This window comes from Paludibacterium sp. (assembly GCF_019232825.1).
In the GTDB taxonomy this organism is placed as follows: domain Bacteria; phylum Pseudomonadota; class Gammaproteobacteria; order Burkholderiales; family Chromobacteriaceae; genus Paludibacterium.
In genome coordinates this window covers 1-57,671 of sequence record NZ_JAFAND010000045.1, presented here as the reverse complement: position 1 = coordinate 57,671, position 57,671 = coordinate 1, and the positions used below count along the sequence as shown (strand labels likewise).

The 57,671-nt window shown below is 61.1% G+C and carries 47 protein-coding genes, 1 tRNA gene and 1 pseudogene (1 of these 49 running past the window's edge); 22 read left to right on the top strand and 27 right to left on the bottom strand.

The window, feature by feature from the left end; genetic code table 11:
- On the bottom strand, nt 1-858 hold the 5' portion of the coding sequence (locus JOZ06_RS05605) for a hypothetical protein (protein ID WP_293229770.1). 24 nt of this gene lie to the left of the window's left edge; only the first 858 of its 882 coding nucleotides appear in the window; its start codon is at nt 856-858; the stop codon falls past the left edge of the window.
- 197 nt (nt 859-1,055) lie between these two features.
- Between JOZ06_RS05605 and JOZ06_RS05600 the strand changes: the two genes are divergently transcribed.
- Nucleotides 1,056-2,435: an L-serine ammonia-lyase gene (locus JOZ06_RS05600; RefSeq protein ID WP_293229767.1), complete on the top strand. Its 1,380-nt coding sequence runs from the start codon at nt 1,056-1,058 to the stop codon at nt 2,433-2,435.
- Here JOZ06_RS05600 and JOZ06_RS05595 read toward each other — a convergent pair whose 3' ends face one another.
- A complete protein-coding gene (locus JOZ06_RS05595) occupies nt 2,436-3,323 on the bottom strand; it encodes a DMT family transporter (RefSeq protein WP_293229764.1) in 888 nt (295 codons plus the stop codon).
- Nucleotides 3,324-3,501: 178 nt separating this feature from the next.
- Here JOZ06_RS05595 and JOZ06_RS05590 point away from each other — a divergent pair, with 178 nt between their 5' ends.
- Nucleotides 3,502-5,535, top strand: a complete 2,034-nt coding sequence (locus JOZ06_RS05590; protein ID WP_293229761.1) for a phosphocholine-specific phospholipase C — start codon at nt 3,502-3,504, stop codon at nt 5,533-5,535.
- 162 nt (nt 5,536-5,697) lie between these two features.
- Here the strand turns inward: JOZ06_RS05590 and JOZ06_RS05585 are convergent, their stop codons facing one another.
- Nucleotides 5,698-7,479 (bottom strand): ABC transporter ATP-binding protein/permease, encoded by a 1,782-nt coding sequence (locus tag JOZ06_RS05585; RefSeq protein ID WP_293229758.1) that lies wholly within the window; start codon nt 7,477-7,479, stop codon nt 5,698-5,700.
- A gap of 389 nt (nt 7,480-7,868) precedes the next feature.
- On the opposite strand from JOZ06_RS05585, the gene JOZ06_RS05580 reads away from it, so the two are divergent.
- Nucleotides 7,869-9,092 carry an HD-GYP domain-containing protein gene (locus tag JOZ06_RS05580; protein ID WP_293229756.1) on the top strand — a complete coding sequence of 408 codons (1,224 nt, stop codon included), beginning with the start codon at nt 7,869-7,871 and terminating at the stop codon, nt 9,090-9,092.
- Nucleotides 9,093-9,098: 6 nt separating this feature from the next.
- On the opposite strand, the gene JOZ06_RS05575 is transcribed toward JOZ06_RS05580, so the two are convergent.
- The gene (locus JOZ06_RS05575; RefSeq protein WP_293229753.1) at nt 9,099-10,706 is read right to left on the bottom strand and encodes a glycosyltransferase family 39 protein; all 1,608 of its coding nucleotides are present in this window, start codon (nt 10,704-10,706) and stop codon (nt 9,099-9,101) included.
- Between the two features lie 226 nt (nt 10,707-10,932).
- Between JOZ06_RS05575 and JOZ06_RS05570 the strand changes: the two genes are divergently transcribed.
- The 7 genes from JOZ06_RS05570 (at nt 10,933) to pgaD (ending at nt 19,881) form a co-directional block, all read left to right on the top strand.
- A tRNA-Leu gene (locus JOZ06_RS05570) sits at nt 10,933-11,020 on the top strand.
- Between the two features lie 225 nt (nt 11,021-11,245).
- Nucleotides 11,246-11,923: a hypothetical protein gene (locus JOZ06_RS05565; protein ID WP_293229750.1), complete on the top strand. Its 678-nt coding sequence runs from the start codon at nt 11,246-11,248 to the stop codon at nt 11,921-11,923.
- Entirely contained in the window at nt 11,907-12,674 is a 768-nt protein-coding gene (locus JOZ06_RS05560; protein ID WP_293229747.1) for a Fic family protein, read from the top strand. Before JOZ06_RS05565 ends, JOZ06_RS05560 begins: the two co-directional genes overlap by 17 nt.
- Before the next feature lie 575 nt (nt 12,675-13,249).
- Nucleotides 13,250-16,153, top strand: coding sequence for a poly-beta-1,6 N-acetyl-D-glucosamine export porin PgaA (gene pgaA, locus JOZ06_RS05555; protein WP_293229744.1), 2,904 nt, complete (start codon nt 13,250-13,252; stop codon nt 16,151-16,153).
- Nucleotides 16,153-18,117: a poly-beta-1,6-N-acetyl-D-glucosamine N-deacetylase PgaB gene (gene pgaB, locus JOZ06_RS05550; protein ID WP_293229741.1), complete on the top strand. Its 1,965-nt coding sequence runs from the start codon at nt 16,153-16,155 to the stop codon at nt 18,115-18,117. The genes pgaA and pgaB overlap by 1 nt, the downstream gene beginning before the upstream one ends.
- Before the next feature lie 17 nt (nt 18,118-18,134).
- Complete coding sequence (gene pgaC / locus JOZ06_RS05545; RefSeq protein WP_293229738.1) at nt 18,135-19,394, top strand: poly-beta-1,6-N-acetyl-D-glucosamine synthase; 1,260 nt, start codon at nt 18,135-18,137, stop codon at nt 19,392-19,394.
- Complete coding sequence (gene pgaD, locus JOZ06_RS05540; protein WP_293229735.1) at nt 19,378-19,881, top strand: poly-beta-1,6-N-acetyl-D-glucosamine biosynthesis protein PgaD; 504 nt, start codon at nt 19,378-19,380, stop codon at nt 19,879-19,881. The genes pgaC and pgaD overlap by 17 nt, the downstream gene beginning before the upstream one ends.
- 152 nt (nt 19,882-20,033) lie before the next feature.
- Here the strand turns inward: pgaD and JOZ06_RS05535 are convergent, their stop codons facing one another.
- Nucleotides 20,034-21,065 (bottom strand): histone deacetylase family protein, encoded by a 1,032-nt coding sequence (locus JOZ06_RS05535; protein WP_293229732.1) that lies wholly within the window; start codon nt 21,063-21,065, stop codon nt 20,034-20,036.
- Nucleotides 21,066-21,184: 119 nt separating this feature from the next.
- Here JOZ06_RS05535 and JOZ06_RS05530 point away from each other — a divergent pair, with 119 nt between their 5' ends.
- The 3 genes from JOZ06_RS05530 to JOZ06_RS05520 all read left to right on the top strand — a co-directional run bounded on the left by JOZ06_RS05530 (nt 21,185) and on the right by JOZ06_RS05520 (nt 23,399).
- Nucleotides 21,185-21,670, top strand: a complete 486-nt coding sequence (locus JOZ06_RS05530; RefSeq protein ID WP_293229729.1) for an Lrp/AsnC family transcriptional regulator — start codon at nt 21,185-21,187, stop codon at nt 21,668-21,670.
- A gap of 40 nt (nt 21,671-21,710) precedes the next feature.
- Complete coding sequence (locus JOZ06_RS05525) at nt 21,711-22,583, top strand: MBL fold metallo-hydrolase (RefSeq protein WP_293229726.1); 873 nt, start codon at nt 21,711-21,713, stop codon at nt 22,581-22,583.
- A gap of 129 nt (nt 22,584-22,712) precedes the next feature.
- The gene (locus JOZ06_RS05520; RefSeq protein ID WP_293229723.1) at nt 22,713-23,399 is read left to right on the top strand and encodes a TetR/AcrR family transcriptional regulator; all 687 of its coding nucleotides are present in this window, start codon (nt 22,713-22,715) and stop codon (nt 23,397-23,399) included.
- 386 nt (nt 23,400-23,785) lie between these two features.
- Here the strand turns inward: JOZ06_RS05520 and JOZ06_RS05515 are convergent, their stop codons facing one another.
- The 3 genes from JOZ06_RS05515 to mgrA all read right to left on the bottom strand — a co-directional run bounded on the left by JOZ06_RS05515 (nt 23,786) and on the right by mgrA (nt 27,174).
- Nucleotides 23,786-24,979: a porin gene (locus JOZ06_RS05515; protein WP_293229720.1), complete on the bottom strand. Its 1,194-nt coding sequence runs from the start codon at nt 24,977-24,979 to the stop codon at nt 23,786-23,788.
- A 483-nt stretch (nt 24,980-25,462) separates the two neighbouring features.
- On the bottom strand, nt 25,463-25,921 hold the full coding sequence (locus JOZ06_RS05510) for a hypothetical protein (protein WP_293229717.1): 459 nt from the start codon (nt 25,919-25,921) through the stop codon (nt 25,463-25,465).
- Between the two features lie 206 nt (nt 25,922-26,127).
- A complete protein-coding gene (gene mgrA, locus JOZ06_RS05505; protein ID WP_293229714.1) occupies nt 26,128-27,174 on the bottom strand; it encodes an L-glyceraldehyde 3-phosphate reductase in 1,047 nt (348 codons plus the stop codon).
- 234 nt (nt 27,175-27,408) lie between these two features.
- On the opposite strand from mgrA, the gene JOZ06_RS05500 reads away from it, so the two are divergent.
- From JOZ06_RS05500 to JOZ06_RS05485, 4 genes are all read left to right on the top strand, one after another.
- A complete protein-coding gene (locus JOZ06_RS05500) occupies nt 27,409-28,581 on the top strand; it encodes an MFS transporter (protein WP_293229820.1) in 1,173 nt (390 codons plus the stop codon).
- A 145-nt stretch (nt 28,582-28,726) separates the two neighbouring features.
- Nucleotides 28,727-30,343: a methyl-accepting chemotaxis protein gene (locus tag JOZ06_RS05495; RefSeq protein ID WP_293229712.1), complete on the top strand. Its 1,617-nt coding sequence runs from the start codon at nt 28,727-28,729 to the stop codon at nt 30,341-30,343.
- A 198-nt stretch (nt 30,344-30,541) separates the two neighbouring features.
- On the top strand, nt 30,542-32,197 hold the full coding sequence (locus tag JOZ06_RS05490) for a methyl-accepting chemotaxis protein (RefSeq protein ID WP_293229709.1): 1,656 nt from the start codon (nt 30,542-30,544) through the stop codon (nt 32,195-32,197).
- Between the two features lie 213 nt (nt 32,198-32,410).
- A complete protein-coding gene (locus JOZ06_RS05485; RefSeq protein ID WP_293229706.1) occupies nt 32,411-32,734 on the top strand; it encodes a DUF190 domain-containing protein in 324 nt (107 codons plus the stop codon).
- Nucleotides 32,735-32,822: 88 nt separating this feature from the next.
- Here the strand turns inward: JOZ06_RS05485 and JOZ06_RS05480 are convergent, their stop codons facing one another.
- The 7 genes from JOZ06_RS05480 to JOZ06_RS05450 form a co-directional block, all read right to left on the bottom strand.
- Entirely contained in the window at nt 32,823-34,208 is a 1,386-nt protein-coding gene (locus tag JOZ06_RS05480) for an outer membrane protein transport protein (RefSeq protein ID WP_293229704.1), read from the bottom strand.
- A gap of 178 nt (nt 34,209-34,386) precedes the next feature.
- Complete coding sequence (locus JOZ06_RS05475; protein ID WP_293229701.1) at nt 34,387-35,061, bottom strand: TetR/AcrR family transcriptional regulator; 675 nt, start codon at nt 35,059-35,061, stop codon at nt 34,387-34,389.
- Between the two features lie 101 nt (nt 35,062-35,162).
- Nucleotides 35,163-35,618: a hypothetical protein gene (locus JOZ06_RS05470; RefSeq protein ID WP_293229698.1), complete on the bottom strand. Its 456-nt coding sequence runs from the start codon at nt 35,616-35,618 to the stop codon at nt 35,163-35,165.
- A gap of 343 nt (nt 35,619-35,961) precedes the next feature.
- The gene (locus JOZ06_RS05465; protein ID WP_293229696.1) at nt 35,962-37,950 is read right to left on the bottom strand and encodes an acyl-CoA synthetase; all 1,989 of its coding nucleotides are present in this window, start codon (nt 37,948-37,950) and stop codon (nt 35,962-35,964) included.
- Nucleotides 37,947-38,900, bottom strand: coding sequence for a fumarylacetoacetate hydrolase family protein (locus JOZ06_RS05460; protein WP_293229695.1), 954 nt, complete (start codon nt 38,898-38,900; stop codon nt 37,947-37,949). The genes JOZ06_RS05465 and JOZ06_RS05460 overlap by 4 nt, the downstream gene beginning before the upstream one ends.
- Before the next feature lie 33 nt (nt 38,901-38,933).
- Nucleotides 38,934-40,004 (bottom strand): VOC family protein, encoded by a 1,071-nt coding sequence (locus tag JOZ06_RS05455; protein ID WP_293229692.1) that lies wholly within the window; start codon nt 40,002-40,004, stop codon nt 38,934-38,936.
- Nucleotides 40,005-40,014: 10 nt separating this feature from the next.
- Nucleotides 40,015-41,700 (bottom strand): bifunctional 3-(3-hydroxy-phenyl)propionate/3-hydroxycinnamic acid hydroxylase, encoded by a 1,686-nt coding sequence (locus JOZ06_RS05450; RefSeq protein WP_293229690.1) that lies wholly within the window; start codon nt 41,698-41,700, stop codon nt 40,015-40,017.
- A gap of 118 nt (nt 41,701-41,818) precedes the next feature.
- On the opposite strand from JOZ06_RS05450, the gene JOZ06_RS05445 reads away from it, so the two are divergent.
- Complete coding sequence (locus JOZ06_RS05445; RefSeq protein WP_293229687.1) at nt 41,819-42,562, top strand: TetR/AcrR family transcriptional regulator; 744 nt, start codon at nt 41,819-41,821, stop codon at nt 42,560-42,562.
- Nucleotides 42,563-42,573: 11 nt separating this feature from the next.
- Here the strand turns inward: JOZ06_RS05445 and JOZ06_RS05440 are convergent, their stop codons facing one another.
- From JOZ06_RS05440 to JOZ06_RS05425, 4 genes are read right to left on the bottom strand one after another with little or no spacing between them, the layout of a single operon-like run.
- Entirely contained in the window at nt 42,574-43,158 is a 585-nt protein-coding gene (locus tag JOZ06_RS05440) for a membrane integrity-associated transporter subunit PqiC (RefSeq protein WP_293229684.1), read from the bottom strand.
- On the bottom strand, nt 43,155-44,762 hold the full coding sequence (locus JOZ06_RS05435; RefSeq protein WP_293229682.1) for an MlaD family protein: 1,608 nt from the start codon (nt 44,760-44,762) through the stop codon (nt 43,155-43,157). The genes JOZ06_RS05440 and JOZ06_RS05435 overlap by 4 nt, the downstream gene beginning before the upstream one ends.
- The gene (locus JOZ06_RS05430) at nt 44,755-45,372 is read right to left on the bottom strand and encodes a paraquat-inducible protein A (protein WP_293229680.1); all 618 of its coding nucleotides are present in this window, start codon (nt 45,370-45,372) and stop codon (nt 44,755-44,757) included. The genes JOZ06_RS05435 and JOZ06_RS05430 overlap by 8 nt, the downstream gene beginning before the upstream one ends.
- Nucleotides 45,369-45,965, bottom strand: coding sequence for a paraquat-inducible protein A (locus JOZ06_RS05425; protein WP_293229677.1), 597 nt, complete (start codon nt 45,963-45,965; stop codon nt 45,369-45,371). The genes JOZ06_RS05430 and JOZ06_RS05425 overlap by 4 nt, the downstream gene beginning before the upstream one ends.
- Nucleotides 45,966-46,070: 105 nt before the next feature.
- Between JOZ06_RS05425 and JOZ06_RS05420 the strand changes: the two genes are divergently transcribed.
- Together JOZ06_RS05420 and JOZ06_RS05415 are read left to right on the top strand one after the other, a co-directional pair.
- A complete protein-coding gene (locus JOZ06_RS05420) occupies nt 46,071-46,712 on the top strand; it encodes a TetR/AcrR family transcriptional regulator (protein ID WP_293229674.1) in 642 nt (213 codons plus the stop codon).
- Nucleotides 46,713-47,105: 393 nt separating this feature from the next.
- The gene (locus JOZ06_RS05415; RefSeq protein WP_293229671.1) at nt 47,106-48,764 is read left to right on the top strand and encodes a methyl-accepting chemotaxis protein; all 1,659 of its coding nucleotides are present in this window, start codon (nt 47,106-47,108) and stop codon (nt 48,762-48,764) included.
- A 71-nt stretch (nt 48,765-48,835) separates the two neighbouring features.
- Here the strand turns inward: JOZ06_RS05415 and JOZ06_RS05410 are convergent, their stop codons facing one another.
- The 4 genes from JOZ06_RS05410 to JOZ06_RS05395 all read right to left on the bottom strand — a co-directional run bounded on the left by JOZ06_RS05410 (nt 48,836) and on the right by JOZ06_RS05395 (nt 53,597).
- Entirely contained in the window at nt 48,836-49,438 is a 603-nt protein-coding gene (locus JOZ06_RS05410) for a TetR/AcrR family transcriptional regulator (RefSeq protein ID WP_293229668.1), read from the bottom strand.
- 130 nt (nt 49,439-49,568) lie between these two features.
- Complete coding sequence (locus JOZ06_RS05405) at nt 49,569-51,125, bottom strand: DHA2 family efflux MFS transporter permease subunit (RefSeq protein ID WP_293229665.1); 1,557 nt, start codon at nt 51,123-51,125, stop codon at nt 49,569-49,571.
- Nucleotides 51,126-51,139: 14 nt separating this feature from the next.
- Nucleotides 51,140-52,096, bottom strand: a complete 957-nt coding sequence (locus JOZ06_RS05400; RefSeq protein WP_293229663.1) for an efflux RND transporter periplasmic adaptor subunit — start codon at nt 52,094-52,096, stop codon at nt 51,140-51,142.
- Nucleotides 52,097-52,127: 31 nt separating this feature from the next.
- Complete coding sequence (locus JOZ06_RS05395; protein ID WP_293229660.1) at nt 52,128-53,597, bottom strand: efflux transporter outer membrane subunit; 1,470 nt, start codon at nt 53,595-53,597, stop codon at nt 52,128-52,130.
- On the opposite strand from JOZ06_RS05395, the gene JOZ06_RS05390 reads away from it, so the two are divergent.
- Together JOZ06_RS05390 and JOZ06_RS05385 are read left to right on the top strand one after the other, a co-directional pair.
- A complete protein-coding gene (locus tag JOZ06_RS05390) occupies nt 53,579-54,346 on the top strand; it encodes a TetR/AcrR family transcriptional regulator (protein WP_293229657.1) in 768 nt (255 codons plus the stop codon). The two genes, JOZ06_RS05395 and JOZ06_RS05390, sit on opposite strands and share 19 nt — an antisense overlap.
- A gap of 6 nt (nt 54,347-54,352) precedes the next feature.
- Complete coding sequence (locus tag JOZ06_RS05385; protein WP_293229655.1) at nt 54,353-54,994, top strand: TetR/AcrR family transcriptional regulator; 642 nt, start codon at nt 54,353-54,355, stop codon at nt 54,992-54,994.
- A gap of 165 nt (nt 54,995-55,159) precedes the next feature.
- Here JOZ06_RS05385 and JOZ06_RS05380 read toward each other — a convergent pair whose 3' ends face one another.
- The 4 genes and pseudogenes from JOZ06_RS05380 to JOZ06_RS05365 all read right to left on the bottom strand — a co-directional run.
- Nucleotides 55,160-56,113 (bottom strand): sensor domain-containing diguanylate cyclase, encoded by a 954-nt coding sequence (locus JOZ06_RS05380; RefSeq protein WP_293229653.1) that lies wholly within the window; start codon nt 56,111-56,113, stop codon nt 55,160-55,162.
- Nucleotides 56,114-56,171: 58 nt separating this feature from the next.
- Complete coding sequence (locus JOZ06_RS05375) at nt 56,172-56,918, bottom strand: MgtC/SapB family protein (RefSeq protein ID WP_293229650.1); 747 nt, start codon at nt 56,916-56,918, stop codon at nt 56,172-56,174.
- A 21-nt stretch (nt 56,919-56,939) separates the two neighbouring features.
- Complete coding sequence (locus tag JOZ06_RS05370; protein ID WP_293229647.1) at nt 56,940-57,230, bottom strand: hypothetical protein; 291 nt, start codon at nt 57,228-57,230, stop codon at nt 56,940-56,942.
- Between the two features lie 71 nt (nt 57,231-57,301).
- Nucleotides 57,302-57,671 (bottom strand): annotated as a pseudogene (locus tag JOZ06_RS05365) (hypothetical protein); the annotation flags it as partial.

Genomic DNA, 57,671 nt, shown 5'->3' with positions numbered 1-57,671 from the left:
TAGCCAGTGCCGCGCCAGGCTTTGCCACCCGGTCCGCCGCGGCGCCAGCGCCTGGTCGGCCTGCTGGATCAGCGGTTCGATTCGCCGGCCTTGTTGGCTTGCCCACCGCGCTTGAGCGCGCGCCAGCGCCTGGGCCGGCGCGCTTGCCTGGAAACGGACGAAAGCCGGCAGATCCGCTTGGTATTGCTGACCGAGGCGGTCGAGCGCCGGGCCGTTTTGCAAAGCCAGCCAGTCGAGGATGACGCCTTCGATCGCGGCATGGGGCGCGCGCGTATTCAGTCCGGTCGACATGGCCAATAGACCGCGGCGTTGTTGCTGTACCGCGGGTGGGGGCATCTGATCGCGGCTGAACGAAATCGGCGTCGATATGAGGCGGCTCAAGCCGTTGGCTGCCAAGTCGTCCAGTGCGTGGCTGAAGCGCAGGTAGCGTTGGCCGGCCGGCGTGCGCCAATAGGTCAACAGGCTGTCCGCGTCTTGTTGGCTCAGCGTGCCGCTCAGCGTGGTTTCGAACTCGGCGGTCATGTCGGCGGGACGCAGCGCGGCGAATACCTGGCGCACCGCCGGGCGAATGTCGGCGCCAAGCCGGGTGGACAGCGCTTTGATGCCCTCGGGGCCGAGACGTCCATCCGGATCGAGCGCGCGCAGATTTTGCCGCACCAGCACCGCCACGGCGCTTTGCTCCGCCGTGTTCAGCTCTGCTTGGCTCAGCCGGCCGGCGCCATAGGTTTGCGCCAGCGCATGCACGGCCGACGCGGCGGGTGGCGGCGCGGAGGCGTCGGCGGCCTGCGCATAAAGCGGCAACAGGTTCAGCGTGGCAATGAGCAGCGCGGCGCACAGCCGGACGGGACGGGTGGGCATGGCGAAATATTCCATCTAATGATGCTATGCGGGCAACTTACCAGAAAGCGGCTCATTGCGTCGCTTGGCGATTGGCGATTGTTTGACAGCGCGATGCGAAGTGAATAGATTCCGAGGACCTTACCCGTGGCGGGCGCACCCCGTTTCCGCCGCAGACGGAACTATCATTCAAATAAGAGCAAACAAGAGTAGAAACCATGGCTATCAGTGTGTTCGATTTGTTCAAGGTGGGGATTGGCCCGTCCAGTTCCCATACCGTCGGCCCGATGCGTGCCGCCTGCCGTTTTGCCAACTGCCTGAGAAATCGCGATCTGCTCAAGGACGTCGTCGCGGTCAAGAGCGAGCTGTTCGGCTCGCTCGGCGCCACTGGCCGCGGCCACGGCTCGGACGTTGCCGTGCTGCTGGGGTTGGAAGGCGAGGAGCCCGATACCGTCGATACCGACAGCGTGCAGCCGCGCGTGGCGGCCATCCGCGAGCATAAGCAATTGACGCTGCTGGGCGAGCATCCGGTCGCCTTCGACGAGAAGGCGCATTTGATTCTCTACCGGCGCGAAACCTTGCCCTACCATCCGAACGGCATGCGTTTCACCGCCTATGACGCCGCCGGCAACGAGCTGTTCGTGCGGATTTACTATTCGGTCGGCGGCGGTTTCGTGGTCAACGAGGAGGCCGCCGGGGCCAACCGCATTGCGCCCGACACCACCGCGCTGCCGTACCGTTTTCACAGCGCCAAGGAGCTGTTGACGCTATGCCGCGAGCAGGGTTGGAGCATTAGCCGGCTGATGCTGGAAAACGAAAAGGTCTGGCGCAGCGAGGACGAGGTGCGGGCCGGGCTTCTGCGCATTTGGGAAGTGATGCAGGCCTGTGTCCGCCGGGGTTCGGAGCGCGAGGGCACGATGCCGGGCGGGCTGCACGTCAAGCGCCGCGCCGCCGAGCTGTACCGCAAGCTGATCAGCCGCCCCGAGGCCGGGCTCAAAGACCCGCTGACGGTCTTGGACTGGGTGTCGTTCTACGCGCTGGCGGTGAACGAGGAAAACGCCAGCGGCGGCCGGGTGGTTACCGCGCCGACCAACGGCGCGGCCGGCATCATTCCGGCGGTGCTGCACTATTACACCCGCTTTTACCCCGGCGCCAATGAGGAGGGTGTAGTGCGCTTTCTGCTGACCGCCGGCGCCATCGGCATCCTTTATAAAGAGAACGCGTCGATCTCCGGCGCCGAGGTCGGCTGCCAGGGCGAGGTGGGCGTGGCGTGCTCGATGGCCGCCGGCGCCCTGGCCGAGGTCATGGGCGGCAATATCGAACAGGTGGAAAACGCCGCGGAAATCGGCATGGAGCACAACCTGGGCCTGACTTGCGATCCGATCGGCGGTTTGGTGCAGGTGCCGTGCATCGAGCGCAACGCCATGGCGTCGGTCAAGGCGGTCAACGCCGCGCGCATGGCGCTGTTCGGCGATGGCCACCACTTCGTCTCGCTCGACAAGGTGATCCGCACCATGCGCGAGACCGGCGCCGACATGAAGGACAAATACAAGGAAACCTCGCGCGGTGGCCTGGCGGTCAACGTGATCGAGTGCTGATCAGGCGGTGCGGGCGGTTGGCGCGCGGGCGCGCGCCAACGCCAGGCCCGCCGCCGCCGACAACACCAGCGCGCTGCCGGCCAGCGCGCTCGGGCTTAACGATTCGCCCAGAAACGCGAGCCCGAGGCTGACAGTGATCACCGGCTCCAAGGTCGACAGCACCGAGGCCAGCGTCGGGCCGACGTGGCGCAAGCCGATCAAAAAGGCCGAGTTGGCCAAGGCCGAGCTGAAACAGGCCAGCGCCACCAGCGCGCCCCAGCCGGTCGGGCTCGACGGCAGCGTCAAGTGCAGGCCGGCGGCGATCAGACTATCGATCACCGCGGCGCTGACGATCACCACCCAGGCAGCGCCGAGCGGGTGCACGCCTTGGCCGAAACGGCTGTTGCACAGAATATAAATGGCGTAGAGCAAGCCGGAGAGCAGCGCAAGCACGATGCCCATGGGGCTACCGGCATGCAGCGACTGGCCCAACAACAGATACAGTCCCACGGCACAGGCGGCGAGCGCCACGGTTTCGGCGCGGCCGAAGCGGTCGAGCCCCAGCAGTGCGCCCAGCACCGCCACCATCACCGGGTAAACGTAAACCAGCAATGCCACCAAGCCGCTGCTGGCGTAATGCAGCGCCGAGAAATACGTCCACGCCATCGAGGCGAACAGTGCGCCGAGCCCGGCGAACCCCCACAGATCCTTGCCACGCGGCAGCGCGATGCGCTGGCGCCGTACCCAAACGCCCAGCACCACGGCGGCCAGCGTGAAGCGCAGCGCTAGCAGCGACGTGGTATCGACGCCATCGGCATAGGCCAGACGCGCAAACAGCGCCATGCTGCCGTAACCGCAGGCGGCGAGAACGATCCAGAGCAGACCGAGGCGTTTGGATTGCTTGGGCATGTGTTAACCATTCATCATTTTGTATAGGAAGTGTATCGGTCTCGCCCGGCGCTGACAATCGTTGCGCCGCTGCACGCGATCGCGCCGCGTAAACTGGCCGGTCGGTCCTAGCCGCCATCTCCGCCGTGATCTTTCATTGATCGGTAGTTCATCGATTGTGATAAGGATGGGGAAGAGGATGGCAACAGACCGACGCGGGTTTCTCACCGGCATGGCGGCGATGATGGGCGCGAGCGCGCTGCAGCGGACGCTAAGCGCGCCGATCTTGCGCGCGCTGTCGTTGCCGGGCGCCAGCCGCTATGGCGACTTGCGCGATATCGAGCACATCGTGATCTTCATGCAGGAAAACCGGTCGTTCGACCATTATTTCGGCACGCTGCGCGGCGTGCGCGGCTTTGGCGACCCGCGCCCCATCCCGCTGCCCAGCGGCAAGTCGGTGTTCCATCAGCCGTGGCTCGGCGGCAGCGAGGTGCTGCCGTTTCATTTCGATAGCCGCCAAAGCGGCGCCTTGTGCCAGCAAAGCCTGGATCACAGCTGGAAAGGCTCGCAAATCGTTTGGCGCAACCACGATGCCTGGGCTTGGCTGAAAACGCCGCTGTGCATGGGCTACTTCATGCGCCAGGACATCCCGTTCTACTACGCGCTGGCCGACGCCTTCACCTTGTGCGACGGCTATCACGCCTCGATGCAGGGGCCGACCGATCCTAACCGGCTGTATTTGTTTTCCGGTACCAGCGGCCAGACGGTGACCAACGTCGACGACGGCAACTGGACCGCCGATATGGCCAACGATTCGCCGCTGTTCTCGGGCTATCGCTGGACCGCCACGGCCGAACGCCTGACGCGGGCCGGCATCCGCTGGCAGGTCTATCAGGAGTACGACAACTACGGCGACAACGCGCTGGCCTATTTCAAGGCGTTTCGCAAGCTGGACCGGCAGAGCGACGCCTGGCGCCGCGCGCGTTCCATCGTGCCCGGTTCGACCCGCGACAACGCCGTCGCGTCCGATGGCCGCTATCTGGTGCAGGCGTTCGCCCGCGACGTGCAGAGCGGACAGCTGCCGCAGGTGTCGTGGATCGTCGCGCCGCAACGGCTGTGCGAGCATCCGGCCAATTCGCCGGCGCTGGGCGAATGGCTGACGGCGCGGCTGTTGGCTGCATTGGTCGCCAACCCCGCGGTGTGGGCGCGCACGGCGTTTTTCATCACTTACGACGAAAACGACGGCTTCTTCGACCACATGCCCTGCCCGGTGCCGGCGCTCCACGCCGGGCAAGGGCAAAGCACGGTCAGCGTCGGCGGCGAGCGCTACCTGGGTACCCCGATCGGTCTGGGCGTGCGCGTGCCGATGCTGGTGGTGTCGCCATGGAGCAAGGGCGGCTGGGTGTGCTCGGAGCAATTCGACCATACCTCGGTGTTGCGCTTGATCGAGCGGCGCTTCGGCATCGAGGAAAGCAATATTTCCCCCTGGCGGCGTACGGTGACGGGCGACTTGACCTCGGCCTTCGATTTTTCGCACACCGACCTGTCCTGGCCGAGTCTGCCCGATCCCGCCGACTATCAGTCCAGCGCCGCGGCGTCGTGCCGTTTGCCGGCGCCGTCGACGCCAAGTCAGCCGTCGATGCCGCGGCAGGAGCCCGGGCGGCGGCTATCGCGCGCGCTGCCTTACCGGCTGGCGTGCCATGGCGTTGCCGCCGACGCGGGGCGGTCGCTGACGCTCGATTTCATCAATCACGGCGACACCGGCGCGAGCATGATCGTCTACGCGCCCAGCCGGGTGGACGGGCCGTGGCACTACACGCTGGGGCCGCGCACCAAGCTGACGGACACCTGGCATCAGGATGACGATTACTGGTATGGGGTGCATGGGCCGAACGGCTTCGTGCGCGAGTTTGCCGGCGACGTCGGCGATCCGCTGCTCGAACTGCGCGTGCATGAGGACCCGCTTTTACGCATGTTGCGGCTGGTGTTGATCCATCACAGCGGCACGCCGTGCACGGTGGTGATCGCCGCCGCGGGCGACGCGGGGCCGCCGCGCCGGGTGGCGCTGGCCGAGCGCGCGTGGCGCGAAGTGCATTGGGACGTGCGCGGCCGCGACGATTGGTACGATTTGAGTTTGAGTCTGGTGGAACGGCCACGCTGGCACCGGCGGTTGGCCGGCCGGGTGGAAACCGGCCGGCACGGCCTCAGCGATCCGGGGGTGAACGGCGGTTGACGGTGGCTTAGAACCTCTAACAGAACACATTCCGTGGTTGGGTAGCGTGCGTTCGCGAAGCAACGCACGGCCTGAGGACTCGCTCAAGACGTGCATTGCCTGCGGCGAATGCGCGCTACAAAACCTGAGCGGATGCCTGGCTGGTGCTTTTGTTAGAGATTCTTATGCCCCCGCCAACGCCCACTGACCTTCGCCCTCCAGCGTCAGTTGGCGCGGATGGTGACGCAGCAGCGTGCTGCGATGGCCGACGCTGACCAGCACCGCCTGCGGCAGACGCTCGCGCAGCATGCTGTAGAGCGCCTGTTCCAGTTCCTCGTCCATGGCCGAGGTGGCTTCGTCGAGGAAGGCCGCTTGCGGCTTGCCGACCAGGAGCCGGCCGAAGGCCAGGCGTTGCTGTTCGCCCAGCGACAGGATGTGCGTCCAGTCGGCCGGTTCGTCCAGCCGCTCTGCCAGATAGCCGAGCTGCACGTCGGCCAGCGCTTGGCGCGCCGCCGCGTCGTCGGCCACGGCCGGGTGCGGGTAGTACAGCGCGTCGCGCAACGTGCCCAGCGGCAGATACGGCCGCTGCGACAAGAACATCACCCGTTCTTCCGGCCGTACCACCTGGCCGTCGCAATAGGGCCACAGCCCGGCCATGGCGCGCAACAGCGTGGTTTTGCCGACGCCCGAGCGGCCGCGGATCAGCAACGGTTCGCCGGCATGCACCTCCAGCACGGCATCGGCGACCAGCGGCCGTCCGTCCGGGCGGCGCACGGTCAAGTGTTCGAGCGCCACGCGCGCGCCGTCGGTGCGGCGTTGCGGCACCGGCAGCGCATTGGCCTGATCGATGGCTTGGTCGAAACCGGACAGACGGTTCAGCACCGCGCGGTACGAAGCGAAATCGTCATAGGCCTGACGGAAGAACGACAGGTTGTCGTGCAAGCTGCCGAATACCTGCGCGGTCTGCATGATGTCGCCGAGCGTGATCTGTTTGGCGAAGAAACGCTTGGCTTGGATGATGAACGGAAACACCACCGCCGTTTGACTGATGACGAAGTTGAAGCCTTGGAATTTCAACGACCGGTAGACGATCTGCCAGGCGTTGGCGATGACCGCGCCGAACCGGCTGCGCAGCAGTGCGCCCTCGACGCGCTCGCCGCAGTAGAACGCCATGTTCTCGGCGTATTCGCGCACCCGCACCAGCGCGTAGCGGTAGTCGGCGTTCAGTTGCTCGTTGAGGAAGTTAAGCCGGATCAGCGGCCGGCCGATGCGGAAGGCGAACAGCGTGGCGATCAGCACGTAGATGAAGATGGCGAACACCATGCCGCGCGGAATTTGATAGCCGAACAGCGGCAAGACGCCGGACAGTCCCCACAGCAGCAGGGTATAGGCGACGATCGACACCAGCGCGTTGACCACGCCCATCGATAGCGACAGCGACGCCGACACCAGGCTGGCGATATCTTGCTGCAAACGCTGATCGGGGTTGTCGGCCGGGTTGTCCAGATATTGGCTGCGGTAATACGCCTGGCGGTCGAGCCAGCGGGACAGCAGGTGCTCGTTCAGCCACTCTCGCCAATGAATGCTGAAGGCTTGATTGACGAAGAATTCCAGCAGACTGCGCACCACGTGCAGCGCGGCCAGCGCGCTGAATACCAGCATCTCGCGCCAGAACGCCGAGACGTTCAGCTGTTGCAGCGCGGTATAGAAACCGTTGTACCAATTGGAGAACAGCACATTGAGCCGCACCGACATCAACGTCAGCAGCAGGATCAGCGCCAAAACGGCCAAGACGCGCGGGTGGCGCCGGGGCGAAAAATACGGGCCGGTCAATTTCCAGAACTGCCTGCCCCACTGTGTGGTGCGTTTCAGCAACAGTACGCCGATCGTGCACAGCACGATCACCATCACATAGGTTTTGAGCAGCCAAAGGCCGCTGGCAAGCAACTCCTGACGCCAATCCATCGTGTCCCTTTCTTATTTTGGGTGCTTATTACGCATGGACGGTGATATTAGCATAGCGATTGTCATGGTTAGGCAGGACTTTACCGAAAAACGTTTGTATTAAATAATTCCTGCCTTTAAAGCGTTGTTTGCCAATAGTATGTGTCTTCTTTAATAATCTGTTGGCAATGACAAGGGATTCCTTAGCGTTCGCTGTTATACGAGCGCGTTTGATTTGCGGACGAAGTCGCAGCAGAATGTTATTTAACTTTATGAAATGATTGCGGTAGGATCGTGGCTTCGTCAGGTGTCAGGCAGATGTAAGATAGACGTAAGGTAAGCTCACGGTGGTCCGGAAATTCGGAAATGCGGTTGTTCCTTTGTCCAACTTCTAACCGGCGTCGGTCAAGATGATTAAGAAAATCCCCGTTGAGCGACTACGCCCGGGCATGTTTCTGCATAACCTCAACGCAGGATGGATGTCGCATCCATTCCTGCGCAATCGCTTCCTGGTGACGGAAGAGTGCATGATCGAGCGGATCATCGCCGCCGGCATCCATGAGCTGTACATCGACACCTCGCGCGGTTTGGACGACAAGGACGCGCCCACCGAGGCCGAGGTCAATGCACAGCTGATGGAAGAGATGCAAGCGGCGGTGCATAGCGAGACGCCGTACCGCTGCACCACCGTGGCCGAGGAATTGCCCAACGCGCGCCGGCTGCGCGCCCGCGCCACCCGCATCATCCGTTCGGTGATGCACGACGCCAAGATGGGCAAGGCCATCAACCTGGAAGAAATCGACTCGCTGGTCAGCGAAATCATCGAAAGTATTTTGCGCAACGACAGCGCCTTGCTGCTGCTGTTGCGCGTGCGTGCGCAAAACGACTACACGTTGGTGCACTCGGTGGCGGTCAGCGCCATGATGATCACCCTGTGCTATACCCTGAGCTGCGACCGCGCCATGCTGCACCAGGCCGGGGTCGCCGGACTGTTGCACGACATCGGCAAGGTGCGCGTGCCGGTGGAGATTCTCAATAAGCCCGGCCGGTATTCCGAGTACGAGTACGAGGTGATGAAACGCCACCCCAAGCACGGACTGGAAATTCTGCAAGGGGTGGAGGGCATGCCGCACGAGGCGCTGGACGTGGCGCTCAATCACCATGAGCGCCTGGACGGCAGCGGCTATCCGCATGGCCAGGGCTGCGAGACCATCAGCCGCATGGCGCGCATGGCCGCCATCGCCGACGTCTACGACGCCATCACCTCCGATCGCTGCTATCACACCGCCATGCCGCCCACCGCCGCCCTGAAAAAAATGTGGGAGTGGAGCCGGCATCACTTCGACCCTTCGCTGATGCGCGCCTTCATGACCGCGATCGGCATTTATCCGGTCGGCACGCTGGTCAAATTGGAGAGCGGCCGCATCGCCGTGGTGGTTGAGCCGCACGAGAGCGAAGTGCTCAAACCGAAAGTGCGCGCCTTTTTCTCCACCCGTTCCAACCTGCATATTCCCGCTCAATTAATCGATTTGTCGCGTCCGTTCGGCGCCGGCGGCGGCGACCGCATCATCGGCTACGAGGACCCGCGCAAATGGAACCTCGACCCGACCCGCTATCTCTCCGACGTCTCGTAACTCATTTCAATACCAATAGACCAAATAATGGGTCGGCACCGCCCGCGGGAACAGCCAGCCATGGCGCTCGACGCGGATGTCGACCGGGCGGTCGTTGCGGCCCTGGCGGCGCATCCATTCCGCCGCTTGTGCCTGACAGGTTGAGTCGTCCGGCGCGCACAGCAGCGCGCCCGGCTGATCGCGCCAGCCGAATACCGGCGTCACCCCGGCCGGCAGCCTGTCCGGCACGCCGGGCACCACCCGCACCGACGGGTCGGCGAAGAACGGCACAATGGCCACGTCGGGCCAACCGCCGCCGATCCAGACCGGCGGTTTGCCTGGGCGCGCCGCCAGGATGGCGCGCGCGGCGGCGGCGTCGTCACGGTAGTGGCACAGCGTGCCCGCATAGGCCTCGTAGCCTTTGAAACCCGCCGCCAGCAGCAGCAAACCCAGCCATACCGCTGGTAGCGCCCGCAGCAACTCGCGCGCGCGTTCGATTTGCCAGCCGTTGGCGCGCGTCAGCCAGAACAGCGGCAGCACGTAAGCCAGCGGTATCGCCCAGTGCAGCGCAATCTTCACATAACCGCACAGCGCGAACAGCGCGGTGATCGCCAGTGGCGACAAGGTCAGCCAGAAGAGCACGTCATTGCCGCCATCGCGCGGACGCAACGAGGCGCGTACGCGCTTGCCCAGCGTGCCCTTGAAGCCGGCGGCCAGTATCAGTCCCCAGGCCACGCCACCGTAGCTCAGCGGCGATAGTAGGAAACTCGCCAGATGCTTCCAGTCGACGTGGTGATCCGCTTTGCGGCCGACGTAATTCAGTGTCGAGTCGCCATGGTGCAGCACCCATAGCGCATGCGGCCAAAGGCAGAGCGCGAAGGCGGCGAGCGCGAGCCACGGCGCCGGTGTGCCGAGCCAGCGGCGGCCGACGCGGGTGGCCAGCGCGGCGATCAGCATGCTGGCCAGCAGCACGCCGGTGTAGTACTTGCCCAGCATGCCCAGCGCGCCTAAGATCCCCAGCCCAACGGCATACCCGCCGTGCCCGCCCCGTAGCGAGCGCACGAACATCAGCGTCAGCCAAGGCCAGATCGGCAGCAGGATGCTATTGGCGTTGAACTTGAACGCCAGCGTGCTGAACGGCAGCGTGAGGCTCAACGCCATCAACATCAGCGCGCGGCGGTCGTCCGGGATGAATTCGCCGGCCAGACGCAGCACGCCGAAGGTGCCGATCAGCATGCCGAGGCTCGACAACAGAAAGAATGCCCACACCGTGTGCGGCATGACGGCGAACCACGCCTTGGCCACCCAGCCGGTCAGCGGCGGATGTTTGAAAGTGCCGAGTTCCCAGTAGGGGGTGAAGACATAGGCCTCGACCATGTCGCCGTAGGCGTCGAGATTGGTGAACGCCACCTGGCTGATCAGGTACCAGGCCACGACCGATAGCAGGCACAGCAGCGCCGGTTGCGCGATGAAGCGGTCCGCCAGCCGGCCAGTCCATGTCTCCCAGACCGTGCCGAAGCGCCGAGGCGCATGGCGCAAACGGCAGGGCAGCGTATGACTGCCTGGCGTATGGCAGCCGCAAGGCCGGTCGGGGTTGTGGTAAGGCAGCGTGTGTTGAGCGGTCGGCGGTGTCATGGCTTGATGTTTGTTTTGTTTTGTGGGAAATATTCCCGCGTTTAAATATTACGATCTGATATAAAGGATGGCAAGGCTTGCCGCCAAGCTTGTCTGCTCCTTGCTTAACATTTGCACAAGAATGCAACAAACACCGTCACCGACACGCCGACTTGCCAGCAGGGGGCTTGGGCACATACAATCGCCAGTCTCTTCGCTTGCCAGCGCTCATCCGCTGGCGTCGCCCGCCCGGGTGGTGAAATGGTAGACACAGCGGACTTAAAATCCGCCGGGGGGAAACTCCTGTACCGGTTCGAGTCCGGTTCCGGGCACCAAATCCTGCTTCTGAAATCCTCCTAGCCGCATTACCTGGGCATTGAGCATGCGTTATCAAATCGCCGGAGAGGTGCCCTCAGCTTGTGCGCAAGTCTCTGTTTATGACAAATTATGCCGTTTGTGCGGCAATGTATGTACGGATAAGTGTTTGCTGTATAACGGAAAAATTGAGTTTTGCATAGTTGGCTGTTAAAATCGGAGAGGGTGGGTAACAGGAGTTCATCGTGAAGCTTGAAGATCGGGTGCGGCAGTCGATCAGGCGTCGTGCGAGTGTAGTGGTATTGCGTTCGGACGTTGCGGCTTTGGGCAGTCCAACCCAGGTAACACATGCTTTGGATGCGTTGCTCCGTAGCGGTGAGCTTCTTCGCTTGGCGACTGGAATCTATGTTAAGTCGAAGCGCGAGGCGGGTGGCGGGGTGGTTGGGCCTCAAGCGGGGTTTGAGGTCATTATCCGCGAGGTCGCTCAGAAGTTAGGGCTCGTGCTGCATGAAGTGCTTCCTCCTTATGCTTCTGAGGTAGCTGGCGAGGGTGCATTGGTGATCGAGACTGAAACGCCGCGCGTTTCGCGCACGCTGGTCATCGAAGGGATACGCGTTCATTTCCGTAGCTATCGGCGTAGACGTCGAGATGCCAAGGGACAGCAGCCGTTGGCGATTCCGACAGTGGGTGTCGCTCATTTTGTGCAAAAGTTGGCTCAGCGGTACGCGGTGACCTACGCCAGCAATCCCATGGATCAGTGGGCTGAGTCGGCGACACGCTTAGCTGGAGACGAGGTGACGTCGGATAGCACGGAGGATCTCCTGATCGCATTGAAACGTGCGGGCAAGTTATCAAAGGAAGAGGTCGCGACGCTAGCGGTCAATTATTTGCGGGAGCGGAGACGGCATGTTCGATCCGTTTAAGGATTTTGACCAAGTAGGCTATCTGCGAAACCGGTTTGAAGAAAAAGACCCGGAAATCATTCGTGAGCTTGAGCACACGATGTTTCGTGCAGGGTTGGATGAAGCTTTGACCTATGTGGCAAAGCGCAAAACGCTCGTTTATGGCGATTTCCTCGCCGTGCATCGCCTTCTGTTCTTTGCGTTCTATCCATGGGCCGGCCAGGATCGTGCGGCTACGGTGCCTAACAGCGCGGTGTCCAAAGGCAGCACAATGTTTTGTCATCCTCTCGATGCACGGCGCGCCGTGGAGCAGGGGTTGCGTATCGGGCAAGACAAGGCGGCGCTGCGACAGCGCCCGGGCGAGGTTATGGGCTGGTTCGCCTATGGTCATCCCTTCCTTGATGGAAACGGGCGGACGATGCTGATCATCCATAGTGAGCTTTGCCATCGGGCGGGCTTCTGTATCGAATGGCAGCATACGAGCAAGGACGACTATCTGACGGCGCTGAGTGCTGAAATTTCTTCCCCCGGCCAAGGTCATTTAGACTGTTATCTTCGTCCTTTCATTGGGGCTTCGCGCGGTCGGGGTTTATGGGGCAGCGCTATCGATGGCATTCAAGGATTGGATGGACGCAGTATTCAGAATACCGTGGAGGGCGAGTATTCCGATGCGCGCGTACAGCAGAAATACCAAGCGTTTGAGATGAACCGGGCTCGCGCCGCTGCGGACCCTCGCCAATGTGCTGGTCGAGCAGAATGGCATTCTGAGTAATAGGAACAGGCGAGCGGTTGTGGCGACAACGATTGATCGCTGATTGCAAATGCCGGCCTCGGTTCGAGTCCGGTTCCGGCGCCAAGAACACTTCCCGCACGTGATGCGTTCGCAAAGCAACCTATCCGAATCTTCCCAATAGATAGCCGCGGGTTGTCGCTGCGAGCCGAACCCTCTCTACGCTAAGTGCAAGCACAGTCTCCCGGAACGGGGTGGCGTTCTGGCGTCGTGTGGCCTGAATGCTTTGAGCGATGCAAAATCAATATTTACTTCGTATTAAAAATTATGTTAGGATCGTATTTGTAAGTTTAGTTAATCAAACTAGATTGAAATTGTTTCTATTCTCTCTTGTGCTGATTGATTTTGCTATCAAACAATTAATCTTTTGATTTAAAAAAGAAAATGCACGGTTTGTGTGTTTTCGTGTCTTCGTTCCCGCAAATGATGAGGCTGACGCTTATATCGGGCTGTTCGGCGATAGGATGCATATCGGCCTTATGTAATGACAATGTCATAAAATGAAATCGATGACGTGGTTCATTGGCATGGCATGTATGTGTCTTGTCACTTCCCCTTTGAGCATTGCCCTTCCGCTGTGGCAAACCTCCGGCTATTCGCGGGCGATTGTGCAGGCCCGCGCCGGTGATGCCGGTCAAGCGCTGTCTCTGATTGAAACCGAGCGCACCAAGGGGCCGCTCAGCACGCCTTTGCTGAATGATTATCTGACCCTGCTGTGCTGGTCGGGACAAATGCGGCAGGCTCTGGCTATGACGGAGGGGCATGAGAGTGCGTTGCGACCGGAAACATTGCGTTTGCTGGCAAGAGCCGCGCGCGATCTCAAGCGTTACGCGCTGGCCGAGCAGCTTTATCGGCGATCAGCCAGTCTTGGCGCCGATGTCGACGCGGAGGCCGGGCTTGCCATGGTGTTGGCCGAGACGGGACAGTCCTCGGCGGCGTTGGCAACGCTGGATGCGGCTGTGCCGCGCGGCGAACAGGATACGCTGACGCTGATCCGCGCCCGCGCCTACGTACTGATGCTCTCCGGGGACTATGCCCGCACGCTCGATTATTTGCACGATGCGCGCGATCAATTTCCTGCCGATCCCGAGCTTGAACAACGTTATGGCGCCGTGCTGGCACGCCTTGGCGTGCCGGTGCCGAACGGTGTGATGACGGCAGACGATCAGGCGGCCCTCTATCGCCTTTCCGGTTTTGCGCAGAAGGCCGGCGCCGGCCAGGCGGCCCTGGTCGCCGAGGTCTATAAGCGGTCGCTTCCACCTATCGGTTTTTTTAACGACTACCTGCTCATGCTGTGCCGGCAGGGACACGTGGCTCAAGCGTTGCAATTGGCGCAAGAGCATGAGATGGCCATGACCGCGCGGACATTGACCCTGTTGCACGATGCGGTTGCCCGGGAGGGGAACGACGCGCAAAAGGCGCTGGTCGCACGGTGGTTCGAGAAGCGGCGGCACCCCCAGGATTTGCCCGATGGCGCCGTATCCGCAGCAGCCGATCCCGTTTTGCAAGAGGCCCGTGAACGGACGCAACTGCTGATGGGCTCGGAGGAGTGGTCGCAGGCGCTGGTGTGGCTGATGCGGTGGCAACCGCGCTATGCCGCCGACCCTGTGCTCAATGACGACTACATGACGGTATTGGAGGCCATGGGGCTGGTCGCGCAACAGCAGACGCTGGCGGGCGCGCCGATGCGCTTTGGCCGTTTGCCGGCGCGAGAGGCGGTTTTTAACCGCAGTGTCGAGCTTGGCGTGTGGGGCCGGATTCAGTCCGATCAGGAGGACGGGGATACGCGTTACGCTCAGACCGATCAGGCGCTGGCGCTCAATGCTGCCTGGTTGGCTGAAGCGGATCTGACCGACGTGATGCGGCAGCAAGGGATCGACTTGCGCGTGATCCTGCTCGAACAGCGGCAGCGCTGGCAACAAGCCGTCGACCTGTACCGTCAGCATACCGGGTTTGCCTGGTCGGCCCGTGCCGAGGCGGCGGTGGCCACCTCGCTACTGGCGCTGCGCCAGCCGCGAGAAGCGGAGGGGCTGTACCGTGCCGCGCTTGCCCTGGCGCCACAGGACGACGATGCCATCGAATGGCGAGTGGGCTTGGCGTATTCCCTGCTTGAGTCGGGACAGTATCGCAGCTGTCGTCAATATATGGCCGGTTTATTGGCCTCCGTGCCGAGAGATCAGATCGACGGTGCGACAGGGCAGTGGGTATTCAATCCGGACTATCAGACCGTGGCGTATCACCAAGCCATGATTTCGGCTTACCTGGAGGGCAATGACGTAGCGGCATGGCAGTTGGATGGCTTGCTGGCGGATGCGCCTTACGACATGACCTTGCGCCAAGGCCAGGGGGAGAACCAATTGATGCGCGGCTGGCCGCGGCGAGCCAAGGAGACTTTCCGGCGCATAGAGGTCGATCAGTTGCCGGAGACGGCGCGTCCTGCGCTGCTGGGGCAGGCTGATGCGGCAATGGAACTGGCCGAGTTCGGCGAGGCAGGGCGCATGCTGGATACGGTTCAAGCGCAGCAGTCCGATTGGGCGGCATTGCAGGAGCGGCAGCAGCATCTTGCCGATGCGCTGCGTCCGCAGCTGGTGGTGGAGACGGGGCACGACATGGGGGGAAGCCAGGGGGTCTCGGATCAGAATGCATGGGATAACCTGATCCGCGTTTATAGCCAGTCGTTCGGACATTGGCGGCTGTTTGGCCAGCACCAGTTGCAGACGGCCGATTTCTCCACGGTAACCCCCGCACAGCAAGCACGCTACGAGACCCTTGGCATGGGGGGGCAGCATCGCAGCCAGTATGGGACGGGCGAGTTCGGTTTGTTCAGCGAGGTGGACGGCCACGGTCGGCAAGGTGGTTTTGCCGGCTACGACTGGACGCCGGACGATCTCTGGACGCTGGGAACGCGCTTTGAACAGGACAGCGCGCAGGTTCCCTTGCCGGGCCGCCTGGATGGTGTGGCGGGCAACCTGTTGCGCGCGAGTCTGCAATATCGTCCTGGCGACGATAACCAGTGGTTGTTGCAGGCGAGCCAGCTCGATATGTCGGATGGCAACCGGCGGCAAAGCCTCTCGCTTGACTGGGATCAGCGCTGGGTGGCAGGGCCTGTCTGGCAGTTGAGCACGCAAACCGGCGTGGCGACCAGTCACAACGATCAGGTGCCGCAGGCGCAGTATTTCAATCCTCTCAAAGATCTGGAAACAAACCTGACGGTCAGCAACGACTGGACGCTCTGGCGCCGCTATGACAGCAGCTGGCACCAGCGCCTCGGCCTGACGCGCGGCCGCTATTATCAATCCGGCGAAGGGACCGGCAACCTGTGGGGGCTGACCGTGGAGCAGGTCTGGCAATGGGGGCACGACAATGCGCTCATTTATGGTTTGACGCGTACCAGTCACCCTTACGACGGCGCCCAAAGTCTGAATAACCGGGTCTATGTCAATCTGAATTGGCGATTTTGATGAACATCCTGTTTAAAACCATCTTGCTGTGCTGGCTGTTGTTGTGCGGGCCGTTGGCGTCGGCCGCGGGCAACCCGAATGCCCGGCTAATTATCTTGTGCTACCACGAGGTATCGGAATCGGACGTCGGTCTGAGCGATCCCTACGCGGTGAACGTCAAATTGCTGGCGCAGCAGCTGTCGTGGATGAGGGGGCAGGGCTATCACTTCGTCAGCATCGATCAGATATTGGCCGACCGCAACGGCGGCGCGCCGCTGCCGGATAAGTCGGTTTTGCTGACGTTCGATGATGGATACCGCAGCGTCTATACCAAGGTATTTCCCGTCCTGCGCCAGTTCAACGCGCCGGCGGTGATTGCGCTCGTCGGTTCCTGGCTCGCGCCGCGTCCGGATCAGGAGGTGAAATATGGCGATTTGTGGGTGCCGCGCAATCGTTTCGTCACTTGGGCGCAGGTGCGGGAAATGCAGGCGAGCGGCCTGGTCGAAGTGGCCAACCATTCTTATGCGCTACATACCGGCATGACGGCCAACCCTCAAGGCAATGCCGAGCCGGCGCTCAGTAGCCGCCTCTACACCAATGGTCAGTATGAAACGCCGGCGGCCTATCGGCAGCGCGTGCGTGACGACTTGCAGAAGAACAGCGAAGTCATTCGCCAGGAAACCGGTAAGACCCCGAGGGTGATGGTATGGCCCTATGGCAGTTACACTTTGCCGGCGACCCGAATTGCCGGCGAACTGGGAATGCCGGTTACCCTGTCGCTGGACGCTGGCGTCAACACTGCTCAGACTCCGCTATCGGCGATGCGGCGCGAGCTTATGGATGCGCGCAGCTCGCTGACGGATCTGGCCGACCAGTTCCGCCAGTTCATGCGATATCCCGATGGGATCGCCCCGGACCCCAGTCGTATCATGCATATCGATCTGGACTACATTTATGACCCGGATCCGAAGCAGACGGAAGACAATCTCGGCCGCTTGCTCGACCGCGTGAAAGCGATGGGGGCGTCCACGGTTTACCTGCAGGCCTATGCCGATCCCGATGGCAGCGGCGAGGCGAGCGCGCTTTACTTTCCCAACCGTCACATGCCGATGCGGGCCGACTTGTTCAATCGGGTGGCCTGGCAGCTGCAAACGCGCTGCAACGTCAAAGTCTACGCCTGGATGCCGCTGCTGGCGTTTCGCCTACCGGCGGACAACCCGGCCGGCAGCCATCTGGTGCTATCCGATAGCCGTGATGGCGGCCCGCCCCAGGTGCGCGGTTATCGCCGGCTCAGTCCCTATTCCCCGCAGGCGCGCCAGGTGATTCTCGACTTGTATGAGGACTTGGCTCAGAGCGCGCATTTCAGCGGCCTGCTATTCCATGACGATGCAACTCTGTCCGACTTCGAGGACGATAGTCCCGAAGCACTGGCGGCGTATCGTGCAGCCGGCTTGGGGGATGTGTTGGCGGATATTCGCCGCCATCCGGCCGCACTGGCGCGCTGGACGAGCGACAAGATCAAGCTGCTCGATGATTTCAGCATGTTGCTCGCGCAGGCCGTCAATGAATGGCAACCCGGTGTCAAAACCGCGCGCAACTATTACGCGGAGACCATTCTGAATCCGAACGCGCGTGAATGGTATGCCCAGACGCTGGACAGCGGGCTTGCGCATTACGACCGCGTCGCGATCATGGCCATGCCCTATATGGAAAACGCCGGCGATGCCGATGCCTGGCTGCGGCAGTTATTCCAGCATGTGGCGCAGGTGCCCGGGGCGCTGGACAAGACGGTCTTTGAGTTGCAGGCGGAGGACTGGCGCACGCATCGGCCCGTGCCGACACGGGAGATGATCGATTGGGTACGTTTGCTCAATACGTTGGGGGCTCGGCATATCGCCTATTACCCTGACGACGTGTACACGGATCACCCGCGGTTATCCGATTTCAAGCGCGTGTTCTCCATGCGCAGTCTGCCGTTGCAATGAGCCGGGTATGAGTCGATATGAAACTGCTGATTGAATGGCTGTTGGCTTTTGCCTTCTACTACCCGTTGTTTATGGCATGGCTGTGGATGCAGGGCGCTGGGCATTACTATCTCCATTACGAACGCAAGGATCCTCCCCTGGATCAGCCTCCGGCGCTGCCTTATCCCCCGATATCGGTGATCGTTCCCTGTTACAACGAAGAGGCGCATGTGCGGGAAACCATCGGTTATGCGCTGGCACTGGATTATCCCGACTTTGAGGTGATTGCTGTCAATGATGGCAGCCAAGATGCCACCGGCGCGACGCTGGATCAGTTGGCGGCGGAGCATCCGCGGTTGCGCGTCATTCATCAGGATCCCAATCAAGGGAAAGCGGTTGGACTGAATACGGCGCTGCTGCTGGCACGGCATGAATTTCTATTGTGCATTGACGGCGATGCCGTACTCGATCCGTATGCCGGAAAGTGGCTGATGCGTCATTTTTTGATCTCGCCACGTGTTGGCGCGGTCACAGGGAATCCCCGCATCCGGAATCGTACAAGCTTGCTTGGCCGTCTGCAGGTGGGGGAATTTACCGCCATTATCGGTCTGATCAAGCGTGCGCAGCGTACCTATGGCCGGCTCTTCACGGTCTCGGGGGTGCTGACGGCTTTTCGCAAGACCGCAGTCTTTCAAGCTGGCTTCTGGAGCGAGGACATGCTGACCGAGGACATCGACATCAGTTGGAAAATTCAGCTGTGCCATTGGGGCGTACGATTCGAGCCCCGCGCACTGGTCTGGATTCTGATGCCCGAAACGCTGCGCGGCTTGTGGAAGCAGCGTCTGCGTTGGGCCAAAGGCGGGACGCAGGCCTTGTGGCGCAATGCCTGGATATTGGGGCGTTGGCGGCATCGGCACATGGCGCCGATTTATCTCGAGTATTTCCTCAGCGTGATCTGGTCCTATTCGATGGGGTTTGTCATCGTTTACTGGCTGCTGCACTTTGTGTTTCCCAAGCAGACCATTGCGGTGGCCAGTCCTTTCATTCCAGGCTGGTACGGCCTCGTGCTCGGCTTTACTTGCATGGTGCAGTTTGCCGTCAGCAAGTGGATCGACAGCAGTTACGACCAAGGACTGGGCCGCAACTACTACTGGATGATCTGGTATCCGCTGGCGTTCTGGCTCATCAATGTCGGCACCACCATCGTAGCTTTCCCGCAGGCACTGCTGCGCAAGAAGGGTAAGCGGGCGCGCTGGACCAGCCCCGACCGTGGAGTACATCATGTCAACCAAGCATGATCTGATCATCGAGGCCCGTCATATTTTGACCCGGCGTCAACGCGCGCTTTCCTGGTTGCTGACGTTGCTGGGCTGGGCTGGCTGGTGCTATCTGTTGCTGCCGGCTCTGGCTGTCGTTCTATTTTGGGTATTTGGCCGCGATATTCTGTCCGTCGGTGGGGATATGCATCGATTGTCGGAAAACGTCGATATTCTACGGCTTTATCTGCTGATAGCCGGCACGCTTGGCGGCCTGCTGGTGTTTTGGTCGCGTATCAATCTTTGGCGTTTTGCCGGCGTCGACCGCCGCAATCCGATCGCCAATGCGTCGATTGCTGAGATCGCCGACGATCTTGAACTGTCTGCCGCCATGCTGCAGCACGGCCAAGGCGGCAAGATCGTGGTGGTGCACCATGGCGCCGAGGGGGGGATTATCGGCATCGATGTGGTGCTGCCGCTGGTGAGGGACGGGCATAATAGCGAGCGCTGTCTGCTTGACCAGAGATAAATGGCAGGGTTTGGGCAATATCGCCGTGGGGGCATGCGGCCGACGAGATGGTGGTGGATTGGCGCTCTGCGCCGAACCCACGCTACAAAAAATCCCAAAGGCCAGCCCATTCAAAACGGGCTGGTCTTCTCTCTGTCATTCCGTCGCGGCGCTTAACGCCGCCCCTCGAAACCAAGCAGGACGTTGACGGCGTTCACGCCGATGTCGTCCACCATGTAGCCGCCCTCCATGACGAACAGCGTGGGCGTATTCAAGGCGGCCAGACGTTCGCCGATCTTGAAGAAATCCGTGCTCTCCAGCAGAAAGTGACTGATAGGGTCGCCCTTGAAGGTGTCGACGCCGAGCGAAATCACCAGCGCGTCCGGCGCGTACTGGGCGATCTTCTTGCAGGCTTGATCCAACGCGTCGCCGTAGGTGTCCCACTCGGTGCCCTTCGGCAGCGGGAGATTGTGGTTGAAGCCATAGCCGTCGCCGGCGCCTAGCTCGTCCTTATGACCGCTGAAGTAGGGGTAGGACGTCTTCGGGTCGCCGTGAATAGACACGAACATCGCGTCCGCCCGGTGGTAGAAGATACCCTGCGTGCCGTTGCCATGGTGGTAGTCGACGTCGAGCACGGCGATCTTTTTGGCGCCGGCGTCCAAAAAGCCTTGGGCGGCAATGGCGGCGTTGTTGAGGAAGCAATAGCCGCCCATGTATTCGGCGCCGGCATGGTGGCCCGGAGGGCGGCACAGCGCGAAGGCGACCTTTTCATTTTGCACGATGCGGGACATCCCGGTCAGCGCGGTATTGGCGCTGGCGCTGACCGCATCCCACGTGCCCGACGTAATGGCCGAGCCGGCATCCATCGCATAAAAACCGAGCTTGCCGTCGATATATTCCGGCTCTATATCATGACGCAGCTCGCGCACCGGCCAGACCAGCGGCAACGCGTCCAATGTGCTGCCCGTCGCCAGCCACTCGATCCAGGCGTTTTGCAGGAAGCGGACGTAGCGTTCGCTGTGCACGCGTGTATAACGCGAGACGTCGTACCGGTCCGGCGCGAGGACATCGCCGAGATCCATATCCTTGACGCGCTTCAAGATCGTGTCGGCCCGGCTCGGCATTTCGAAGCAAGGAATGATGTGGCCGTCCTTGAGTTCCGTGGCGTGGTGCAAGCGGTGGCTGGGGCTGAAAATCGTCAACATGTCGCTCAATCCTCTCGTTGGGAATACGTCCATTTTAGTGCGGGGTTAAGGCGATATTTTTGCTTTATTTGCTACGAAAAGGTTATCTTTTGAAAAGAAACTTCAGATAGCGTGTCGATGTGAGAAAAGAAAAAACTAAAGAAGTGCTGGATGCCGTAGATATGTCTATTTTGCGGCTGTTGCAGCAAGACGGCGCGCTGTCCACGCCGGCCTTGGCGGAGAAGCTGGCGAGCAGCGTGACGCCGTGTTGGCGCCGTTTGAAGCGCTTGGAGCAAGAGGGCTATATCAAGGACTATCAGGCCAACCTGGATCGCAAGAAACTGGGAATGAATGTCCTGGCCTTTGTGCAACTGAGCTTTGTGGCCCACGCCGATGAGGCGCCGAATCGTTTCGAGCAGCAAATCCAAGCTTATCCCGAGATTTTGTCATGTCATAAGGTGACGGGCGACGCCGACTACCTGATCCAAGTGTTGGTGGAAGATCTGGACGCCTACAGTCATTTTGTCGAGAATGTGCTGCGGAAGATCGACGGGATTTATAAAATCCAATCCAGCCTTGCCCTCAAGGAAGTGAAGAGCGGCACGAGGATTCCTCTCCCCAAATAGCCATGACGCTGCGCCATGAAAGCGGCCGGCAGGAGAACGCATGGACACCAAAACGAAAACGTATCGCGTTGGTGACGCCCGCATTACCCGCGTCACCGATACCCTGTTGCATGGCCTGACGCCAACGTATCTGTATGGCGATTGGGATGCCGGGTTGTTGAACGAGCAGCCGCGGTTGCGCGGCCTGCTGGATGACAACGGCGAGCACGTCACGCTCAGCGTGCATACCTGGGTGATCGAATGGGGCGGGCAGGTGATCTTGATCGATACCGGTATCGGCAACCACAAGGCGCGCCCGTTCAGCGCACTGTTCCATCAGCTGCAAACGCCGTTTCTCGAACGGCTAGCCGCCATCGGCATTCAGCCGGCGGACGTGGCTCACGTCTTGCTCACCCATCTGCATGTCGATCATGTCGGTTGGAATACCCGCCTGGTCGATGGCCAATGGCTGCCGACCTTTCCGAATGCCCGCTACGTGATGCCGCAGGGCGATCTCGATTTCTTCGCCTCACCGGCCGGAGAGGGCCGGCGGATGGTGTACGACGACAGCGTGGCGCCGGTGATCGCCGCCGGCCAGTCGGTGGTCATGGGGGGGGACGGCGGCGCGTACTTGGAGGGGTTTCATTTTCATCCGACCCCCGGCCATTGCGCGGGGCATATGTCGATTTCATTGACGTCCCGTGGCGAGACGGCGCTGTTCACCGGCGACGTGGTGCACACGCCGATGCAGATCTACCGGCCGCAATGGAATTCGGTGTTTTGCGCCGATCAGGATCAGGCGCGGACATCGCGCCGTTGGCTGCTGGACTTCGCGGTGGAGCAGGATGCGCTGGTGCTCCCCGCGCACTTCACCGATACCTCGGCCGGGCGGGTGACACACCAGGATGGCGGTTTCGCCTGGCAATTCGTTTGATACGGCATAACGGCCACAATAACGATATTTGGCCATGTGTCTCCGCACCCTGTACACTTCTTTCCATGCCGCCTGATGGGGCATATAGGGATAAACGATTCGAACTTATCGAACTGGCAAGCAAGATAAATGAACGACGAAACATATAGCGGGGAAAAGCCCTCAACGAAGCGGCCTCGCACCCGTCGGGGCTGCGAGGAAGACTATCAGAAATTTCGCGCGGAAATCCTGGCGACCGCCAAGAATATCTACCAGACGCACGGTATTGAAAAGCTTACCATCCGCGCGCTTGCCAATGAATTATCAATTTCGCCGATGCTGGTTTATCACTATTTTGCTGATAAAGTGGATTTGATCATTGCAATGTGGGATGAAATCCTTGAGCAGGCGTTTAATTTTACCTTCGAACATACGGAAGGTATTTCAGATGTCCATGAGCGCATTCGCGTTCAAAATGAACGTTGTTTTGAATTTTGGGAAAATAATCCAGAGAAATTTCGATTGGTTTTTCTCACCGATGTTTCTAAATGCAAACGCATGGAAACCGGGCTGACCGCCACCAAGTATTTTTCCATGATGGCCGCGCACCTCTACGCGCCCATCCGTGAGCTGGCCCAGGAAACGGGCGCCTCGGAAGCCCAGATAGATCAGGCGCAGGACTTGCGCTCGTCCATGTTGATCGGGTACCTCTACGCCAGCGTAGCCAATACCCATTTCCCTCGGTCCGACTTGGCGCAGTTGCGCGCAACGACGCTGGAGGCGATATCGATCTGCGTTGACCGGATTCTCAATCGCCACAAGCAGAGCCCCGGTTAGCCCTCTTCGGACGAGTCTCTCTATTTCTACGGTTTACCGATAAAAAGAGTCGCTTGGAGATTTCCTCTCCAAGCGACACGCAATTGACTTCGAAATCACTAACTCATCTCGTTGTACTAGTATAACATTGTGAGGTTTTTGGAAAATGTGCATTGCAAAATTTTACGGGGAGAGCTTTGTCTATAGCCATAAAAATATCGCGGGAGATATTGGCTGTTTATGAATATTTTGTTTTGTTGATAAAAGGATAAAGGAATAGCCTATCTGACGATATTTAAAATATCAGATAGGCTATTGATTACATCAACACTGATTAAAACCGGTGCATTGTGGAGATAACACAAGGGCCGTGTCGGCAGCCCTTGTGTCATTTAACCGGTTTGAAATCAGAAGTTGTGTTGCAGGCTCACTGCGAACGAGTTCAGCGTGGTGTCTTGACCGTTGACGGCTGCCGTGGCGTTCTTCTTGAACTTCAGGTGGCCATAAGCCAGCTCGGCCGTCGTACGCTTGGACAGGTTGTAGTCAACACCCAGGATGTACTGGTCGTAGCCGGTATCGCTCAGGGTATTGTCGCCGATCTTCTGATCCCAGCCCTTGGCATAGGTTGCCTTCGGCGTGAAGGCGCCGATGGAGTAGGCGGCGGATAGCGCGGCTTGACGCGTCTTCAGATTCAGCGCAGCCGGGGTCGAGCCGGCATAGGTGTGGCCGATGCCGTTGCTGTTGGTGAACGATGCGCTGTCGCCCGAGAAGCCGTCCGTCCAGTCGTAGCCGGTGGCCTCTTGATAGGCAACGCCCACATACAGGTTGTTGCCGTTGTAAGCCGCTTCAAAGTAGTTGATGTGAGCGGTGTGCGGGTTGTCGCTGGATTGCGCGGAAGTGGTCGCGTTTTGGCTGCCAGCGTCGGTTGCGCCGCTTACGCCGCCAATCGGGTTGAACTCTTTCTGGTAAGCGTAATGGAAAGAGAAGTTCTCGAAGGCGTAGTTCAAACCAAGGGTGCCGATGTCGGACGCTTTGGAGACGCCGTTGTTTTGGTTCTTGTTTTCGCCAAAACCGTAAGCAACGTTGCCGCTGAAGCCGTAGAAGGTCGCGGAGTCGTAGCGGACGGCGTTCTTCAGGCGGTTAGCTTGGTTGGTGAATACAGCCAGGCCATTGGCGCCGGTGTTGTTGACCGCGCCGCGGTAGTTGTTCATTTCCGCGTCGTATTGCCATTGGTCAACGGCGTACAGGTCTTTCAGCGAGCTATTGATCTGGCCGAGACGGATCGTACCGAGGTTGCCGCCATCCAGGCCGACGAACGTCTGGCGCGAGCCGAAATTGCTGCTGTTGGTGCCCGTGGTGCTGGTGTTGCCACCCAGCACGATGCGGTTTTCCACTTGCCAAATCGTCTTCAGGCCGTTGCCAAGTTCTTCGGTGCCCTTGAAACCAATGACCGAGGTGTAGTCGTGCACGCCGTTGTTGGAGGCGCCACCGGTGACGGTGTCGTGTTCCACGCCAGCGTTCATGGTGCCATAGATGGTGACATCGGCCATGGCGGCTACCGGCAGGGAGGCCAGTGCGATCGCGATTAGTTTCTTATTCATAACCCATTCCTTTCGGAGCAGTAGGTACTGCTGACAATTCAATCTGTGCGGAAAGTTTTTGGAGATGACCTCCGTCGTTCCAGCTTTCCGGCACTCAGGAACAACGCGAGAAGAGCTAAGCTCGTTTTATAATCGTACATGTACTTTTATGCGTACAATAAATAAAGTAGTGCTCGGAGATGGCGCTGAAGTGTCAAGGTGTTGTTTTTCCTGAATTTATTCCGGGGGAAGAGTTGCGAAAATGCAACACTGTTGCTTATGAGCAACGGTCAGATCGCCTTGGTGGTGAGAAATACCACGCCTAGAATCTCCAACAAAAGCCCCGTCAAGGCATCCGCACAAGTCTTGTAGCGTGCATTGGGGCCGTGCGTTGCTTCGCGAACGCACGCTACCCCATACCGGGAGGACATCGGGGCAAGGCAAAACAAAACCCCACGCCGCAAGGCGCGGGGTGGGGGTTTCTGTCGGCGGGCAACGGTTTAATCAGTTGTTGTGCCAGTCGCCGTGCTCGTCTTGCCACGGACGCTTGTCATGGCCATCGTGCTGATGGTCATGCGGGTCATGCCCATGGTCGCCGTGGTCGTCATGTTCGTTAAAGTGTTCCGGGTGGTCGTGGCGGTAACGCGGCGCGTACTCATCGCGATACCACTTGTCTTGCACGAAGTAGACCCGCTTGTCGCACGCATGGTATTGGGCGCAATAGCGTTTCCAATGCTTGGCGTGTCCGGGCGGAACACGCAGATAGATCGGCGCTTCATCGGCATAAACCGGATTGACGATCACCGGTTGCACATTGATCACCGGCGGCGGTGCGACGTTGCCGATGTTCAGCTGGCCATAAAAGCCCGGTTCGCCCACGTTGATGGAAACGGCCACATCCGCGGCGAAAACGGGTGCGCTCGCGCCGAGTACGAGTGCGGAGGCGATCAGAATCTTTTTCATGTCCATAAAACGTTTTTGAGCTTTCATGCAGTTGAATGTGGCTCAAGCATATACGAAGCCTAAATCTGATTAAGTAACCAATAATTTCCAATTGTTAATAATTTGTTGTCAATCAATATTCCGGCCAGGCTGTGCCGTTGAATAATGCGCGGCGGTCCATTGCCAAAGCGAAGCCGGCCTGTTTGCCACAGGCCGGTCTGTCATGGCTAAATCGACGCCGCGCCGATGCTCGACGACACCTTCCACAAGTCCACGCCGCCATCCTGAGCGTAGCGGTCGATCTCTGCCAGCTCGTCGGCACTGAAGGCCAGGTGCTTGACGGCGTCGAGCGAGTTGTCCAATTGCTCGACCGTGCGCGCGCCGATCAGCGCCGAAGTGACGCGCGCGTCGCGCAGCACCCAGGCAATGGCCATCTGCGCCAGGGTCTGGCCGCGTCGCTTGGCGATCTCATTGAGCGCGCGGATGCGTTCGAGATTGGCCTCGCTCAGCATCTGCGGCTTTAGCGAGCCGTGCCGGCTCGCGCGCGTGTCCGCCTGTGTTTCGCCCAAATATTTCGACGTGAGCAAGCCCTGTGCCAGCGGCGAGAAGGCGATGCAGCCGACGCCGAGTTCGCCGAGCGTCTGCAGCAAGCCGTGCTCGATGCCGCGGTTGAACATCGAATAGTTCGGCTGGTGAATGAATAGCGGCACGTGCTCCTCCGCCAGGATGGCGGCGGCCTGGCAGGTGAGTTCGGGCGAGTACGACGAGATGCCGACGTACAGCGCCTTGCCTTGCCGATGCAGCTGGACCAGCGCGCCCATGGTTTCTTCCAGCGGCGTGTTCGCGTCGACACGGTGCGAATAAAAGATGTCGACATAGTCGAGCTTCATCCGCCGCAAGCTTTGCTCGCAGCTGGCGATCAGGTATTTGCGCGTGCCGTTGGGGCCGCCATAAGGGCCGGGCCACATTTCCCAGCCGGCTTTGGTCGAAATCACCATTTCGTCGCGATACGGCTTGAAATCCAAGCCGAGCCAGCGGCCGAAGTTCTCTTCCGCCGACCCGGGGGGCGGGCCGTAGTTGTTGGCCAGGTCGAAGTGCGTGACGCCGCGGTCGAAGGCGCGGCGCAGCATCGCGCGCCCGGTCTCGAAAACATCCACGCCGCCGAAGTTTTGCCACAGTCCGAGCGAGACGGCGGGCAACACCATTCCGCTGCGGCCCACGCGTCGATAAGGCATGACGTCGTTGTAACGTGTCGAATCAGCTTGATACTGCATGATGAACTTTTTCTCCTGGCCAATGAGGGTAAGCGCTAGCGCGCGAGAGGCGACGGCGCCATGCGGGAATATACAGCGTGCTCGCAGCCCTTTGCGATATACCCGTTGTGCAGATATGACGCGTATGCAAATTGCGCCGACCCTGTTTCGTGCCGCTAGCGCCGCGGGTGCTGCGCGCGTGGCTGCGGTAAAATAGTCGTTTTAGCTACACTGGTATCAGTTAATACCCCCTTGATGAAGTCCGCTTTTACCTCCCTGCGCCAACGCGTGCCGGATGCGACCTCGCTGGCTTTCCTCGTCGTGGCCTTTCTCTCCGGCTCGGCCAGTGCGTTGCAAGTGCCGACGCTGAGTTTGTTCCTGACCGAAAAGGTCGGGGTCAACCCGTTCCTGGTCGGCGTGTTCTATGCCGTCAACGCCATTGGCGGCATCGTCATCGGTCAGGCGGTGGCGCATTATTCCGACCACGGCGGCAACCGGCGCCGTTTGATTGTCGCCTGTTGTCTGGCGGGTTTCGCCGGCAGCCTGCTGTTTGCGTTTAGCCGTCACTACTGGTTGTTGATCAGCGTCGGTGTGGCCTTGGGCAGCCTCGGCGGCGCCGCCAACCCGCAGACCTTTGCCTTGGCGCGCGAGCATGGCGACCGCGACGCGCGCGAGGCCGGCATGTTCACCGCCATCATGCGCGCGCAGATTTCGCTCGCTTGGGTGATCGGTCCACCGCTGGCTTTCGTCATCGCCGCCGGTTACGGCTTCACCGACATGTATCTGTGTTCCGGCCTGGCATTCGTCATCGGCGCGCTGTGCGTCGCCTACCGCTTGCCGTCGCCGCGGCCGCGCGAGCGCCGTCCGGGGCAGCGGGGCGGATGGAACAAGGCCATCCGTCTGCCGTTTGTGACCTCGACGCTGATGTGGACCTGTAACGGGCTCTACCTGATCGACATGCCGCTCTATGTCACGCGCACGCTGCATCTGCCGGCGCATACCGCCGGGGTGCTGATGAGCATTGCCGCCGGCTTGGAGATTCCGGCCATGCTGCTGGCCGGCGCAGTGATCGGCCGCTTCGGCAAGCTCTTTCTGCTGCGTTTGGCGGCCATGGCGGGAGTGGTGTTCTATGTCGGCATGTCGCTGTTTCAGCAGCCCGTCGTGCTGATGGCGCTGCAATTGGCCAACGCGGTATTCATCGGCATCGTCGCCAGCATCGGCATGCTGATTTTCCAAGACACAATGCCTGAACATGCAGGCACCGCCAGCACGCTGTTCATGACGTCTACCCGTACCGGCACCATCGTCGCCGGGGCCCTGACCGGCGTCATCGCCAGCCTATGGGGCTACCACGGCGTGATGTTCGTCAACGTCGGCTTCGCCTCGCTCGCGCTCATGTGCAGCTGGCGCCTGCATCGGCGCGGCTAGCGCATTCTTCTTCCGTGATTTCTCTTTTATTAATAGTCTGTTGGCGAACTTCTTTGCGTGAAGATAACCAGGAATATCTAGACATGAATGCATAGAATTTTATTTGTCTTTATGCGCTGGTAATAAAACGACGGGGAAGCCATTCATGAAGATCACTAAAAGACTTGCGTTCACGCTGGGTATTTCCTTGGCCGCGTTGCTGCTGATCGGCGGTATGGGCATCTGGCAATTGAAACAGGCGCAAGCGCGCTTCGACTATGTGGCGGGCAACACCTTCCCCAGTTTGCAAGCGCTGGCGAAGGCGGATCAGGCGCTGAGCGACATTCGCGTCTCGACGCTGAAGGCGATCCTCGCGCCGAACGACGCCTTGAAGAGCAGCGCGCACAATGCCATCGCCGATGCCGATAAGCGCTTCGACGCCACGATGGCCGATTACCAGGCCAACGACATTTCCAACGACGCCGACCGGCAGATGCTGGAAGCCGACAAGGCGTCGATGGCCAGTTACCGCGCGATGCGCGATCAGTCGCTGCAAATGAGCGACCGCGGCGACAGGGAGGGGGCGGTGAAGAATCTGATGATCACCGGCGCGTCGATCGCGCAGGTGATCATCAAGAACTTGAGCGACCACGCCGCGTTCAACTATGCCTTGGCCAACGATCTGGTCAAAAGCAATCAACGCGACTATGAACAGGCGCTGATGCTGTCAGCCGCGTTGATTGTCGCCGCCCTCGTCGTTGCCGGCCTATTGGGCGCGCAGCTCTACCGTATCATCCATTCCGGCTTGCGCGACATCCAAGGCACCTTGGAGCAGGTCAGCCAGTCGTTGGACTTCACCCAACGCGCGGCGGTCGCCCGCCAGGACGAAATCGGTCTTACGGCGGCGGCGTTCAACGCCTTGCTGACGACACAGCAGGAGAGCCTGAAAAGCATTCTGCACGGCGCGCGCGAGGTCGGCACGACCTCGGCGCAATTGACGCAGGCGGCGGCGGAAGTCTCGACTGCCTCGCACGCGCAAAGCGAGGCCGCCGCCAATATGGCGGCGACGGTGGAGCAGATGACGGTCAGCGTCAATCACATCGCCGAACGCGCCAAAGAGACGCAGACCTTGGCCAATGAATCGGGGGATCTGGTGCGGGATGGCTCGGCCGTCATCGGCCAGACCATTGCCGACATTCACCAAATTTCGACTTCGGTTGCGGCGGCGGCCGGCAGCATCCACGAGCTGGAGACCTATAGCGGACAAGTGAGCAATGTCATCGGCGTGATCAGGGATATTGCCGACCAGACCAATCTCTTGGCCTTGAACGCCGCCATCGAGGCGGCGCGCGCCGGCGAGTCGGGACGGGGCTTCGCGGTCGTGGCCGACGAAGTGCGCAAGCTGGCCGAACGTACCGCGCGGTCGACGCAGGAAATCTCGGCCACGATCCAAACCATGGTCGAGCGCGCGTCGCATGCCAAGCAGCAGATGCAGGAGGCGGAGCAATTGGTGGCCACCGGCGTCCAGCGCGCCGACGAGGTCGACGCATCCATCCAGAAAATCGGCGCCGCCTCGGCGCGATCGGAAGTCATGATCGGTGAAATCACCACGGCGATCGGCGAACAGGGCGTGGCGAGCAACAGCATCGCAGTCGAGGTCGAGCGCACGGCGCAAATGTCCGAGCAGTCGAGCGCCGCCGCGCAGCATACCGCCGGCACGGCGCGGCATCTCGACAGCTTGGCCCAGCAGCAGATCGCCACACTGTCGAAATACACGTTGTGAGTGTGCGGGAAACGCATGAAAATCATTATTTTTATTTATACATTATGCGTGTATGTTGTGTAAACTACACGGCATCTCTCCTCTTTAAAGCGATCTCTATCAAATATTGATGTATTTGGGGGTCTCTTTTCTTTGTTTGCGCTAACATGTGCGTTTCCGTTTTATTACACAACAACAGCATAAAAACACATTTATTCTATGACTATATCAAAACGTATCACGGCGCTATTGACCATGGCGCTGCTGACGCTATGGCTGGTGGGGATTGGCGGGGTGTGGCAGCTGGGCAAGGCACAATCTCGCTTCAACTATGTGCAGTCGTCTCTGGTTCCCAAGTTCAAAGATATGTACGCGATGCGCGACGCTGTCGGTCAGATGCGCGTGGTGGTATTGCGCAGCGCCCTCGATGGTCCGGCGCACGCGGCGGACTACGATCAACAGTTGGCGGTAATCGATAAACGATTCGACGATCTGCTGCAGCGTTATGCGGCCGATGCCGCGCCCCAGGGCGACGATCACGTGCTTGGCGTGGAAGAGGAGGCGCAGTCCGCGCAGCGCGACCAAGCGCTGACCGAGGCCGATAAGACGGCATTGCAGCGCTACCGCGACGTGAGGCGTCAGTATCTGGACCGCGCGCACGCCGGCGGCGGCCCGGCCACCGACGCCGCGTTCGCCACGCTGGGCGTGGCGGGCGGCGTGTTGACCAAGGCGATCGACGATCATCTGGCGTTCAATTTGCAATTGTCGGATACGCTCGATGCCATCGGCCAAAGCGCTTATGGCGAATCGCGCGACATCCTGCTGGTGATCTTGGCGGCCGCCACCGCCGGCTTGCTGCTGATCGGCTTGCGCATGCTGCATGTGATCCGCCAACGGCTCGGCAATATGCAACACATCATGGAGCGGGTCGATCAGTCGCTGGACCTGACCGCGCGCGCCACCGTGCAACAGATGGACGAGGTTGGCCATACCGCCACGGCGTTCAATCATCTGCTGTCGCGTTTGCAGGCGAACATGCGGGCCATCCTCGACGGCGCGCACGAAGTGACGCTCGCCGCGCAGCAGTTGGCGCAAACCTCGGGCGAGGTATCGCGCTCCGCCGCCGCGCAAAGCGAGTCTTCCTCCAGCATGGCGGCAACCGTCGAGCAGCTGACGGCCAGCATCAACCACGTCAGCCTGCGCGCGCAGGAAACCTTGCAGCAGTCGAACGCGGCGGGCGAGCGGGCCCAGGCCGGTTCCGGCACCATCAGCCAGACCATTGACGACATCCGCTCGATTTCGCAATCGGTATCCGATGCGGCGGGCAGCATCCGCGAATTGGAAAACGACAGCGCGCAAGTGGAGACCGTGGTACAGGTGATCAGCGATATCGCCGATCAAACCAACCTGTTGGCGTTGAACGCCGCGATCGAGGCGGCGCGCGCCGGCGAGGCGGGCCGCGGCTTTGCCGTGGTGGCCGATGAAGTGCGCAAGCTGGCCGAGCGCACCACCAAGTCAACGCGCGAGATCGCCGGCACGATCGAAGTCATGCGTCAGCGTTCGCAGCACGCCACGGCGCTGATGCAAACCGCCGAGGAGCGCGTGACGCATGGCGTGACGCGCGCCGATTCGGCCGACCAGGCCATCCGCGCCATCGGCGAGGCGACGCAGCATGCGGCGACCCACGTGGGCGAAATCAGCGTGGCGATCGAACAGCAGGGCTCGGCCAGCAACAACATCGCCGTGCAGATCGAGCGCATCGCGCAAATGGCGGAAGAGGCGAGCGCCGCGGCGCAGTCGTCCTCGGCGCAGGCCGGGCGCATGGATCAGTTGGCCGCGCGTTTGGCGCAGATGCTGCGGCAATACCGGCTGTAGTTTTGTTTGGCGTGCTTCGCCTTTCCCTGTCAAAGCCACTAAGCTGATAAAGCAGAGGCGTGTCGTTATCAGCGGTGCACTGCCTTCGGCGAGTGCACCCTACGTGAAGGTGAGTCCCGTTGCGTAGGGCGCAATCGGCGCGCGACGCGCGGCATTGCGCCGAACACCAGACAATAGCCCTTAGGTATCGCGCTTGACGATGGGAGCACGACGATGAACGGCTACCAAGTGACGTTTTTCACCCAGCAGGACCGTACCCACGCCGGCCTGCCGCTGGCGGAGTGGCTGGTGCAGCAGGCTCGCAAGCTGAATTTGGAGGGCGCCACCATGGTGGCGGCGTCCGAGGGGCTGGGGCGGCACCACAAGATTCATTCCGCGCGGTTTTTCGAGCTGGCGGATCAGCCGGTCGAAGTGACGATGGCCTTGAGCGAAGCGCAACTGCACTCGCTCTTTTTGCGTTTGCGGGAAGAGAAACTCAACCTGTTCTACGTCAAGGCGCCGATCGAGTACGGTTATAGCGGTCAGACTGAGATCTGATGCAATTCCGCTTCGGCAAAAAGCCCCGGCGCGGAGCGCTACGCCGGGGGAGCTCGGTCAATGCGGCCAGAGCAAGAGGGGAATGAACCTAGAATCGATGAGAGCAGCCGATGCCCAGCAGATTGACGTGGGTGTGATAGCTGCCGTACAGCGTGCCTGCCGCGCTATTGCTGGTATCGCTGATGTCCGCCTGCGTCAATTTAATGTAGCTGTAGGCAATGTCGATGACGTCGTGCGTATCGATCTGGTAGCTGGCGCCGAACGCAACGATGTGGCGAGTGCTGTCCGGCAGCAGGGTCAGCGCATTGTTCGGACTGGACACCGGTGTCTGGTCGACCATATACCCGCCGCGCAGAGTCCATTGCGCATCGAGTTGGTAGCTGGCGCCGAGGGCGGCGCTCCAGCTGTTGCGCCACGTCGTCGGATAGGTGACCTGCCGTCCCGGTATTTGCGCGATGGGCATATCGATTTCAATGCTTTGCAGCCTGTCGTGCCGGACCCAATTCAACGCACCCATCACGGCCCAGCGAGGGCTGATCTGGCGGAAGGCGCTGAGCGAGGCGCTCTCCGGCGTGGTGATGTCGAGCGTGGCGTTGCCGTTGGCCAGCGCGGTTTGAATGCCGGCATTGAGCGGCGAGCCGGCGCCGCCGGGTAGATTGCCCGGCAGGGTGAAGGTCGCCGAACCACGCAACTTCTGCTTGATGGCGGAACGATAGGCCAGGCTGATCCGGGTGGCGGCGTCCGGCGTGTACAGATAACCGGCATTGAAGCCGAAACCCCAGTCATCTCCGGTTATGTGGGCTTTGGCGTCCGGCAGGCCCGCGTAGGCCGCGGCGGCGGCGGAACAGAACGCCGCATTGTTGCCGTTCGCCAAGCAAACGCCGCCGGCGGTCGTGGGCATGTCTTGGCTTTGGTCCAATGTGGCATTCAGATACTGCGCGCTGACGCCCACGCCGATACGGTGATGCTCGTTGAGCTGAAACCCCATGGCCGGGTTGATGTTGAGGGACTTGAAGTCGATGCTCTGCCCGTAATAACGCCCGGCGAAATTGTCGTCGTAGCCGATCTTGGCCCCATAGGGGACGAACAGCCCGATGCCCGCAGTTGTGCGGTCATTGACGCGATGAGACCAATAACCCAGCGGAATGACGGCCAGTTTGGCATAGTCGCCCCCGCCGCCGGCTGGCGACACCGGCTGGCCGCTGCCGGTGGTGGCGCTGCTTTCGCTGAAAGTGGAGTGCGGGTCAACGCCGATCGCGCCCAATGTCAATTGCGTGCCATCCAACCGGGTCAGGCTGGCCGGATTATAGAAAAGGGTCGAGGGGTCGGCGGCCTCCGCCGCGCCGGCATTGGCGCCGCCTTGGGCGCGAATGCTTTGAATGTCGAATTGATAGCCGGATGCCCAGACGGCTTGCCCCATCGCGCATACGGCCGTGGCGACGGCCGCGCAGTGCGCGTACCTGCGATTTCTCATTTGATCTCCCTATGTTGTGTGGTTCGCTCTTTTACTTGGCGAGCTCTAACAATCTTTCATTTTGTTGATTTATGTCAATATGACAATATTGTTCAATATGAAAAACAGGGAAAACACGGCGTATCTGATAAAGAGGGCAGCCATCAGGCGGGGAGGCGGGGCGTTGCGTCAGGCGAGATCAGTTGGATTTAAGCGACATGGGCGTACGGCGCAGAGTCGGCAGTGGCTGTGCCAATACCGTCGCGACGCGATCCGGCGCGACCCCTAGTCCTTGCAGGATGATGCGCACGATATCGGTGTCGTATTCGGGGTAGGGCGTGCCACGAAGATAAGTGCGCATGGCGATGAGCAGGGTGCCGGTGAGCAGGGATAAGGCCGCGCGCGTGTCCGGGAAATGAAACAACCCACTTTGACGCCCGGTTTGCAAGTCGTCCATGACGGGTGCGAAAACCGAATCGTAGGGCAAGGCGTCGAGAAATTCCGGACGGGCGATAAAAGCGGCCCAAGTCGGATCACATGCCGCTCGGCCAAGCCACAAGCGCGCGCCGGTCGTCAATCGCAGTAGCGGGTCGGTCAGTGCGCCGATCTCGTGTTCGATCGAGGCGATGAGGTCGGCGCCGAGCCAGACGAGGGTAGCCTGCAGTAATTCCTGTGTGGTGCTGAAATAGTTGTAGAAAGTGCCGCGCGCGATGCCGGCTTCGGCGATGAAATCCTCGATGACCGGCGCTTCGCTGCCCTTTTGCGCAAACACCTTTAAAGCGGCGACGAGGATTTTGTGACGCGTGCGTTCACGCCGTTGCTGGCCGACCAGCGTTCGGTGATTGATCGATGCGGCGCGCGGTGTTTGGGACATGGTTTATGCATGCTGGATTGCTTGCGATTGCAGCCGATGATATCAAGCTTTCCATGACCTTGACAGGCGTGTCGCGGCAGGTCTCGACAATGCGCCGTCGGCTATTGCTTCTTTCCTGAGTCTGAGTTCAAGGTCGTTGCTTGCAAACTCGCCACCCCGCTGACTTCGTTCGCGGTTCGCGCGGAATTGGCGGCATAGGCGCTTGATTTCGTGGCGTGATCGTTTTGTGCCGTGGCGGCGGTGTTTCTCGCCTGACTCTGAAGCCGGCCGCTCGCGGTGTAGAGATCGCCCGATCCATAGGTGTCGGCGCCGTTGCCGAGCGAAACGATCGTGCTGTCGGTGTTGCTGAGCTGCTGTTGGGTATTGGGGTCGGATTGGGCGTAGGCGACGGCGCTGTTGACTTGGCTTTGCACACCGTTGCGGATGTTCGAGAGATCCTGCTGCCCGGAAGTGGCGTTTGCCGCATCGGCGCTGGCCGAGCTGTTATTGGTACCGGTACTGTAATTGTAGCCGGCGATCGAGCCATAAATTTGAGACAAGCCGTTAAGAGATAGCATGATAGTGTCCTTTATATTTTTATATTTTCATCAGTATTGATAAATTTATCAATATTTTTTTGAACAAAGCGAAAGCCCCCCGCCGCAAGACATTTCGTCGTATTGCGGCGGGGGGCGCCGAGCCCTAGGGCCTGTCTGCAAACTATTTGTGAACTGCGTTTGCCAGACCAGCCCTTCGGGGCCGGCGTCTGCCGGCGCATCGCTTTGTCGTTTGCCCCTGGCAGTGAATGACACTGCGGCGGGGCGCACTCCTCGCGCTGCATCCGGCGGACACCGGCCGCAGCCGCAAATAGTTTGCAGACAGGCCCTAGACGGCATGATGTCGACTTGATCCAACAGCCAATTATTCCGGCATGCGTTCAATCTGGCATTGGCTGCCGTTTTCGGGACACGATAGGGAAAAGGCGAAGGGGAAGCGGCCCAGAATGTCTGCGGCGCGGGCGTCATGCCGGGCGTCGGCCATCACCACTTGCAATACGATGCCACGCGTCTTGTCCTCGATGACTTCGATTTCGGCCACAAGACCATCGTCAGCCAAGGCGGCGCGCAGCGCGTCGGCGATTTCGAGCCGCTTCAGCGCCGGCTTGAATATCTTTCCAACGGCTGTGAGCGGCAGAGCCTCGACGACGTGGATGTGCTTCGGTAATGCGGCGCGCTCGCCGATCTGCCGGCTCAGGAAAGCCGCCAGCTCTTCGCTGCTGACATGGGTGTCGGGTTTTAGCTGGACATACGCCACCGGTAGTTCGCCCGCATGCGCGTCGGGCCGGGCCACCGCCGCCGCTAGCTGAACGGCGGGATGGCGATGCAGCGGTTCCTCGATGGCGGCGGGGTCGATATTGTGGCCGCCGCGGATGATCAGCTCCTTTTTACGGCCGGTGAGCCAAAAGTAGCCGTCGGCATCGCAGCGTGCCAGGTCGCCGGTATTGAGCCAGCGTCGGCCGTCGTCTAGATCCAGCCACAACCCATGGTTTTGCTGGGGCAGGGTATAGCCGGCGAACACGTTGGGGCCGGAAATCGTCAGCACGCCGGTTTCTCCGATGGCGCAGTCGCGCAGATAGCGCCCGGTCTCGTCCAGCACGACGGTCTTCATCGCTTGCCCAGGCAGCCGCAGTCCGATCGATCCCAGCCTCCTTTCTCCATGTGGCGGGTTGACGCTGCTGATGCAGGCTCCCTCTGTCAAGCCGTAGCCTTCGAGGATTCTGAGACCCGTGCGCTCCTGGAACGCGCGGAATACTTCGACCGGCATCGGCGCCGCGCCGCAGATCCCGAATTCGAGCGAGTGAATGTCGTGTCCGTCGAGGGGGACCTCCAGCAGGGCGGCATAAAGCGTGGGGACGCCGCTAAAGAAATTGACGCGATGGTGTTCGACGATCTCCCAAAAACGCTGGATCACCCCTGCGCCGCGGTAGCCTTGCGGCGTGCCCAATAGGACGTGCGCGCCTTTCGAGAAGGGCAGCAGCCCGGTCACCATGGCCGCATTGACATGAAATAGCGGCAGCCCGCAAAACACCGTCTTACCCGCCCCGATGCTGCCGCCCAGGACTTGGCCGGCGCTCCAGGCATTGGCGACTTCGTTGCCGTGGCGGCGCATGGCGATCTTCGGCAAACCGGTGGTGCCCCCGGTACAGAAATAGGAGGAGAAATCGTTGCGGTCGAATTGGCGGCCGCTGTCGAGCGACGCGCCGGATTCCCGCGCGAGACTGCGGCCGAAATCATGGATCTGCATCGATGCGGGCACGGCGCCGCGCACACCGCCACGGCCATGTTGGCGGCGTATCTCGCGCCGTTGCAGCCAGCGGGCCAGCCACTGCCTCGGACCGCGAATCCGGTCGGCCAGGTTGACCAGCACGAGATGGCGCAACGTGTGCGCATTGGCCAGCTCGGGCTGGATCTTGGCCCACAAGTCGGTGCTGGGAAACGGCGCCAGGGTCACCAATACCTGGGCCTTGGCGGCATTGAGCAGCTCGACGATGGCATTGCCTTCCAATAATGGATTGATCGCGCAGACAATGCCGGCCGCCTCGCCGCCCCACAACGTGAAGTGGGTTTCCGGCAGATTGGGCAGCGCGTAGGCGACGACGGCATCACGGTCGATGCCGAGGCGATTCAACAGGTTGGCGCAACGCGTGATGTCGCGCACCAGTTCCTGATAGGTCCAGCATTCCGGCTTGCGGTGACCGCCGCTTTGCAGGAAGAACGAGAGCGCGGGGGCATCGGGGTTGATCGCCGCGCCGCGTAGGATCATGTCGTAGGTACTGGCGGGCAGGTCTGCCGGCATGCCTTGCGCTTCGGCGGCGAGGATATCGGTTTGGCCTGCGATCACTTGCGTCATGAGGCCTCCTTGATGCAATTGCGTTGAACGCCGAGATCGATCATGCCATCCGGGCTGGCAATGTGCGCTTCCACCCGGTCGCCCGGCTGCAGATATTGCGGTCGCGCGGCCTGTACCTTCATAAACATCTTCCACTTGGCCGCCTCTGGCAGCAGCGCGGCAATGCGCTGTTTGGCCGGTGAGGGAATGCTCAGCGCGCAGCCGGCGGGCGTGCCGGTGGCCACCAGGTCGCCGGCAAACAGATCATGGACACCGGACAGCTCCGTCAGCGTCTCCGCCGGGCCGTGGACCAAATTGCCGGTGACGTCACGCTGGCGAACCTGTCCGTTTACCGTCAGCGTCAGCTCCAGCGTGCCGAGCAGCGGCATGTCTTGCGCATCGAGCAGACAGAGATAGGGACCGACCGGGCCGAACGAGCGATAGCTCTTGCCTTTGTAGAACTGCATTTGCGGTATTTGCACGTCGCGCGCCGAGTAGTCGTTGACGATCACGATGCCGGCGAGATACTGATGCAGATTATCGCGAGTGACCGTTTTGCGTGAGGTCAGGTCGCGCTTGAGCACCAGACCCAGCTCGATTTCATAGTCGAGAAAGCGCACATGACCGGGGCGCAGCACGTCGGCATTGGCCGCGACGATGCAGCTGGAGGCTTTGGTGAAGATCATATTGTAGTTTTTCGCATCCGGATCCATCCCGGATTCGATCATGTGCTGGCGATAGTTCGCGCCTTGGCAAATGAATTGCTGATTGCGCGTGATCGGCGATAGCCACTGGACTTCCGATTCCAACAAGGTCGGCCCCTTCAACGCGGCCAGTTGCGCGATGTCGTTGGCCTGCAGGAAGGCGGCGGTGGTGTGGAAGTCGCCGGGAATCGGCGTGATTTGCCCTTGGCGGATCACGCCCCATTGGGTCCGGCCTTGATGGCTGAAATGTAGTATGTGCAATGGCATGGTGCGCCTCGTCGAAGGTTGTGGTGTTAGGCCTTAGGCGAACAATTTGGCGAGCGTTCGCAATTTGGCTAGGGTGAGGTCGGGGCTGCGGCGCAGGCCGCGCCACAGCGCGGCGAGGTTTGCTGGCGTGAGTTTAGGTTTGGTGAAGCTGCGCGGCATGGCATCGCCCCATTGCGCCATCGCCTCCCGGCCGGTCGGATGTATGCCGACGGGGACCGCGGCGGTGAACAGATCGCCGTCGCAGTAATGTTCGTGTTTGTCTCCCCAAGGATCTTGCCAGTAATCGAAGATCTGGCTACCCAGAATATGGCGCCCGATTCCCCATGCATGTTTCCAGCCGCGCTCGCGCAATAGGCTCTGCCCTATGCCGACGGCGTCGGCGTCGACCAGCTCGTATGCGCTGTGGCTGTAGGCGGGAGCGAAACCCTGAGCGAGCGCCAAGGTGTGGTGATCGGCCGGCGTGTCGCCGAGATCGAGCCGCATGAACGCCACCGCCGGCGAACCGTCCGGCAAAACCTGAACGTCACTGGGAATGAAGCCGAAGTGTTGCGTATACCAGGCGCACGTCTCTTGGTAATGGGCCAGCTCCAGCACCACATGCCCCAGGCGGATGACCTCCGGCGCGGTGTGCGGCGGCCGCTGCGTGGCGTTGACGCGAACCACGGTGTCGACGGAGTTGAATGGCAGCGCGCGCCGGCGCGGCAGGTACGCGGCCGGTTCCTGGCCGAAGACGGCATCGACCTGAAAGCCGGAGGGGTCGGTCAGGGTGACCCGCTGGCCGCCGCCCGGTCCGCGCAACGGCCCAATGGCCGATGCGCTGGGAAGTCGCGCGAGCGCCATCAAGTCCGCGACGCTGCCGACCTGTAAACCAAAGCCGACGAAGCGCGCCTTGCGCGCTTTGCGCACGACATAGCAAAACGGCGCTTCTCCAGTGCCGCGCATGAACAGCATGTTGTCGAGGTAGCAAGCCGTGCGCAGGCCGAAATCGGACAAAAACCGTTCGGCCACGTCAAGGTCCGGTCGTTCGAAGATCAAATAGGACAGGGCGGTTGCTTTGGTGGTCGGATTGGGGTGGCGTGCGGGTTGGGCCGTGCTGAGTTTCATCGGCGGCTCCTTAAAAAGGGTGGATTGCATGGACCGGGAGAGGGGGCGCGGCGTGGGCGGCCGTCGTGCCGAGCAAGGCAAGACCTTCGCGGACGATTCGGGCCGCGTCGCCGGCTGGCCCGTCGTACAGCACGGTGCGATCGGGACGGACCAACACGGCCCAGCCGAACGGCACGGCGCGTGGCAGGAAGGCGCCTTCCAGATCCTCCCAGTGACAGCCCTGGGTGAGGTGCAAGCTTTGCCCCCGGTGTGTGATCTGTACGACCCTGCCGCCGGCCATGGCAAAGGCGTGCGCGGTTTCGCTATCGAGCGTGGCGGCGATGTCGCTGCCGAAGCCGATCAGCGCCAACCCGGGTCCAAGCACGTCGTCGCTGAGATGGATCGTCCCGTCGGCGCCGCGCACCCAGCCTTGCGGCAAGGACGCGCCCCGGCGCAGCTTGCTGGCGGATCGGCCGGGGATGAACAGCCCATGCCGGAAAACGTTCTTGGGCTTCATCTCCAGTTCCTCGAACTGCGCGCGCAACGGCGGGATCAAGCGCGTCGCGCGCATCAGGCCGTGGATAAGCAGCGCCAGGACGGCGTTGCGCGGCATGACCAGTTTGCCCATGAATTTGGCAAAATTGATCATCGCCTTGGCGTGAGGCCGCCGCTCCTGGTCATAGCTGTCCAAGATGTGGGGCATGGCACGTCCTTGTAGGACCCAGGCCAATTTCCAGCTGAGGTTGGCCGCATCGCGCAGTCCGGCGACCAGCCCCTGGCCGACAAACGGCGGCGTCACGTGCGCCGCGTCGCCGGCCAGGAACACCCGGCCCTGGCGAAAGCGGTCCACCACCCTGGCGTGGAAGCGGTAAACCGCCTTGCGCTCGATATGCATCTCCTCGATGCGGCCCCAAGGCGCCAGCAGCTCGCGCACGCGATCGTCGGATTCCATCTCTTGACTGGTTTCTCCGGGGCGCAACATGAATTCCCAGCGCTGCCGCCCGCCAGGCGCGACCATGCGCGGGATCGGCCGATGGGCGCAGCAATGGAATTCGACGTGATCGATCGGCTTGGGCGCATTGCTGGCGTCCACCACCAGCCAGTCTTCCGAAAAGGTTTTACCGCGAAAGCCTTGACCAATCAGTTTGCGGACCAGAGAACCCGCGCCGTCGGCCCCGACCAGATAATCCGCCCGGACCGTATGAATCTGACCTTGTCCCAGGTCGAGCTTGGCGCTTACCTCATGGAGTTCGTTGCGGATGTTCATCAGCGTGACGCCGAGCGCGACCTGCGCACCGGGATAGTCATTCAGCCGGTTGCGCAGGAGCCGTTCGAGGCTCGGCTGATGGAACGTCACCAGCTTGGGATGGCCGTCGAGGCTGCCCAGCGTATTGGCGCGCGCAAATTCGCCCAGTTGCGGCGAGCACAGGCGGACATGACTGATGGCCACCGTGTCGAAATCCGTTTCGGATATGCCCGCCATCTGCAGGATGCGTAACGCTTCGTTGTCCAGCGCGATCGCCCGGGGGGCGGTGAAGATGTCGCGCGCTTTGTCCACGGCGAGGACGTGGACCCCGTAGCGCGCCAACAGGTTGGCGATCACGGCGCCGACCGGTCCCAATCCGACGATCAAGACGTCGACCCGGTTGGGCAAAGGGGGTGGGTGGTTTGGCGGGGACGCGCGGGCGCCTCCGTCTACAAGCGGTTGGGTCTCCATGTTTTCTCCTTGTGTGCTGCATTTATTGTGTTTTTGACATTTAAGTCACAGTTGATGATTTTGTCAATTACGATGTCATGACCTATACTCAGCGTTCTTTGCCACTACGCGATCCGTCATGTCCAACCCCTCGCTGCACCCTTCAGAGTCCCTTGCCGTTGCAGGTGACGCCGCCTCGACTGACCGTGAATCGCGCGCAACCCGGCGCAAGCGGGAAACGCGCGCCAAGCTGTTGGAAGCCGCGCTCGCCTTGATGGCCGATAAGGGGATGGAAGGGGTGACCATCAACGAGATCACCGAAGCGGCGGATGTGGGGTTTGGCTCGTTTTACAACCATTTCGAATCCAAGGAAGCGATCTATGCGGCGTTGACGGAATGGGTGTTCGAGGCGTTCGCCGATCGTCTGGATCGCCTGGTGCGGCATCTGGAGGACCCGGCGGAGGTCATTGCCGTGTGCACGCGCCATACGCTATTGCGCGCGCGACGCGAGCCGGTCTGGGGGCGTTTCCTGTTGCGGGAGGGCTTTTCGACTTTGGCGGCGCGCCAGGGGTTGGGGCAGCGTCTATGGCGCGATGTTCAGAAAGGGATGGACGCGCATCGCTTTTTGTCGGACGACCCGTCGATGCGCTTCATTGCGGCGGGCGGCACGGTGTTGGCGGCGATTGCCGCCGAGCTGCGATGGGGCGAAGGGCTGGAGGGGAATGCGGAAAACCCGTCAAATCAGGGGCTAGGTCTCGGCGGTCTGCCGGAGCGCACTGCTTCGGCGGTGTTGCAGATACTGGGACTTGCGAAGCCCGCGGCGGCGGAGGTCGCCACCCGGCCGTTGCTTGGCGAGCCGGGTGACGAAGAGGGGGAACTTTAGGGGCCCTGCGCTCATGGGCAAGGCGGCAGGACGTCATTGCGCCATGACAGAACGGTTTGGGCAATCTGCTGTGCCAACGCGTCTTGCCATTGCCTGATCGTCGCCAGTGTCTGCGCATCCGTCGCGACGGGCCGAGCGCTGAAGCGCTCGGCGCATTGTAGCCGCGCGTGGCCCGGCGCCCCCAGGCTCCAATCCGTTTCGATCTGTATCGGCTGATGTGGTGCAATGTCGAAGCGGCGTAGCGACAATTTCAAACGCAGCACGGGCTGATGGACGGCATCCAGGCCGTCGGCAAGCGGTGCGCCGGTGGCGCCGGTCAATTCGGCCGCAAACGCCGCCCGGATTTCCTCGTCCAGCGGTGCGGCCCATTGTGCGCCGCTCAATATCTCGATCGATCCATCTGCTCGACGCGCCACCCATTCCGGCCGGTCTGCTTCCGCGGGAACCGCCACGGGGAGAATTTCGATCGCATAGCGCGCGGATCGGGGGGCGGCAGGCGCGGATGGCGCCGGAAGCAAACTGTAGTAATGGACGGGGGCCGACGCGCAGGCGGCGAGCAGCAGCCCCATCAGCGTGACGGCAACGGGCGATTTCATGGCGTTCTTTCCTGTTTTTCCCCGCTATCCTGCCGGCCGCGAATCAGCGCCTCGGGGTGCGCATTGAGCTGGTCTGTCAGGCCGCGAAGCGAGCGGGCGCTCCGTTGCAGTTCAAGCAGCGTTTGGTTCAAATTCTGTTGCAGCGGCGCATCCGGCGCCAGCGCATTGTTGGCGCTGTCGAGCGTCTGTCGCGCCGAGCCCAAGGTATCGCGAGCCGCCGGCAGCACTTGGCCGTTGACTTGATGCAGTGTCTGATGGAGCGCTACCAGGTTGTCGTCCAAGTGGCGGGCGATGGTGTCGAAAGGCACTTTATTGAGCTTGCCGACGATGCCGGCCATTTGCTCCTGCAATTGATCGAAGCCGCCGGCGATGGTCGGCAAGGACACGGGACGGCTATTCGGATCGAAGTCCGCCTTGGGCGCGCTGGGGAAGAAATCGAAAGCAATGTACAGTTGCCCGGTCAGGAGGTTGCCGCTACGCGCTTGGGCGCGCAGGCCTTGCGCCACCATGCCGTGCAGGAAGGTGAGCACCTTGTTTGCCGGATCCGTGTTCGCGGGCTGGCTATGATCAATGCGGCGCGGGTAGACCAGCGCGTCCACGACGACCGGATAGCGATGCGAGACGGGGTCGACCTCGACATGTACCGACTGCACTTTGCCGATGTCGATGCCACGGAATTCCACCGGCGCGTTCACGGCGAGTCCGCGCAGTGCCTGATCGAATTTCAGGCGCAGCAACATCGGATCGCCATCAGGCGGCGCCAAGGCGGATTGGCGGTCGGACGCCAGATCGTAGCTTGCCAAGGGCGGTGAGGCAGTGTCGTTGCCAAGTACCGTGTCGAAGGCGATGCCCCCTGCCAACATGGTGGCGACCGATTGCGTTTGTAGTTTTAGGCCATCGGCGTTCAGCGATAAATCCACACCGCTTGCGTTCCAAAAATGGGTGGCACTGGATACCAGACGGTGATAGGGCGCTCGGACGAAGATCCTCAGCGTGACGCCTTGCCCGTCGGCATCGAGCAGATAAGAGGCCAGCTGGCCGACCTGAATGTTGCGGTAATAGACCGGCGAGCCGATATCGAGCGAGCCCAGCGCGGGCGCATGAAGGATAAAGGCCTTGCCTGGGGTGCCGTTGATGATGGTCGGCGGGGTTTCCAGACCGGTAAAGCGATCTCGCCGCGCGGCATCGTGCCCGCTGTCTACCCCGATGTACGCGCCGGAGAACAGCGTGTCGATGCCCGACACGCCGCCCATCCCGATGCGTGGCCTTACTACCCAGTAGCGGCTGTCGGCCCGCGTAAAATTCTTGGCGTTCTTATCCAAATCGATCGTGACCAGCACGGCAGACTGATCGTCGTTCAGCTCGATGCGCTTGACCAGACCGATGACCACATCCTTGTATTTGACCGGCGTCTTGCCGGCCTCCAGGCCGGTGGCGCTTTGGAAACTGACGACGATTTCCGGTCCGGCCGACAGCCAAGCGTGAACCAGCATCGATAACCCGATCAACAGCGCCAGCAGCGGAACGATCCAAATTGCCGACGGCAGACGACGGCGTGTGGCGATACGTGGCTCGCCAGGGGGGGGCGGTAAGGTTTCAGTCATGTTCGGGGTCATCCCAGATCAAACGAGGGTCGAAATGCGACGCGGACAACATCGTCAACATGACGACCGCACCGAAAAAGGCGATGCCGGGCTGGGGCTCGATGCGGCCGAGCAAGTCGAAGCGCACCAGCGCGCACACCAACCCGACGACCAGCACATCGAGCATCGACCAATAGCCGATGAATTCGACCGCTCGGTAGAGCAAAGTGCGTTGTTTGCGGCCAAGCGTATGCTTACGGCGAGTGGTCCACATCAACCAGCCCAGCGCCAGGAATTTGGCGCAGGGAATGACGATGCTGGCGATAAAAATCACAAGCGCGATATCCCATTCGCCAGCCTGCCAAAACGCCATCACACCACTCAGGATGGTGCTGTCCACGGCATGGCCGAACTGGCTTGTGCGCATGACCGGCAACAGATTGGCCGGCAGATAGAACAATATGGCCGCGCACAGTAATGCAAAGGTCCGGCTTCGGCTGGCCGGCTTGCGGCTGTGCAAGCGCGCGCCGCACCGCGGGCAACGGGCGTGGGCGTTTGACGGCGCGTCGCTGACCAACGTGCAGAGATGGCAAGCCGCCACGCCCAGTCTTTGGGCGCGAGGGGGGCTCATGTCGGCGGCTCCCATAGGGTGCGTAAATCCTGGGTGCCGAGGTAGCCATTGAGCAGCGTCAGAGCGGCCAACGCCCAGAGCCCGGCGCCGGCATGCACCTCCAGATAACCGGACAGTTTGATCATGGCGATCAACACGCTCAGCAAGCACACTTCGATCATGCTCCATGGCCGTAGCCAGGCGATGAGCCGCATGGCCGTTGCGAAGGCGGGTGCGGTTTTATTCGTCGAGGCAAAGCCCAGCACCCAGCACTGCAATAGGCTCAGCCCCAGCGGGACAAGCAGGATCGCGGCGACCGGGACGGCAATCGGCGCACCCACGCCTTGGGTTAGCGCCATGGCGGCTTGCCATAAGGTGGCATCGGTATGGCGTCCCCATATATCGACCTGAATGACGGGGCAGGTGATGACGAGGAGAAACGCGATGACCGACGCAATGTTGAGTGCCAGCGCGCGTTCTTCATGCAAAGGCGCGCGGCATGCCAGCGGTAGTCCACAGACGGTACAGTGCGCGCGCTGACGCCGGGTGAGCCGAGGGCGTCGATAGACACAGTCGCAATGTTCGCAGACGATCAGATGCGGATGGGTGTTCAAACCCCGAAATTCCCTTGTAACACAATGAAGGGCAAAGCCCGGTGGTGGTGTGGTTTTTTGCTATACTAGACGAATTATTCTAGTTTTAACAAGCTTTTTCTTACCATGAAAACGTCCATCGAGACTGACTGCGACGCATCCCCTTCTATTCGTCAGCGGCGCCGGCCCCAGCAGCGGCGCGGCAGCGCGCGCGTGGCGGCCATCTTGGACGCCATGGCGACGCTCGTTGCCGAAGGCGGCCTGGAAAATGTCACCATGCACGGGTTGGCGGAGGTCGCCAGAACGTCAATCGGCTCGCTCTATCATTTCTTTCCTGATCGGGATAATGTGCTGCGGGCGTTGGAGGAACGGCATGCTGCGGCGATGGGCGACATCACCGCCAAGTTGCACGCCATTCCCTTGGCCGTGTGGCGTGACGCCAGTGTTGACGAGGTGGCATGGCATCTCACCGCGGATTATCTGAATTATCTTCGTGCTCATCCCGACTATTTCCCGATCATGGTTAATCGCCGACTCCCGCATACCGATGCGGTTTTCGTCGCGTTGCTGAATGGGGTGTTGTCCATTCGGCTGCCGGGGGCAAATAGCGAGACATGCCATATTTATGCGAATACGATTCACGCGCTGCTGCTTGGTGGCATCACCATGGCTTATCAGTCGGGGCCGGCAGTTCTGTCCTCTTTTATGACGGAGATGCCGCGCGTGTTGAAAACCTATCTTGCCGATTTGGAGCGTCAGCAGGCATGAGTCGACGAAAAGCGCCGGATCTCCTTCCCGCGGGAGGAGGGTAAACAGCCGGCTGTAGCCTGTGTCGCGATTGTCTTGTCTTTGTGATCAAAGCGGTTGGCATTTTCAACCCATTCTGTTGACAAACCGCCAAGGAAAATCATATTCTCTCTATATGTACCGTACTGTACGGTACGTGTCAGAGTGGTGCCTATCGGTGAGTTACCGATTGATGCCGTCGCGTCAGGGAAGGCTGTATCGCTGTCGGGTGATGAGTTGGTGCAAACGAGGGCATCCGACCGTGGCAGCCGGCTCCTGTATTGTTAGCCCCCTTGGCCCGGTCCGTACCGGGCTTCTTTTTTAACGATGCTGGCTGGTGATTCGGCTGGCGAGGGTGCACAAAGTGCAGTTTGCATGATGATGATCTCAAAGCGTATTTCGATGTTACTGGTGTTGTCCCTGCTGACATTATGGGTGGTTGGCGTAGGCGGTTTGCGCGAACTCGGTAAAGCGCAATCCCGCTTCGAATATGTTCAAGCGTTGCTGGTGCCGAAATTCAAAGATTTGTACGCGATGCGCGACGCGGTTGGGCAAATGCGCGTGACGACGCTGCGTGGCGCGTTGGATGGGCCGGCGCACATGGCGGATTACAACCGCCAACTCGACCGGATCGACAAACGATTTGACGATTTGCTGCAGCAGTACGCAACCGACGCCGCCGCCGAGACGGAGAGCCATGTGCTGAGCGACGAACAGGAAGCGCAAACCGCTCAGACCGACAGAGCGATGGCTGCCGCGGACAAGGCGGCGCTGCAAGGCTATCGCGAAGCCCGGCGCCGCTACCTGGCTCTGGTGAGCGCCGGCAACGGCCCTGCGGCGCAGGCCGGCTTTGTCGACACCGGCCGGGCGGGCAGCGTGCTGACGTCAGCGATTGACAGCCATTTGGCATTCAACCTGCAGCTCGGCGCAACCCTCGATGCGGTCGGCCAACAAACCTATGCTCAGTCGCGCGACATACTGGCGGTGGTCTTGGCGGGAACGACGGCCGCACTGCTGCTGATCGGCGTGCGTATGCTGCGCGAGATACGCGGCAGCCTGGGAAACATGCAAGACACCATGACGCAAACGAGTCAAACGCTGGATCTCACCACCCGCGTCGAGGTGCGCAAGCAGGACGAGGTCGGATTAACCGCTGCCGCGTTCAATCATTTGCAGGACCGGCTGCAGTCGAACATGCGATTCATCCATCAGGGGGCGGAGGATGTGATGAATACCGCCAGGCAATTGGCGCAGGCTTCCGCGGAAGCGTCACGCTCAGCCGCGGCGCAAAGCGAATCCTCGGCCAGCATGGCGGCAACCGTCGAACAACTGACGGTGAGCATCAATCATGTCAGCACGCGAGCGCAAGAAACGCTGCAGCAGGCCAATGAAGCCGGCGAGATGGCCAAAGCCGGCTCGGACACCATTGGCCGGACGATAGAGGACATCCGGGCGATCTCGCAATCGGTTTCCGAGGCCGCGAGCAGTATTCGCGAGGTGGAGGACGACGGCACGCGAGTCGAAAGCGTGGTGCAGATGATCAGCGATATCGCCGACCAGACGAATTTGTTGGCGTTGAATGCCGCCATCGAAGCCGCGCGTGCCGGAGAGACCGGGCGCGGGTTTGCCGTGGTGGCTGACGAGGTGAGAAAACTGGCTGAGCGCACCACCAATTCGACGCGCGAGATTGCGGGCACGATCGGCGAGATGCGACAGCATGCGCAACACGCCACGGCGCGGATGCAGAACGCCGAAGCGTTGGCGACGCAAGGCGTGGCGCGCGCGGATGAAGCCGACCATGCGATCCGCCGCATCGGCGATTCGACGTCCGTTGCCGCGGCGCATGTCGGCGAGATCAGCGTTGCCATCGAACAGCAGGGGGCCGCGAGCAACAGCATTGCCGCGCAAGTCGAGCGCATTGCCCAGATGGCGGAAGAGGCCAGCAAAACGGCACTGTCATCGTCGGAACTCGCCGCGCGGCTCGATCAAATGGCCGCGCACGTCTCCCAATTGCTGCAGCAATATCGATTGTGATCTTTGTTGGTTCAGTGTTTTCCGCCGATCCGCGTGTCGCGGGCGGGCCGGCAGTTGCCGGCCCCGCCGGCTTATAGGTCGCGGAAGCGCTGGGCGCCTTGCGCGCCCGTGTCGTTGCACGTCATGCCATCCATAAAGCGAAGTACGAGCTGTTCCGCAAGTACGGTATTGCCGCCTTCCCCCGCCAACTGACTCAATTGGATGCCTTCGGTCAATCGCATCAACCCTAGCGCGACCACTTCGGGGGGCGCGAGGGTTTTGCGCCCGGTCAGGGCGCAGATATTGCTGAGGGCTTCGGTGACGCGGGTGGCGGCATGCTGGCTGAACGTGGTGAACCAATGGCGGAAACCCTCGTCGCGTGCCGCGAGCAACTTCGCCTCTGTCCAGCACAGCATGCACAGCCGGTGGCGGCGCAGCGTATGAAATAACGTCAGAATCTGCTCCCGCCAGGGCGTCGTATCCTCAGAGGCGGCACAGATCGGTTCAAGTTCGGCAAATGCCTCATTGCCGAGGTGTACAAGCAGATCCACGAACATCACGGTCTTGCTGGAGAAGTGCATATAGAACGCATCGGCATTCAGCCCCGCTTCGCGGGTAATGTCGTCGATGCTCAAGGTGCTGAGACCGCGCGCGGCGATCAGATTGAGCGCGGCGCCAAGGAGCAGCCGGCGCACCGGTTCTTGTTGGCTTATGCATATAGGCTGGGTTGTGGGCATAGTAAACTCACTCATTCTGCTCGTTATGGACTCACGGCATCGTCGCCGAAACGGAGCGGACGCTGCCGCCCGCTCCGCTTAGCAGGGATCAATGTCCGACCGAGTTCGGATCGACAACGCGCGATGGCTTGGGTGCCAACAGGATGGCCGCGGTGGCGATCAGGAATACACCCCCAATCGTCACCATGAGCCCGTTGGTTGCCAACAGCAGGCTCTGGCCGTTCACCATCATGTTGATCATCTCGCGGGCCATCTGCGCATACCGTCCGCCATTGTGCAGAAGCTGGGCGGCCTGACCGGTGGGGTCGAGCACGTTGGACAACTCGGCATGGGCGATATAGCTGCGGTCCTGCCAGGCCGTGGTAACCAACGACGTGGCGATGGCGCCGGAAATGGTGCGCACGAAGTTCATCAGACCGGCGGCCGACGCCGTCTCTTCCTCCTCCACCGAGCCCATCGCCAAACCGGTCAACGGCACGTAATACATCGGCATGCCCACGCCCATGAAGAACAACGGCACGCAGATGGTGAAGTAGCTCATGTCCGAGGTCGCCACGGAACGCCAGAACGTGTTGATCGCGAGCCACAGCGTGCCGATGAAGATCAGCTTGCGCGGATCGACGCGGTTGGCCATGTTGGCGGCGATCGGCGAGAACACCACCGACAGCAGGCCGCCCCACGCCACCACCAGACCTGCCCAGGTGGTGTTGTAGCCCATGTTGTATTCCAGCCATTGCGGCGTCAGTACGTTCAGCCCGAAGAAGGCGCCGAACGCCAGTGCCAACACGATCATGCAGGAGGAGAAGCCGCGATGTCGGAAGACCCTCAGGTTGACGATCGGGTGTTCTTCGGTCAGCTCCCAAATCAGGAAGGCGCAGAACCCGATCGCCGCGATGACCGCCAAGATGCGGATTTCATCGGAGGCGAACCAGTCCAGGTCCTTGCCCTCGTCGAGCATGATCTGCAGCGAGGCGACCCACACCACCAGCAGCAGCATGCCGATGCGGTCGATCGGGTTGTTGATGATCGGATCGACGTAGCGCTTGAGCAGGCTCCAGGCGATCACGGCGAAGGCAAGCGCCATCGGCACATTGATCAAGAAGACCCACGACCAGTTGTAGTTGTCGCACAACCAGCCGCCCAGCACCGGCCCGACCACCGGCGCCAACAGGGTGGTCATCGCCCACAGGCCCATGGCCTGCATCGACTGCTCTTTGGGGAAGATGCGCAGCAACAGGGTTTGCGACAGCGCCATCAGCGGGCCGCCGGCCATGCCTTGCAATACCCGCATCAGCAACAGCATACCCAGCGAGGTGGACATGCCGCACAACAGCGAGAAGACGCCGAACATCGCCACCGCCACGGTGAACAGCTTGACGGCGCCGAAGCGGGCCGACAGCCAGCCCGTCAGCGGTACGGTGATCGCTTCCGCGACCGCGTACGAAGTGATGATCCACGTCCCCTGGCTCGACCCCGCGCCAAGCGCGCCGGCCATGTTGGGCACGGTCACGTTGGCGATGGTCATGTTGAGGACGGCGACGAAGTTCGCCATGGCCAGCACGATACCCGCCACCCACAGCAGCGCGCCGCTGAGGGAGGCCGGCTCGCTGGCTGGCGCAGACTCGTGTGACAGGGTGTGTTCCATGTCTTTTCTCCCGCTTAGGGCTTGTTCTGCAGATCGATCGTCGTGTTCATCGACAGCCCCACGCGCAGCGGGTGTGCCGCGAGCTCAGCCGGGTCGAGACGGATACGCACCGGCAGACGCTGTACCACTTTGATCCAGTTGCCGGTCGCGTTCTGTGCCGGGATGATGGAGAACGCCGAACCCGTGCCGCCGTCGAAGCCTTCCACGACGCCGTGGTAGACGATGTCGCTGCCGTAGAGGTCGGAAGTCATCGTTGCCTTTTGCCCCGGACGAACGCCTTCCAGCTGCACTTCCTTGAAGTTGGCGTTGACGTACATGTTTTGTACCGGTACGACCGACAAGAGCGGCACAGACGGCTGAACGCGTTGTCCGAGCTGAACCTCCCGGCGGGCGACCACGCCGTCCACGGGCGCGCGGATGATCGTGCGCGCCAGGTCCACCTTGGTCCGCTCCAGCCGCGCCTGTGCTTGGGCGATGCTGGCGTTGGCCGCGTCCAAAGCGGCATGCGCGTTGTTCTCCGCATCCTTGGTATGGGTGATTTCGTCGCCGGATACCGCGCCGGTGCCGGCCAGCGCTTGGCGGCGGCTAAGGTCGATGTTGGCGCGTTCGAGGTCGGATTCCGCGGCGATTTTCTGCGCTTGGGCGCGAGCCAGATCGGCTTGGGCCTGGCGCATATTCAGCGTGGCGTCGGTGTTGTCCAACGCGATAAGCACGTCGCCGCGCTTGACTTTCTGGCTGTTGACGACTTTGACATCGGCGACTTGGCCGTCGACTTGCGAGGTGACTTGCGCCACTTCGGCATTGGTGTAGGCATTGTCGGTCGAGACGAAGTGGGAAGCGACCAGCTTCCAGTATGCGCCATAGCCGCCGCCTGCCGCCGCGACGGCGAGCGTGAGCAATACGAAGAGTTTTTTCCGCTTGAGGCTAAGTTCCGCTTTGTTCGCCGCCGGCGCTTGAATGGACTGGCTCATTTCATTTTCTCCTAAAAATACGTAATGGTGATTACTTGGCAGCGCTGTTCACGATCTTGCCGCTTTGAAAGCCGCCCCCGAGGGCGCGCACCAGCGCGATGTCGAGCGTCAGCGCACGGGCTTCCACGTCGGCCTGGCTGCGTTTGGCGGAAACCAGCGCGTCTTCCGCTATCAGCACGTCAAGGTAGGTGGCCAGCTCGCCTTGATAGCGCTGGTTGACGATGTCGTAGGCCGACTGCGCCGCCGCGACCGCCGCGCGGGTCGAGGCGAGTTCCGCGCCGAGCGCCTTTCTGCTGGTCGCGCTGTCGGCGACCTCATGCAGCGCGTTGGTCAGCGTGGCGTCATAGTTGGCGACGGCCATCTCGTATTCGGCGTGCGCGCCGCGCAACTGCCCCTGCAGGTGTTGGGTGTTGAAGATGGGCAGCGAGATGGCGACGCCGGCGTCGCCGATGTCGGAGCCCGATTTACTCAGGTTGTTGATGCCGAGCGACTGCACGCCGAGCAGACCCACCAGATTGACGCTGGGATAGAAGCCGGCTTTGGCTTGATCGATGCGCTTTGCCGCGGCTTCAGTGCGCAGGCGTGCCGCCACCACGTCGGGACGGCGGCCGAGCAGGTCCAATGCCAGGTTGGACGGCAGGCCGGTGGAGACGGCGATATGCGCGGTCGGCCGGGCGATGGCGAGCGCGCGGTCCGGGCCTGCGCCCATCAGCGCCGCAATGGCGTTCTTCTGCAGGGCGATGCGTTCGTCGGTCACGTGCAGGTTGGCTTCCGCCTCGGCTTGCCGTGCCTCGACTTGCCGAACGCTGGCCAGCGTTTCCAGCTCGGAGCGGTAACGTTGCCGGAATAAAGTGACTGTGCGGGTCCGCAGCGTCAGCGCTTCGGCATCGGCATCGCGGACGCTATACAGATGGGCCAACTCGGCATAGGCCGTGGCGATGGAGGTCGACAGCAACAAACGCGTTTGCGCGATTTCGGCCTGATCCGCCTCTTGCTCCGAGAGCGCCGCGGCCAACGCAGCGTGGTTTTTGCCCCAGAAATCCAACTCCCAGGACATGTTCAGCGAGGCCAGACCATAGTCGTGCCAACCCTGCGGCAAGGCTTCGCGCGGCATCAGATAGTTGTAGCTTTGCTTGGCGCCATCCAGCCCCACGTTGCCCGATACCTCGGGCATGCTCGTGGCGTTGGCATGCTGCACCATGGCGGTGGCCATATGGAGGCGGGCTTGCGCCATGCGCAACGTAGGCGAATCGTTGAGCGATTCATCGATGAGCTGATTCAGTTGCGCATCCCGGTAGGTGTGCCACCAGCCATCGCCAGGCCACATGGCCGCGGGAGCGGCGAGCGATTGCGCGCTGCCGAGCTGTTCGACCGGTTTGACGGTCGGCAACGTGCCCATATTGGGAATTTGGGCGCAGCCGCCGAGCCCGAACAGGCCCGTCACCAATAAAGCGGCGAGGAGCCGCTGGCGGCGGGGATCAAATGAAAGTGTTGTTCCCATGGTCTTCTTTCCTAAGTGAACCGTACAGTACGGTTTATAATATTGACTTCCATGCCTTGTCAAGAGAAAATAGTACCGTACTGTACAGTTTGATGTTTTTTACTCACAAAAAAGGAGGGCAGGCGATGATGAAAGGAAATGCAAAGCGGCAGGCGATTCTGGACACGGCTTACCGTCTGTTCCTGGAGCTGGGATACGACAATACGTCGATGTCCGAAATCACCTCCCAGGTCGGCGGCTCCAAGGCGACGCTGTATCACCACTTCGCGTCGAAGGAAGAACTGTTCGTTGCCTGCATGACCGCCGCGATCGACAAGCATGTGGCCGGCGCGCTCGCCAGCTTGTCGACCGACTCGGCGGATATGGTTTCCGTGTTGCAGCGCTTTGGAGAAAACTTCCTGCAGTTCGTTTGCTCCAGCGACATGATCGCGGTGAGACGGCAAATGGTGGCCGAAGCTTCGCGCTTGGGCGTCGGCAAATTGTTTTTCGACAAGATCCGCACCATTGCCAATCACGTGGCGGTTTTTCTGGATGCCTGCATGGCAAGCGGCAAGCTTAGGCGCGGCGACGCCATGCTGGCCGCTAACCATTTGCGTGGCTTATTGGAGTCGGAGATCCTCGAACCGATGCTGCTGCAAGCGCTGGAGCCGTGGCCGGACGAGGCGGAGAAGAATGCCTCCGCGAAACGCGCGGTGGATGCTTTTTTGAGAGCCTACGCACTTGACGATGGCTTGAAGCAGCGAGAATAGCCTCTTATGTCACAGTCTATTTCCAGGCGTATGGGACGGCCGGATGCGCAAGCGGTCGAAGAGATCGGCCAGCGCATTCTGAGCACGGCAACACGCCTATTTATCGAGCATGGTTATGCGGCCACGTCGATGGAGCAGATCACCGCCACGGCGGGCGTCAGCAAACAGACGATCTACCGCCGTTATGTGTCCAAGGAGGAGTTGTTCGTCGCGGTCATCCGCGATTTGGCCGCTTCATTGTTGGAGACTTCCGTCACAGGGAAAACCGATCTGCAAAATCCCTTGGTGGGATTGAATGAAGCCTGCTGGGCGCTTTTGCAGTTGACGGCAAGATCGGAAACCGTGGCGCTATTCCGCATTTTGATTGCCGAGGCGGTCCGTTTCCCCGATCTGGTTGTCCGTGTCAAAAAAGCCGCCATGCAGCCGATCGAGGACGTCATGCGTTTTCTGCTGCATGCTGCCCGCGAGGCGGGGCTAATCCGCCACGACATTCCCGAGGAGGATATGGTCAACGCCTTGACAGGCATGAGCATGGGCTGGTTTTTCCAGCAAAGGCTGCTGGGGCACCCCTGCATGGGGACGGAAACGGAGCGGCGCTTTTTCTTCGATAACGCCTGGGACATGTTTTTGGCCGGGGCGCGAGCGTAAGGGGCGTAGGTTCGGCTTGTGTTGAACTGTAATGTACGGTACAGTATGGATATGTGGTTGATCACCGTTGGCCACATGAAGCAAGCGGTGAGATTTCACTGCTTACGAGCTCCAGTTCGCCCGGCCGTTGGCCGGGCATTTTTTATTTTGCGGCGGCGGGGCCACTCATTGGCGGCTCGGCGCGAACGGCACAATCCGATTGCGCCCGGCGGTTTTGGCCTGATAGAGCGCCTGATCGGCCTGGGACAGTAATCCGTTTTCGTCGCAATCGACGTTGGATGGCGCATCGACGACGCCGGCCGAGAAGGTGTAGCCCAAGCCGGGCGCCACTTGCTCCAGGCGCTGTGCCGCGATGAATCGGCTCATGCGGGTCAGCACTACGACGGCGTCGCTTAGCGTGGTGTCCGGCATGACGACCGCGAACTCCTCGCCGCCGACGCGTCCGATCATATCGGTATTGCGCATATGTTCGGTCAAGGCGTTGGCAAAGTGACGCAGCACGGCATCGCCCGCGGGATGGCCATAATGGTCATTGATGCGTTTGAAATGATCGAGATCGATCATGGCGACGCAAAGCGGCTGCCGGTAACGGCGCACGCGCGCGACTTCGTGCCGCAACTGCTGCATGAGATGGCGGCGGTTGGCGACCCCTGTCAGTTCATCGATCAGCGCCAGCTGTTCCACTTCTGCATGTAGTCGTACCAATTCCGCTTGCAGCCACTTTTGCTCCGAAATATCGGTAGAGATGAACATCACCCCGCCTTGCACCGTAGACTGCTTGGTGACGAGCAGGCAGCGACCATCGAGGAGCGTCAGCTCGAAAATATCGGTGGCGGTGGAGCGGGTTCTTTCATGCGCCTCGTGTAGCCAGGCTTCCAGATTCGGCGCATCGAGCACGCCGTGAATGCCGCGGTTGCGGATGTAGAGCCAGGTGAACAGGGTATCGATATGGCGGCCGACCATTATGTCTTGGCTGTCCAGCGAAAGCATCTCGGCCTGCGCCTTGTTTTGGTAGAGGATGGTATCGTCGGCGTTGATGATGGTGATGCCGTTCTGGCAAATGTCGAGATAGTCGACCAGAATCTCGCTGACCGCGGACGTGACTTGAGCTGTCGGCATGATGTTCCCCCTGCAGTGTTCTGTTTTTTTTAGAATAGCGGCTACGGACTCTCTCGCGTCAGTTGCGCGCCCGTGTCATGCTGAAGTTCACTACACCCTCGACGGCCGCCAATTCCTGCGCGAGCTGCGCGACGGTTTCTCCCTGATTGCGGCGCACCGAGATGGCGATGAAATGCCATTCGGCGATGCCATCCTTGGAGATGATGGTCAGGCTGTCCGGGTCGATCTCGTAGCCGCGCTCGAGCGACACGCGCCTGAGTTCCGTTTCATCCGGCACGAAGCCTTGGCGGAAGCACAGCACCATGTGAATCACCTGACGCGACGGCAGCCAGGCTTCTAGTCGGGAGATCACGATCATCGCCGCCACCGTGATCAATGTAAGGAAAATCGCCGCGGCGTAAAAGCCGACGCCGACCAGGACGCCGACCGCGGAGGACATCCAGATCGATGCCGCGGAGGTCAGGCCGCGGATGCTCATGCCGTCCTTCATGATCACCCCAGCGCCGAGAAAACCGATGCCGGTGACGATGCCCTGGATCACCCGTGTCGGGTCGCCCATGCCGGCATGCAAATGACCGCCGAACCAGTCGCCGGAATAACCGGTCACCACCGTCAGCGCCGTCGAGGCCATGCACACCAGGCCATAGGTGCGCATGCCGGCCGCGCGGCCATGGTAGGTGCGCTCGTAGCCGAGGATGACCCCCAGCGCCAGCGCGCCAAGCAGATTGAGCGCCACGATCACGTTGGTGGCGATGATCGGGTCTGACCAAAAACTCGAGAGTTCGCCTGGAGGTAGGAGCGCCATGATTTCCCTTGCCGGTTTGGGTTAGAACACGCTGGACGCGCCACCGCCGAACACGCCGGCCGCGCCGATGAAATAGCCGAAGTCGTACCAGGCGCCATTGTTGTAGATGGCGTAAATGGCGACATGGCGGTCGAACAGCGAGACCGCCCAGGCGAATGGCAGGATCATACCGTGCCAGATACCGTGCAGAAAGCCTACCGGCGCGCGCGCCGCGGCTTGGGCGAAGGTGACGTGGTCGGCGCAGCCGCTGAGCAGCAAGGCGATCGCCAGCAGCGCAAGCAAGGTTTTCAGGGGTAATGTTTTCGTGATCATGGCGTTATTGTGCCACGGTTTACGCAAGAAAAAGACTACCGACAGGTAGCCTTTTCCTTGCGTGAAGGGGATTACAGCCCTTGCGTATAGGCTTCTTCTCCATGCAACGCGGCGTCCAAGCCGGTTTCCTGCGTATGCGGATCGACCTTGACCGGGGTGAAGCGGTCGATCACCCACAGCATGCCGTAGGTGAACACGAACGCCCACACGCCGGAAACGACGGCGGCCACGATCTGTTTCCACAGGAACGAAGCGTCGCCGGCCAACAGGCCGTTGGCGCCGGCGGCGTTCCAGGTCTTGTCGGCGAACACGCCCAACAGGATGGTGCCGAGCAAACCGCCGACACCGTGCACGCCCCAGACGTCGAGCGCGTCGTCCCAGCCCAGGCGGTTCTTCATCATCACCGCGTAGTAGCACACCACGGCGGCGGCGGTACCGATC

Coding starts and splice junctions, on each gene's coding strand:
- JOZ06_RS05600 (WP_293229767.1), top strand. CDS start 1,056: ATGGCTATCAGTGTGTTCGATTTGTTCAAGGTGGGGATTGGCCCGTCC.
- JOZ06_RS05595 (WP_293229764.1), bottom strand. CDS start 3,323: ATGCCCAAGCAATCCAAACGCCTCGGTCTGCTCTGGATCGTTCTCGCC.
- JOZ06_RS05590 (WP_293229761.1), top strand. CDS start 3,502: ATGGCAACAGACCGACGCGGGTTTCTCACCGGCATGGCGGCGATGATG.
- JOZ06_RS05585 (WP_293229758.1), bottom strand. CDS start 7,479: ATGGATTGGCGTCAGGAGTTGCTTGCCAGCGGCCTTTGGCTGCTCAAA.
- JOZ06_RS05580 (WP_293229756.1), top strand. CDS start 7,869: ATGATTAAGAAAATCCCCGTTGAGCGACTACGCCCGGGCATGTTTCTG.
- JOZ06_RS05575 (WP_293229753.1), bottom strand. CDS start 10,706: ATGACACCGCCGACCGCTCAACACACGCTGCCTTACCACAACCCCGAC.
- JOZ06_RS05560 (WP_293229747.1), top strand. CDS start 11,907: ATGTTCGATCCGTTTAAGGATTTTGACCAAGTAGGCTATCTGCGAAAC.
- pgaB (WP_293229741.1), top strand. CDS start 16,153: ATGAACATCCTGTTTAAAACCATCTTGCTGTGCTGGCTGTTGTTGTGC.
- pgaC (WP_293229738.1), top strand. CDS start 18,135: ATGAAACTGCTGATTGAATGGCTGTTGGCTTTTGCCTTCTACTACCCG.
- pgaD (WP_293229735.1), top strand. CDS start 19,378: ATGTCAACCAAGCATGATCTGATCATCGAGGCCCGTCATATTTTGACC.
- JOZ06_RS05535 (WP_293229732.1), bottom strand. CDS start 21,065: ATGTTGACGATTTTCAGCCCCAGCCACCGCTTGCACCACGCCACGGAA.
- JOZ06_RS05525 (WP_293229726.1), top strand. CDS start 21,711: ATGGACACCAAAACGAAAACGTATCGCGTTGGTGACGCCCGCATTACC.
- JOZ06_RS05520 (WP_293229723.1), top strand. CDS start 22,713: ATGAACGACGAAACATATAGCGGGGAAAAGCCCTCAACGAAGCGGCCT.
- JOZ06_RS05515 (WP_293229720.1), bottom strand. CDS start 24,979: ATGAATAAGAAACTAATCGCGATCGCACTGGCCTCCCTGCCGGTAGCC.
- JOZ06_RS05510 (WP_293229717.1), bottom strand. CDS start 25,921: ATGAAAAAGATTCTGATCGCCTCCGCACTCGTACTCGGCGCGAGCGCA.
- mgrA (WP_293229714.1), bottom strand. CDS start 27,174: ATGCAGTATCAAGCTGATTCGACACGTTACAACGACGTCATGCCTTAT.
- JOZ06_RS05500 (WP_293229820.1), top strand. CDS start 27,409: ATGAAGTCCGCTTTTACCTCCCTGCGCCAACGCGTGCCGGATGCGACC.
- JOZ06_RS05495 (WP_293229712.1), top strand. CDS start 28,727: ATGAAGATCACTAAAAGACTTGCGTTCACGCTGGGTATTTCCTTGGCC.
- JOZ06_RS05490 (WP_293229709.1), top strand. CDS start 30,542: ATGACTATATCAAAACGTATCACGGCGCTATTGACCATGGCGCTGCTG.
- JOZ06_RS05485 (WP_293229706.1), top strand. CDS start 32,411: ATGAACGGCTACCAAGTGACGTTTTTCACCCAGCAGGACCGTACCCAC.
- JOZ06_RS05480 (WP_293229704.1), bottom strand. CDS start 34,208: ATGAGAAATCGCAGGTACGCGCACTGCGCGGCCGTCGCCACGGCCGTA.
- JOZ06_RS05475 (WP_293229701.1), bottom strand. CDS start 35,061: ATGTCCCAAACACCGCGCGCCGCATCGATCAATCACCGAACGCTGGTC.
- JOZ06_RS05470 (WP_293229698.1), bottom strand. CDS start 35,618: ATGCTATCTCTTAACGGCTTGTCTCAAATTTATGGCTCGATCGCCGGC.
- JOZ06_RS05465 (WP_293229696.1), bottom strand. CDS start 37,950: ATGACGCAAGTGATCGCAGGCCAAACCGATATCCTCGCCGCCGAAGCG.
- JOZ06_RS05460 (WP_293229695.1), bottom strand. CDS start 38,900: ATGCCATTGCACATACTACATTTCAGCCATCAAGGCCGGACCCAATGG.
- JOZ06_RS05455 (WP_293229692.1), bottom strand. CDS start 40,004: ATGAAACTCAGCACGGCCCAACCCGCACGCCACCCCAATCCGACCACC.
- JOZ06_RS05450 (WP_293229690.1), bottom strand. CDS start 41,700: ATGGAGACCCAACCGCTTGTAGACGGAGGCGCCCGCGCGTCCCCGCCA.
- JOZ06_RS05445 (WP_293229687.1), top strand. CDS start 41,819: ATGTCCAACCCCTCGCTGCACCCTTCAGAGTCCCTTGCCGTTGCAGGT.
- JOZ06_RS05440 (WP_293229684.1), bottom strand. CDS start 43,158: ATGAAATCGCCCGTTGCCGTCACGCTGATGGGGCTGCTGCTCGCCGCC.
- JOZ06_RS05435 (WP_293229682.1), bottom strand. CDS start 44,762: ATGACTGAAACCTTACCGCCCCCCCCTGGCGAGCCACGTATCGCCACA.
- JOZ06_RS05430 (WP_293229680.1), bottom strand. CDS start 45,372: ATGAGCCCCCCTCGCGCCCAAAGACTGGGCGTGGCGGCTTGCCATCTC.
- JOZ06_RS05420 (WP_293229674.1), top strand. CDS start 46,071: ATGAAAACGTCCATCGAGACTGACTGCGACGCATCCCCTTCTATTCGT.
- JOZ06_RS05415 (WP_293229671.1), top strand. CDS start 47,106: ATGATGATGATCTCAAAGCGTATTTCGATGTTACTGGTGTTGTCCCTG.
- JOZ06_RS05405 (WP_293229665.1), bottom strand. CDS start 51,125: ATGGAACACACCCTGTCACACGAGTCTGCGCCAGCCAGCGAGCCGGCC.
- JOZ06_RS05400 (WP_293229663.1), bottom strand. CDS start 52,096: ATGAGCCAGTCCATTCAAGCGCCGGCGGCGAACAAAGCGGAACTTAGC.
- JOZ06_RS05390 (WP_293229657.1), top strand. CDS start 53,579: ATGAAAGTGTTGTTCCCATGGTCTTCTTTCCTAAGTGAACCGTACAGT.
- JOZ06_RS05395 (WP_293229660.1), bottom strand. CDS start 53,597: ATGGGAACAACACTTTCATTTGATCCCCGCCGCCAGCGGCTCCTCGCC.
- JOZ06_RS05385 (WP_293229655.1), top strand. CDS start 54,353: ATGTCACAGTCTATTTCCAGGCGTATGGGACGGCCGGATGCGCAAGCG.
- JOZ06_RS05380 (WP_293229653.1), bottom strand. CDS start 56,113: ATGCCGACAGCTCAAGTCACGTCCGCGGTCAGCGAGATTCTGGTCGAC.
- JOZ06_RS05375 (WP_293229650.1), bottom strand. CDS start 56,918: ATGGCGCTCCTACCTCCAGGCGAACTCTCGAGTTTTTGGTCAGACCCG.
- JOZ06_RS05370 (WP_293229647.1), bottom strand. CDS start 57,230: ATGATCACGAAAACATTACCCCTGAAAACCTTGCTTGCGCTGCTGGCG.